Consider the following 57,007-nt stretch of genomic DNA (forward strand, 5'->3'; position numbering starts at 1 on the left):
ACTCATCTCGTCCGACCCGGCCGACCTCGAGCGACTCGCCGGGATGGCGAACATGACCGGCGTGCCGATCCAGGTGTCGGCGTTAACCGAGAGCCGGGTACGGTCCGAGACGGATGCCCAACCCGCTCGAACCTGAACGCACACACCGGTTCCCCAGACAAGCAGTGATGCTCGGGTAGGCAACCGGTGTGTGTTCAGGGTTTGGCGCGGTGTCCCGTGCGTCCGTACGTCATCCCGCCCGCGGAGTCCGGACTCTTCCGTGTTCGAGGCGAACGGGTCGCACCCGGGTCACGCAGCACGATTCTCACCGACGGATCGCGTCGGTGAGAATCGTGGAAAGCGCTCTCGCGCAGTGCTTACGGAGAGATCACATGCCGGCCGGGGGCATGAGCACGCTGTCGATGAGGTACACCTGAGCGTTCGAAGTGGTGACGCCACCGCAGACGACGCCGGCCTCATTGACCTTCAGGTTGTCGCCCGATCCGGTCACATTGACCTGCTGACCCTCGAGAGTGGTGTGCTCCCCGACGATCTGGTCGGGGGTCGCCTGGCCCTCGACCACGTGGTAGGTCAGGATCTTGTTGAGCAGGTCAGCGTCGGTCTTGAGCTGCTCGACGGTCTCCGGGGGCAGCTTCGCGAATGCGTCGTCGGTCGGCGCGAACACGGTGTACTCACCCTCGTTGAGGGTCTTCACGAGGTTGACCTCGGGGTTCAGCTGACCCGAAAGTGCTTGTGTCAGAGTCGTGAGCTCGGGGTTGGTGGCCGCAGCGGTGGCAACGGGCACGGTCGACATCCCGTTCACCGACGCCGGTCCCGAGGGGTTGGCCTCGGCGTAGGCGGCACAACCCGGCCCGACGAGGTTGGCGGCCGGATCGGCCATCGCGCTCTCGCTCATCATGGCGCTGGATTCGGTTGCCGCTCCGGTCGTTTCGCTCGAGGTGTCCGAATCGTCGCTGGAGCAGCCGGCCATCACGCCGACGGCGAGGACCAGTCCGGTCAACGCTCCTGCTACACGGGGAATTCGCTTGATCATCGTCGGTCCAATCTGTGTTGGGGTGTCGACTGCGCCTGGCCGGCAGCCTCACAACGTCTTCGGCGCCCGGGGGCCCGCGGATTGGTCGGAGATGAGAGTGATCGTCGAGTGCCCGGGATAACTCACCCGGCAGGCGTCACTTCGCCCAGTCGGCGTCCGCCCACTGCTCGGCCCATTCCTGCCCCTCGGAGATGGCGCCCATCGTGGTCTGGCCGTCGAGCGCCTCTCGGATGATGTCGGCGTGGCCGCAGTGGTGTGCGGTCTCCCGGATGAGATGAATGATCATGACCCGGATGGACAGCCACTCGCGTTCCGGCTGCCACGGCGCCGTGGGCTGAGGGATCAGCTCGTCGAGGCTCTCGGCGTCGGCGATCACGCGGTCGAACTCGGCGGCCCCACGGTCGTATGCGGCCAGCCAGCCGGCAAGGGTCTCGTCGTCGGTCATCTCGTACTCGGTCATGGCCTGGCTCATGTCGAACTCGGCGTTCTCGTCCCGCTCGGTGATGACACGGGCCGCATTCTCCTCACCGTGCGCGAGATGCTTGATCAGCGCGCCGATCGTGAGGGTGCTGACCGTCGACTGCTTGCGGGCCTCGTCGTCGGAGAGGTTGCGTGCGGTGATCTTGAGCATGTTGCGCTGATCCTGCAGCAGGATGAGCAGGTCGCGCTTCTCGCCGGTGACGTCGACGCTGAGTTCGGTGGAGGTGTAGGTGCCCATGATGTGTCCTCTCGGTTGGTGTGAGGACCACGCTATGAGCGATAGAGGACAATTCCGGTCCTCGTTCTTCCGTTGCTTGGAAGGCAAGTCTGGAAGCCTCATCCTGCTCCCTGGGTGGATCCCCCTCTGCGGTCGCCGGCGCCGGCGAGCAAATCTGTTGAGCCGCGGGCGTTCGGGGGCGACCATGTCCGCATGACTTCGACCGGCGGTACTCCGTCCGACGCGACTTCGCGGCTGGCATCGTTGACGCGCAAGCCTGATCGGGCCGCCGACCGCGAGCTGCTCGACGCCCTGCTCGACGAGACCAAGGTGGGGACCCTCAGCACCGTCGTCGATGGTCTGCCATGGTCGGTGCCGATGCTCTTCGCCCGGGACGGCGACTCGATCCTGCTGCACGGATCGACCGGGGCGGGTGCGCTTCGGCACGTCGCCGCGGGTGCGCCGGTGACGTTCACGGTGTTCGCGCTGGACGGGCTCGTCGTCGCCGACACCCTCTTCGACCATTCGGCGAACTACCGGTCGGCTGTCGTACGCGGAGTCCTCGAAGTCGCCGACGACGCGCAGTTGGCTTTGGAAGTGTTGTCCGACAAGCTGATTCCGGGGAGGGTGGCCGAGGTCCGGCCGACGACGCGCAAAGAGTTGGCAGCGACGGTGGCCCTGCGACTGCCGATCGTCGACGGCCAGTGGATCGCCAAGGCGCGGACGGGCGGGCCGGGTGGGGAGTCGGCGGACTGGACCGGCGTGGTTCCCGTGCGGACTGTGTACGACGCCCCGGTCACCTACAGCGGCGACGTGCCGCCCGACTCGGTACGAGCGCTCGTGGACTGATCTCGCCGGAATCGGAGATGCGCAACCAGCGGATTGGGGTGTGACCCGCTGGTTGCGCGTCCGGTGACCGCGTCGTGGGGCAGGCGAGGTCCTCGGGGTCTGCCCGACGCGATCGGCTGTTGGCGCGGCCCGACTGCGGGTCGCGCAGTCGGTTCATCGTTCGCGCACGGTGGCGCCGTTACGCCCCAGGCGGCGCACCACGGCGTGCGCTCACCGCTGGCGCAGGAGGAACCGCTGGATCTTGCCGCTCGGCGTCTTGGGCAGGGCGTCGACGAAATGCACGGTGCGCGGGTAGGCGTGCGCGGCGAACTGCGTCTTGACCAGCTGCTGGAGCTCGGCTTCGAGCGCATCGGTGCCGTCGACCCCGTCCGCGAGGACGACGAACGCTTCGAGGACCTCGCCGCGGAGCTCGTCGGGGCGCCCGACGACGGCGACATCGACGACCGACGGATGGGTGATCAGCACGCTCTCGACGTCGAACGGGCCGATCCGGTAGCCGGCCATGATGATCACGTCGTCGTCGCGTGCGGAGAAGAAATAGCGGCCCTCGTCGTCCACCCGCCCGGTGTCACCGGTCAGGTACCACCGCCCGTCCGGCGAGAAGCGCTGTTTGGTCTTCTCCGGAGCGTCGAGGTACCCCGCGAACCACATCAGCGGGCTGGCCGGGACGTCGATGGCGATCTGACCGTCGACGATCCCCGCGGCGAAGCCGGGCATCGGCTGTCCCATCGAGCCCGGGACGAGGGTCTCGTGGACCGACTTGTGCCAGTGGTTGTTGATGAACATGCCGTGTTCGGTCTGGCCGTAGTGGTCGCGGACCTCGGTGCCGATGGCCCGCAGCGCCCAGTCGATGACGTCGGGGGTCAGCGGTTCGCCCGCCGACGACGCGCGGCGCAGCGAGAAACCCGAGATGCGCGGGTCCTTGCTGAGCGCTCGGTAGACGGTCGGTGCCGCGGCGAAGTTGGTGACGCCCAGGTCGCCGAGGATCTTCGCGGTCAGTTCGGGGGTGAAGCCGGCGTGTAGAAGGAGGTTGCGCCGGCCGGCGGCCAGCGGACCGAGCACGCCGTAGTAGAGGCCATAGGCCCAGCCGGGGTCGGCGGCGTTCCAGAACACGTCGTCGGCGCGGACATCCAGGCCGAAGTGCATGTAGGCGACGAACGAGGCGAGCGCCTTGACCGGGACCGGGACGCCCTTCGGCGCGCCGGTCGTGCCGCTGGTGAAGAGCAGGATCAGGGTGCCGTCGCCGCCGACCGCGACCGACTCGGTGACCGGCTCGTGCGCAGCGATGAGTTCCTCGAACTGGTCGCCGGCGATCACCGTGGTGACCCCGTCGATGCTCGCGAGCTTGTCCGCCTGACTCGACTCGGTGATCACGACCTTCGCGGCGCCGGCCTGCAGCCGCATCTCGATCGCGGGTGTCGCGAATGCGGTGAACAGCGGGATGTAGATCGCGCCGAGGCGGGCGATGGCCAGCAGCGAGACGACGAGCTCCTCGCGCTTGCCCATGAGGACGCCCACCGTGTCGCCACGACCGATGCCCATCTCCGCAAGGGCCGCCGCGAGTCTCTTGGACCGCTCGGCCAGTTCGCCGTAGGTGATGTCGGTGGTGACCGGACGTACGCCGCCGGACTGCTGATCGTCGGTCTGCTCGACCTCGATCACCGTGAAGGCGATCGCCTCGGGATCGTGCCCGTCGACGAGGAGTGCCGCCGCATCGGCGTCGGACGCCCCGTAGATTGCCAACCATCGTTCGACCATGTCGGTGGGGGTCGTGGTGGCCTGTGTCATCGTGAACCTCGCTCCGTACTGAGTAAGCTGAGTCACAGTGTCCTCCGCGACCGGCCCCAGGAACACCCTCGGAAGAGGGGGAGAAGTGAGGTGAGATGCCCGAGCCGCTGAGCGGGATCGTCACCGAGGCGTTGCGTCGGGTGCGCAAGTCCAGTGGGGTGCCACTGGCCTTCGCGGGTGTCCTGAACGGACCGTCGAACCTGCGTCTGCAGCATTTCGCCGGTACGACCGTGGGCGCGTTGAACGGGGTGTCGGTCGACGTCGGGCACGGGCTGGGCGGCAAGGTCGTCTCGCTGAACCGCCCGATGGTCGTCGACGACTACCTCCGCACGCCGCGGATCACCCATCGCTACAACACGATCATCGAGCGGGAAGGGTTGCGCGCCATGATGGCCGCTCCGGTCATCGTCGATCGGACGCCCGTGGCGGTGCTCTACGGCGCGCTGCACACCCCGGACCCGATCGGCGGGCGGATGCTCGACGTCCTCGCGATGGAGGCCCGCACCGTCGAACACGAGATCGTCGCGTCCCGCGCGCGGCTCGAGCACGCCGCGCAGGACGAGGCGGAGATGCGCGACCGGATGACCGCGGCCTACGCGCGGCTCCGGTCGCTGGCCGAGACGGTCGACGACGCCCGGCTCGCCGACGAACTCGCCGCGATCACCGAGGCCCTGATCGCCGCGAGCCCGGCGTCGACGGCGCAGGTGGAACTGACCGGGCGCGAGCAGGACGTGATCTCCCTTGCCGCACTGGGCTATTCGAACGCCCGTATCGCGGAGACCCTCGGTGTCACCGTGTACACGGTGAAGGGGTACATGAAGGATGCGATGCGCAAGCTCGGGGCGTCGTCGCGGCTGGAGGCCGTGGTGACCGCCCGCAGCGCCGGTCTGCTGCCCTGACGCTTCCTCTGCTCCCTGAGGAGCGCCCGGAGCTTGCGGAGGGCGCGTCACGAAGGGTCTCGCGTCCCCGGTGGGGAGGGGTTGATCCGCGCGCAGATGGGTATCACCGGGTCCCATGCGAGCACTCTCAGCGGCACTGCTGACCCTCGGCCTCATCGGAACACTCGTGGTCGCCGCGCCGGCGCATGCGGTACCGGCCGAGACGTGTGGAACCGATCTCCGCCCGGCCGACCGCGAGCGGATCGTCGAACTCAGTACCTACGAGCAGGATTCGAAGGACCTCCCTCTCGTCCAGCTACGACGAAACGTCGACAAGCTGTACGGGATCGTCGACATCCTCACCGACCGCCGCGACCGGCGCGGATTGTTCGCCCTCGGGCTGGCAGCGGTGGAACGCGACGCGGTGATGCCGCTGCAGAACAACCCGCGCGTCTTCCAGACTCCGCGGTGGGCGCCCGTCATCAGTCTCGAACTCCTCAACCGGTTCCTCGACGCCGTGCGAGGCGAATTCGGCGGCGGACCTGTCGCACCCCAGTGGCGGCACTACTTCGACATGGCCGACGACTGCGCAGTCCCCGGCCAACGGGTCGCGATGGCCGGTTACAACGCGCACATCACCGTCGACCTCGCCTATGCGACCGCCGACGCCCGGGCCACGACGGCGAATGCGCGGGATTTCTTCTTCATCGTCGATGCGATTGCCGCACATGGTAATTCGATCGTCGTCGCGACACTCCGTGAATACGGCGTCAACCTCGGACCGATCTTCCGGTTCTACGTGGTCGGTGAGGGCCTCGACCGCGTCGTGGGCGCCGGCCGGGCGACCGGGCCGATGCTGCGGGCCGCCGACGTCGGATACAACGTGCTGACGTTCCGCAACGGACTCGCGCTCCAGGATCCGGCGACCGCTGCTCGGGCACGCGGCGACGTGACCGGGCTGTGGAACACCGGCGAGACGGCGTTGACCGCGTTCCAGCGGGTCGGGCTGGTCCGATGACCGGCCGGTCGGCCTCATCGGTGGGTGTCGGGCAGGTCACGTCGGACGGGCCGGAATATCCCGAGCGGGGTCGTAGTTGTACCCCGCGACGGTGACGGACTCAATGCCCCGGGTCCCACCCTCTTGCCGCTTCGAGCGGCCTGTTTGCCGAGAGGCGCACTGACCGGCACCGTCCCTTTACACATCGAAGCCGCCGACCCCTCGGGTCGGCGGCTTCGATGTTCTCCGAGCAGACGGGTCTCAGTGGTCCCGCAGCTTCTCGATGAGCTCGTCCTTCTTCAGGTCGGAGTAGCCCGAGAGGTCGAGTTCCTTGGCGCGGTCCTTGAGCTCGTCGACCGTCCAGTCCTCGTAGGACCCGGACTTGCCGCCGCTCTTGCCGACGTCCGACCGTGAGCTGTTGGCCGCGGCGTTGGCGATCCGAGCGGACTTCTCCTTCGAGTTGCCCTCGTCGCGCAGCTTCTCGTAGAGCTCGTCGTCCTTGACCGAAGGTCCAGGGTCCTTCTTCTTCTCTGCCATGGTCTACCTCCTCGTGGTGGAGATGAGCGGTCCGCACCAGGGTTGCCAGATGCGTCGGTGGTCAAACAACGGGATCGGGGTGGACGGATCGGACGCTGTGTTCACGATGACCGAACCCGAAGCGGGTGCGCGGTTCGTCGAACTACGGTTACATCCGAACGGGCGCGTAGATAATCACAGTAGACGACGACCACTCTGAGTAGTCGATATTGATCGGTACCGATAAGGTTGTGGCGATGTGTTCCGGCGACGTCACCCATGCGTCGCCGCACTCGCAGCACACGTCGCACCCGTACCCCGAACAACGCAGTTGCGGAAGGAACAACGTATGTCGCAGACAGTCAAGGGAGTCATTTCGCGCAGCAAGAAGGCGCCGACGGAGGTCGTGGATGTGGTGATCCCGGACCCGGGTGCGCGTGATGTGGTGGTGGCGATCAAGGCGTGCGGTGTCTGTCATACGGATCTGGCCTACCGCGAGGGCGGCATCAATGACGAGTATCCGTTCCTGCTCGGCCACGAGGCCGCGGGTGTGGTCGAGTCGGTCGGTTCCGATGTCACCCACGTCGAGGTCGGCGACTTCGTCGTCCTGAACTGGCGGGCGGTGTGTGGGCAGTGCCGGGCGTGTAAGCGGGGGCGTCCGTGGTACTGCTTCGACACCTTCAACGCCAGCGTCCCGATGACCCTGACCGACGGCACCGAACTGACCCCGGCGCTGGGCATCGGTGCGTTCGCGGAGAAGACTTTGATCCACGAATTGCAGTGCACCAAGGTCAATCCCGACACCGACCCTGCCGTGGCCGGGCTGCTCGGCTGCGGCGTGATGGCCGGTATCGGGGCGGCGATGAACACCGGCAACGTCGGCCGCGGCGACTCGGTCGCGGTCATCGGGTGTGGCGGTGTCGGTGACGCCGCGATCGCCGGTGCCCGGTTGGCCGGTGCGACGACGATCATCGCGATCGACCGCGATGCGTCGAAGCTGGAGTGGGCGAAAGACCTCGGTGCCACCCACACCATCGACGGCTCGAAGGTCGATGATGTGATCGCCGCGGTGCAGGAACTGACCGACGGCAACGGCGCCGACGTCGTGATCGATGCGGTCGGCCGCCCGGAGACCTACAAGCAGGCCTTCTACGCGCGCGATCTCGCCGGGGTCGTCGTGCTGGTCGGTGTGCCGACCCCGGAGATGACCCTGGAGATGCCGCTGGTCGACTTCTTCTCCCGCGGTGGCGCGTTGAAGTCGTCGTGGTACGGCGACTGCCTGCCCGAGCGCGACTTCCCGATGCTGATCGACCTGTACGAGCAGGGTCGTCTGCCGCTGGACAAGTTCGTCACCGAACGCATCGGCATCAACGACGTCGAGGCCGCGTTCTCGGCGATGGAAGCCGGCAAGGTGCTGCGATCGGTGGTGGAACTCTGATGTCGGATCTGCGCATCGACAACGTCGTCACCTCGGGCACGTTCAGTCTCGACGGCGGCACCTGGGACGTCGACAACAATGTGTGGCTCGTCGGCAACGACGACGAGGTCATCATCATCGACGCCGCCCACTCCGCGCAGCCGATCCTCGCCGGCGTCGGCAACCGCACCGTGAAGGCGATCGTGCTGACCCACGGGCACAACGACCACGTCACCGTCGCCCCGGAACTGTCGCAGGCCACCGGAGCGCCGATCCTGCTGCACCCCGGCGACGACATGCTGTGGAACGACACCCATCCCGATGTCGCGCACCAGGATCTCGAGGACGGGCAGAAGATCGGGATCGCCGGTACCGAGCTGACGATCATCAACACCCCGGGCCATTCGCCGGGCTCGTCGGTGATCCACCTGCCCGAGGCGAAGGTGCTGTTCTCCGGCGACACCCTGTTCCAGGGCGGGCCGGGCGCAACAGGCCGCTCGTACTCGAGCTTCCCGACGATCATCGCCTCGATCACCGAGAAGATCTTCACCCTCGACCCCGAGACCAAGGTCTACACCGGTCACGGCGACGGCACGACCGTCGGCGACGAAGCTCCTCATCTCGAAGAGTGGATCAAACGGGGTAGCTGAGGCGGTACGTCCTTCGGCCGACTAACGGCGGTTGCCGGTAGTCGGCCGGCCTCGAAGACCTTCAGGAGATCTCTGCGACAAGGCTTTTCAGCAACCGCCGGAAGGTCGCTGCCTGACCGTCGGACATGGCGCCGCGGAGTAGCTCGTCTTCCACGGCTCGGATCTCGGCCCGGACGCCATCGTGCAGTGAACGCCCCTCCGGCGTGGTCGAGACGGTCCACTGGCGACGACTGCCCGACCTGTCCCTGGACACGAGGCCCCGCTGCTGGAGTTCGTCCAGGTGCTTGCCGAGCCGTGTCGGATCTCGCCCGGTGCGTTCGGACAACTCACGCTGCGACACTGCCGGCGTCGCGGCGATCTCGCTCACGATGGCGTACTCCCACATCGACAGTCCGGCGGCCCGGAGGATCGGCTCCTCGAGGGTGATCAGATGCGGTATCAGTCGCCCGAGAAGTGCGCCGAGATCGGGCTCTGCGCCCGAGGCACTGTCGTCGTTCACCATCGACATCCTCTCTCGAATCGTCTACCGTGGTAGACGATCGCTGCGAACGGCCTCTCCCGTGCGGTGCGGGAGCATCCTCTCATCATCGCGGTCCACCGGGACTGATCGACAGATTGATCGGGCATTGTCTGGAAGAAGGGACGTCGAATGGATACATCGGCTTTGCGGGCGGTCACTGACGATGTGGGTGCGCAAGTCTCGGAGATGACAGTCGGTGACATGGCCATCGGGACCACTTCGGGGTGGGGCGACCTCGGTGATCTGTACCTGGCCGCCGTCGAACGAAACACGCGTCTCACAGCGCTCCTCACCGGCGAGGAGCTGAACTCTCGGCGAGCTGCACCGATGGACAGGGCATCGTTCCCGCTGGTGGCGGACCAGTACGGAGGCGGATTCGAACACCGATACCGGCGAAGTGCCGACCTGCTGGTCGCCGCCTTCGCCGAAGTCCTCGACACGCAACGGGTCGTCGACCTCGACGGCACCCACACAACTGTGCGAGCGCTCTACGACCACGCGGTCCGCGATGCCTTCCTGCTCACGTGGAACATCGCGACCGCAATCGACATCCGGTACCAGCCGCGACCCGACATCGTCCGAGGGGTCGTACAGACGATGCTCTCGGACCTCGAGGATGCCGATCTGGCAACGGCAGTCGACGTCCTCGTCCAACTGACGGGTCCACACCGGGACAAGTGAGCAGTCGGGTTGGACTGCGATGCCGCGTCCGCTGGGTGTCGCGGTCCGCTCAGCTTTTTCTCAGGGGTCGGAATCGATCGCTCGAGCCGCAGGCGTAACGTCGCGCGAATGAGCGATTCCGCGGTCCGCAACATCGACCATCCCGATCAGGCGCCGGTACCCCGCAGCCGCATCGTGGTCGCGTCGATGATCGGGACGAGCATCGAGTTCTTCGACTTCTACATCTATGCCACGGCCGCGGTCCTCGTGTTCCCGGTGCTGTTCTTCCCCAAGGGGGACGACACCGCGGCGCTGCTGTCGTCGTTCGCGACCTTCGGCCTCGCGTTCGTGGCGCGGCCCATCGGCTCGATCCTGTTCGGGCACTTCGGCGATCGCATCGGACGTAAGGCGACGCTAGTCGGTTCGCTGCTCACCATGGGCATCGCGACCTTCGTCATCGGCCTGCTGCCCACCTACGATTCCGTCGGCTATCTCGCGCCCGCGCTGCTTGCGCTGATGCGGTTCTGCCAGGGCCTCGGGCTCGGCGGGGAGTGGTCGGGCGCAGCGCTTCTCGCCACCGAGACGGCCGAGAAGGGCAAACGGGCGTGGGCCGCGATGTGGCCGCAGCTGGGTGCGCCGATCGGGTTCTTCTTCGCCAACGGCACCTTTCTGCTGCTGATGCTCGCCCTCGATTTCGATGCCGCGACCGCCGACCCCGACCACGCCTTCATGACCTGGGGCTGGCGAATCCCGTTCCTGGCCAGTGCGATCATGGTGGCCGTCGGGCTATACGTGCGTCTGAAGCTCACCGAGACACCGGTGTTCGCGAAGGCCGTCGCGGACGGCAAGAAGGTCAAGGCGCCGCTGGCAGAGGTCGTCAAGACCAGCTGGCGTCCGCTCATCGCGGGCACGTTCATCATGGTCGCGACGTACACGCTTTTCTACATCGTGACCACCTGGGTGATCTCCTACGGCACCGGCAAGGTGACCGACGAATCGGGTGTGAAGCTCTCCATCAGCTACGTCGACTTCCTGCAGCTGCAGCTCGTCGCGGTCCTCTTCTTCGCCGCGTGCGTGCCGATCTCGGGGCGCCTCGCCGACCGGTACGGCCGCCGCGCCTTCCTCATCGTGATCACCGCGGCGATCATCGTCTTCGGTCTGTGCTTCCAGTGGCTGCTCGACCCGGCGTCGATGACCGACGGCATGATGCTGTTCTTCCTGATCCTCGGAATGACGCTGATGGGTCTCACCTTCGGGCCGATGAGCGCGATCCTGCCCGAGCTGTTCCCGACCAACGTGCGCTACACGGGTTCGGGCGTGGCCTACAACGTGGCGTCCATCCTCGGCGCCGCCGTGGCCCCGTTCATCGCGACGTGGATCGTCGCCGACTACGGCGTCGGCTGGGTGGGCGTGTATCTCGCGGTCGCCGCCTGCGCCACGATGATCGCCCTGCTCAGCGTCCGCGAGACCAAGTCCGTCGACCTCACCGAGGTCTGAGCAGGACGGGTTGTCGGGGGCTCGGCGTACCGTCGGACAGGTGAATGCGCGTCCGGCAGCAGGTGAGGCGACATGAGGCTGATCGACGTCGTCGAGACCTCCGCGGATGTCGCGCGAGACCGGTCGCGGATACGGAAGACGACGGTGCTCGCCGAGGCGCTCTCCCAGGCGACCGACGAGGAACTGCCGGTCGTCGTCGCCTGGCTGTCGGGGGAGATCCCGCAGGGCCGGCTCGGCGTCGGGTGGCGGTCGCTGTCCAAACTGATGGCACCACCGGCCGATTCGCCGACCCTCGAGGTTGCTGCCGTCGACGCCGCGCTCGGCGAGCTCGCGTCCGCGTCGGGTCCGGGTTCGACGAAGCGGCGCGGCGAGATCATCGCGTCGTTGTTCGCCGCGTCGACCGAGTCCGAGCAGAAGTTCCTCGTGGCACTGCTCACCGGTGAATTGCGGCAGGGGGCGCTGGCCGGTGTCATGACCGACGCCATCGCGAAGGTCACCGGCCAGGATCTGGCTCTCGTGCGCCGCGCGAACATGCTGACCGGTTCGCTGCCGGTCACCGCCGCGCTGGCCCGGTTCGGCGCGGAGTCGCTGGCGGGGGTCGGCCTGGAGGTCGGACGCGCCGTCGAACCGATGCTCGCGACACCCGCCGACGACCTCGACTCCGCGCTTACGCTCCTCGGGCCCGACCTCGTCGTCGACTACAAGCTCGACGGTGCCCGAATCCAGGTGCACCGCAACGGAGCCGAGATCTCGGTGTTCACCCGCACGCTGCGCGACGTGACGGCGAACGTCCCCGACCTCGTCTCGGTGATCGCCTCCCTGCCCTGCGATTCGGTCATCCTCGACGGCGAGACGTTGATGCTCTCCGACGACGGGCGCCCACGGTCGTTCCAGGACACCATGAGCCGCTTCGGCTCTGGACCCACCGCGGCCGGCGAACCCGAACGCCTGCTCAAGCCGTTCTTCTTCGACTGCCTGCATCTCGACGGCGTCGACCTCATCGACCGGCCGCTGTCCGAGCGGCTCGCTGCGATCGACTCGATCGCGCCGCAGTTGCGAATCCCCGCGGTCACCCGGCCGAGCGTCGAGGAGGCCCGCAGCCACTTCGACGCCGCGCTGGCCGACGGCCACGAGGGCGTGATGGTGAAATCGCTCGCCGGCCTGTACGTGGCCGGACGCCGCGGAAAGGCGTGGCAGAAGGTCAAACCGACGCACACGTTCGACCTGGTGGTGCTCGGCGCCGAATGGGGCTCGGGCCGGCGGTCGGGGTGGCTGTCGAATCTGCATCTCGGCGCCCGCGATCCCGAGACGGGCGAGCTCGTGATGGTCGGCAAGACGTTCAAGGGCCTGACGGACGAGCTGTTGCGCTGGCAGACCGAGGAGTTCCCGAAGCACGAGACGCACCGGGACTCGTACACGGTGTACCTGCGTCCGGAGATCGTCGTCGAGATCGAACTCGATGGCGCGCAACGGAGTTCGAGGTATCCGGGCGGGGTCGCGCTGCGCTTCGCGCGCGTGGTGCGTTACCGCCCGGACAAGACTCCCGCGCAGGCCGACAGCATCGAGGCGATTCGCGCGCTGTTGAAGTAAGTCTGCCTTCGAGGCGCCTCATCCCGCTCTCTGAGGAGCGCCCGGAGCCTGCGGAGGGTGCGTCACCCCGCTCCCTGAGGAGCGCCCGGAGCCTGCGGAGGGTGCGTCACGAAGGGTCTGCCAAGCGTTCTCACCAGGACCCTTCGTGACGCTCGCAAGCTCGCTCCTCAGGGAGCGGAGGGAGAAGCTCGCTCCCCAGGGAAAGGGTCTTTCGTGCGCCGGTCAGAGCAACGACAGTTGTGCCACGGGGGTGGTGGTGGGACGATCCGAGCCGCCGGGCGGTTCGACCGTGAACGCGAGCGTCGAGGCATCGTTGATCCCGGAGAGCACGGCGGTGGTGACCGGTTCGACGTCCTGGTCGGTCATCGTGCCGGCCGAGCGAGCGCCGCCCGGCCCGATGAGCCACATCTGATAGACGGTCCCCGGTTGGGGCGGCGGGACCGAATCCATCACCAGTACACCGGTATCCGCCGACTTGGCGAGATAGACGGTGACATTTCCGGTCGCGACGGGGCCCCCCGTCGACCGCAGGTCCTCCGCGGAGAAGACCTGTTCGGCCGGTGAGGCGAGGGGGCGCACCTCCGGTTCCGGCGAGCTCGACTCTCCCATGACCCACCCGGCGGCGCCGATGGCGACGGCCGCCACCGCCGCGGCGGCGAGATACGTCCAGCGGCGAGGCAGGCGCCGTCGGTCGTCCGATTCGATCGTCGGCGTCACGGGGGCGGGAACGCTCGGGTCGGTCGCCGCGGGAGCGGATTGCTGCTGCGGAGGCGGCGATCCCGGCCCGGTCGGCGCCTCGGCGCCCGGGGCGGCGACGTCCGGCGCGTCGAGACCGGCGTCGGCGCGCGCAGCGGAGAGGATGCGGTCACGGAGCGTCGGCGGAGGCGGCGTGGCCGTCGTCTTGCTCAGCGCGGCCAGCGCCTCGCGGGTCGCGCGGACCTGCTTGTCGAACAAGGTCTGAAGATCCTGCGGCGCGGCCGCGACCCGAGCCTGGACGTCGCGCAATTCGTCGGCGGACAGTGCGTCGAGCGCGACCAGGGGTGCCATCTCCAGCAATTCGGCAGCGTCGGGATCGAGATGATCAGCCATCACGTGCCTCCTGCCGTCGTCGAACGATCTGTTGCTGTCCCTCCGAACGCCGCTCTCGGCGGGCGGGCGTCACGTTTCCGCGTGGGCCCGGAGGCAACGAGGCTGCGGCAAGAAGTATGACGTGCGCGGATGGTGTCCGGGGTATCCGGGATGTCGGCTGAACGACTCCTGGTGGAGTCGGGCGCCGGTCGCGTACAACGAGAGACAGGCCGTCGCCACCGGCGGCAGCGTCGCGTCCGTGCCGAGCCACGCGCTCGCGACGTCAGTCTGGGACCCGAGTGTCATGCCACCTGTTCGGATCCATCGGCGTCCCGGATGGGTTGGGTGGCGGATGGGTCGGGGGAGGTCAGCGCGACGTTCGGTGGATCACATCCGCACCGGCGTACCGCCGGGCATCCGCTGATCGGTCGGGACGATCTCGGCGCCGAGGGGCAGAAGCGACACCGGCACCATCTTGAAACTCGCGATGCCGAGGGGGATGCCGATGATCGTGAGGCACATCGCGATGCCGGTGGTGATGTGCCCGATCGCGAGCCACAACCCGGCCACGATGATCCAGATGACGTTGCCGATGGTCGACGCGACGCCCGCGGTCGGCTTGCGGATGACAGTTCGTCCGAAGGGCCAGAGCGCGTAGCTCGCCATCCGGAACGAGGCGATGCCGAACGGGATCGTGATGATCAGGATGCAGCAGATGATGCCGGCGACGACGTAGCCGATCGCCATCCACAGTCCGCACAGGACGAGCCAGATGACGTTGAGGATGGTCTTCATCCCACCATTGTCCATTCGGCACCGACCGGTGGGGACAAATGCGAGACGCGCGAGGCCTGCCCGCGGCCCGGCCCGACATTACGATGACCGACGTGGCGGGAAGTCCGGGGCGGGCGCGTGAGGCGGTGTGGGCGGTGCTCGCCACGGTCGTCCTCGTGATCCGCATTCTGGCGACCATCGCGCTCGTGCTGTTCGTGATCGGCTGGGCCGTCGCGGCGGTCCGCGACTCGCTCGACAACGCGTTCCTCTGGCCGTCGATCGGTGCCGGCATCGCACTGCTCGCGAGCACCTACGTCTACGGCCACCTCCGCGCGCGCTACCCGCGGCACAACGGCTGGATTCCGTGAGTTCTGCGCACCGCTCCCTCGGTGCGTGCGGGCCCGCCCCCGCTCCCTGAGTTGCGAGCGAGGCCCCGCTCAGCGCTGTTTGAGTTGCGGGCTAGGCCCGCCCCCGCTCCCTGAGGAGCGGCCGGAGCTTGCGCTGCGTCATTCCGCTCCCTGAGGAGCGGCCGGAGCTTGCGGAGGCCGCGTCACGAAGGGTCCTGGTGAGGCACGCTCACCAGGCCCTTCGAGGCTCGTCGCTATCGCTCCTCGCACCTCAGGGAGCAAGAGGAGACTCGCACCGCAGGGAGCAAGGGGAGGCTCGCACCTCAGGGAGCAAGAGGAGACTCGCACCGCAGGGAGCATGGGGAGGCTCGCACCTCAGGGAGCAAGGGGAGGCTCGCACCTCAGGGGGCAGAAGGGGGCGTCTGGTCCCCGCAGGGACCTCAGGACGCGACGCGACCCAAACGGGCGAGCAGCGTCGTCTGACGATCGGCGCCGGCCGGGATCTCGACCTTGCGACACACGCCTTCGGAGTAGATCGCGTCGCCGAAACCGTCGATAGCGGCTTCCATCTCGGACAGGTCGTCGTCGGAGAACCGATGGTCGGTACCGGCTGCGCGGGCGATGTCCCAGCGGTGGGCGACCATGTCGAAACCGTAGAAGCGGATGAGGGTCTCGCCGATCGTCGTCGGTCCGAAGTGTCCGTCGAAGGTGCGTTCGCCGACGGTCGGGTCGGCGAGCAGTCCGGCGACGGTGTCGCGGTGGGTGTGCCAGGCGGCGGCCGGGTCGTCGAGCGAGGGTGCCGGTCCGGCATCGATGTCGTGGTGGGAGAAGAACTCGCGCTGGGTGTCGATGACGTGGCCGACGACGTCGCGTCCGGTCCATCCCTCGCACGGCGAGTCCGCGGTCCAGGTGCTCGCGGGCGCGGCATCGAGGACGGTGGCGAAGCCGTCGGCGAGGCGGACGTAGTGGTCGAGCAATGGTGAGGTGTCGTTGATTGCGGTCATGATGAGAGTCAACCGCGAGACCACGGGACGGTGATTGATGAAACCCGACAATCCGGCGCGGCTCGACGACGTCGAGCGCGCGCACCTCATCGACCCGTCGGACGCGAGCTTCCGCATCGGACGGTGGGCGCCGAGCCCCGATCTGGACGAACTGGTGCGCCGCTTCTGGGTGCCGGTGTGGTGGGTCCCGCCCGGGGCGGAGGCGCCGCAGCGCGTCCTGCAGTACCCCGTCTGCCTCATCGTCGTCAGCAACACCTACGCCCGCTTCTACGGCGTGGTGACCGGGTTGTCGGAGACGGTGCTGACCGGCGACGGCTGGGCAGTCGGGGTGATGCTCACGCCGGGCGCCGGGGGAGTGCTGACCGGTGACGTCGGGAAATGGACCGATCGGCATGCCGAACTGTCCGAGGTCTTCGGTGAGCGGGGCACCGACCTCGAGCGGTCGGTGCGGTCGGTGATGGCTGTCGAACCCGGGGTCGAGACAACCCAGCGTTCTGCGACCGGCCGCGTCGAGGATTGGCTGCGGTCATATCTCCCGCTCGACGACGACGGCCGGCTGATCAACGCGATCGTGGAGTACGTGGAAACCGATTCGTCGGTGGTGGCGGTCGCGCAGATCTGCGAGCGATTCCACCTCACCGAACGCAGCCTGCAGCGGCTGACCCGGCGTCGTCTCGGTCTCACCCCGAAGTGGCTCATCCAACGTCGACGGCTCCACGAGGCGGCCGAGCGGCTGCGCGACCGGTCGGGGACGCTCGCCTCGCTGGCGGCGGAGCTGTCCTACGCCGACGAGGCGCACTTCGTGCGTGACTTCAAGACCGTCACCGGTATGACCCCGCGGACGTTCTCCGCGCGGTTCGGTTAGGCCGGGTGCGGTCCTTCACCGGCGACGACCAGCTCGGTGTTTGTTGCCGAGATCACATCGCGGCAGGCAGAATCGTCGACATATCGGGCAATCGACTCGGCTGATCGTACGGAGGGTGCATGACGGACGCGGCTTCGGTGGCCACGCGCATCCGCCGGGCGTACGAGGACTTCCTCTCCGGCGGCAATCCGCCGGCCGATGCGGTTCGGTCGATCGTCCGCGACTCGTGGGCGAGGTCCCTGACCGGCGGAGTGGACCCCAGCGACGCGACCCCGAACGGCGATCGTGCCTCCGCGATGTCGCCTGCGGAGTTCGCCGCCTACCGCGCCGCGCATCCAATCACCGCCGTCCGGCCGTTGGTGCAGTCCCTGATGGTCGACGCCATCGCCGACACGGGGGTCGTCGTCGCCCTGACCGACCAGTCCGGGCGCCTGCTGTGGATCGAGGGCGACTCGGCCGCCCGTGATCGCGCCGGCCACATCGACTTCGTCGAGGGCTCGGTGTGGAGCGAGGAGGTCGTCGGCACCAACGCCCCCGGACTGGCACTGGCCGTCGATCGGAGCGTCCAGGTCGTCGGGCCCGAGCACTTCGCCGGGCCCGTGCAGGAGTGGAGTTGTGCAGCGGCGCCTGTGCACGACCCGCTGACCGGGCACGTGATCGGTGTCATCGACGTGACCGGCGGGCGCGAGGTCGCGGCGCCGTTCGCGCTGGCGGCGGTCCGGTCGGTGGTCGCCGCTGTCGAGCGCGAACTGCGGGCAGGCGCCGTCGATCTCGCCGACCCGGCCACCTTCGACCCGTCACCGGGCGCGCGGGCCGCGGCCCACCTCGCCGTGCTCGGTGACGGCCCGGGACGCTGGCATCGCGCCGCCGACGGGCCCGGCGCCCGCACCCTGTCGCGCCGGCACGCCGAGATCCTCGTTCTGCTGCAAGCATTTCCAGAAGGTCTGAACACCGAACAGCTCGCCTTGAAGCTGGCCGAGGACGGGCTCGACCCGGTCACGGTGCGAGCCGAGATCTCCCGGCTCCGCCGCGACCTCGGTGCCGACGTCGTGGCAAGCAGGCCCTACCGCCTCACTCTCGACATCACCTCCGACGTCGACGCCCTCCGGTCGCGCATCGCGTCGGGTACGGATCTCGCGTCGGTGGTCGACGACCTCGGTCGCGGCGGACTGCTCGCCGAGTCGAGCGCGCCGGGCATCGTCGACATCTTCGAGGAACTCCGGGAAGATCTGCGGTCACGTCTCTTCGCGTCCGGCGACGTCGCGGCCCTCCGCCGGTGGACGTCGTCGACCCACGGACGCGACGACCTCGCCGCCTGGCGCCGCCTCGAACACCGCCTGCCGGTCGGCGATCCCGACCGGGCCGTCGTCGGCGGCCGCATCCGACTCCTGGACAAGAGGTACGGGGCGTAACCGGCTGAGCTGCGTCAACAGCAGGTGGCCAACGTTGCAACGCTCGTGCAACCACCCCGCTCCTAGAGTGTGGAGCAGATCACAACGGACGCCTCCGGTGTCCCGTGTGACATCCGCAGAGCGTCCTCAGCTTGAGGCCCACACGCAAGGAGCAACCATGACCGTCTTCGCAAAGCCGGGTGCCGATGGCTCGGTGATGAGCTACGAGTCGCGCTACGACAACTGGATCGGCGGACAGTGGACCCCGCCGGTGAAGGGTCAGTACTTCGAGAACCCGTCGCCCGTCGACGGCAAGATTTTCTGCGAGGTCGCACGCTCGACCGCCGAGGACATCGACCTCGCGCTCGACGCCGCCCACAAGGCCGCACCCGGATGGGGCAAGACCCCCGTCGCCGAGCGCTCGCTGGCCCTGCTGCGCATCGCCGATCGCATGGAGGAGAACCTCGAGAAGCTGGCCGTCGCCGAGACCTGGGACAACGGCAAGGCCGTCCGCGAGACCATGGCCGCCGACATCCCGCTGGCCATCGACCACTTCCGCTACTTCGCCGGCGCCCTCCGCGCCCAGGAGGGTTCGATCTCCGAGGTCGACGAGGACACCGTCGCCTACCACTTCCACGAGCCGCTCGGCGTCGTCGGCCAGATCATCCCCTGGAACTTCCCGATCCTGATGGCAGTGTGGAAGCTGGCACCCGCCCTCGCCGCGGGTAACGCGGTGGTGCTCAAGCCCGCCGAGCAGACGCCCGCGTCGATCCTGTACCTGGTCAGCCTCATCAGCGACCTGCTTCCCGCCGGAGTCCTCAACGTGGTCAACGGGTTCGGCGTCGAGGCGGGCAAGCCGCTCGCGTCGAGCAACCGTATCCGCAAGATCGCGTTCACCGGTGAGACCACCACCGGCCGGCTCATCATGCAGTACGCCTCGGAGAACCTGATCCCGGTCACCCTCGAGCTGGGCGGCAAGAGCCCGAACATCTTCTTCAACGACGTGATGTCCGCCGACGACGGGTTCCTCGACCGCGCGCTGGAAGGCTTCTCGATGTTCGCGCTCAACCAGGGCGAGGTGTGCACCTGCCCCAGCCGCGCACTCATCCAGCAGGACATCTACGACGAGTTCATCGCCAAGGCCGTCGACCGCGTCGGAAAGATCAAGCAGGGCAACCCCCTCGACACCGACACGATGATGGGCGCGCAGGCCTCCAACGATCAGTTCGAGAAGATCTCCTCCTACCTCGCCATCGGCAAGGACGAGGGCGCCGAGGTGCTGATCGGCGGCGAGGCAGCCGAACTCGACGGCGACCTGGCCGGCGGCTTCTACATCAAACCGACTGTCTTCCAGGGCAACAACAAGATGCGCATCTTCCAGGAAGAGATCTTCGGCCCGGTCCTCGCGGTCACCACCTTCAAGGACTTCGCCGACGCCATGCACATCGCCAACGACACGCTCTACGGGCTCGGTGCCGGTGTGTGGAGCCGCGACGGTGCGACCGCCTACCGGGCGGGCCGCGAGATCCAGGCCGGCCGGGTGTGGACGAACACCTACCACGACTACCCGGCGCACGCCGCCTTCGGCGGCTACAAGCAGTCCGGTATCGGTCGCGAGAACCACCTCATGATGCTCGAGCACTACCAGCAGACCAAGAACCTCCTGGTCGGTTACGCTCAGAGCGCCAAGGGTTTCTTCTGACCCGTCGAGCCCTTCGAGGCTCGTCGCTAACGCTCCTCGGACCTCAGGGAGCGGAGGGGTCGCGCTCCTCGCACCTCAGGGAGCAGACGAAAGGTGATTGACGATGACCGCCGAGCAGAGTGTTCCTGATCGCGTGGTCGCCACAGACTCCGCCGTGCAGCTCCTGACCAAGTTGTCGGAGCTGCACGGCGGCCTCATGATCCACCAGTCCGGTGGGTGCTGTGACGGCTCGGCCCCGATGTGTTATCCGGTCGGGGAGTATCGCGTGGGCCAGCGAGACGTGCTGGTCGGCGAGATCGAATTACCCGAACCCATTCCGGCCGTTCGGGTCTGGATCAACGGTGACCAGTTCGAGCTGTGGAAACACACCCAGTTGATCCTCGACGTCGTGAAGGGTCGCGGTGCCGGATTCAGTCTCGAGGCGCCGGAAGGGGTTCGTTTCCTTTCGCGGGCACGGACCTTCACCGACCAGGAGAACGAAGTGCTGGCGACGTCGCCACCACTGACGGGGGCCACCGCCGGCCCCTGAGGTCCGACCCACACAGAATGCGTCGTAGGTACCGGAAACCGGTACCCACGACGCATTCTGCGTTTGTCCGCGGTGTGTCACCACTGGTCGAAGCCGACGTTGACCTGGGGGTATCCGGTGTCGATGTGGTTGTTCATCCAGTAGTTCTGGGCGTGGGGTCCCCAGATGCTGCTCATGGCGGTGTTGACGTTGTGGGGGTGGTTGGTGAGTTGGTAGTTGGCGGTGGGGCCGAAGGCGCCGATGCGGTAGATGGCGTTGACGTCGAGGTGGTTGGTGAAGGGTGCGGTGGCGGTGATGGTTTCGGTGGCTCCGGGGTAGAGGATGTGTTGGGGTGCGTTGATCCATTGGCCGCCGTCGGCGTTGGCGCCTTGGAGGTATTCGGGCTTGTCGGTGTGGTTGGTGATGGTCATGGCGACGGTGGGTTCGCCGGGTCGGGTGATGGGTAGGGTGCCGGCGTGGGCTGCGCCGGCGGCGCCGAGGGCGATGCCGGTGGCGGCGGCGAGTCCGAGGGTGGCGGTGGCGATGCGGGTGGTGGTCTTCATGGTGGGCTCCGGTGTGGTGTGGGGGTTGTGTTGGTGACACCACTGACTCTGCCGGGGATGGGTGGTCGGGGGATTCCGCTGACCGGGTGATGGGTGGGGTGAATGGCACGTCCACCGATCGGGGGACGTGCGGTGGTGGTTGCCGGGTGGCTTCGACTCGGCTCCTCGCTGCGCTCGGTGCCGGCTCAACCAGCGGTGGGTGACGGCTCAACAAGCGGTGCGCGGTGGTCGCGGGGCGGCTTCGAGAACGATGATCCGAGGTTGCGCCGGTTCGGGGTAGCGGAACGCGCAGGCAACTACCATCGAGGGATGTCGAACGCCGACGGCTCTCCGCCTCCCCGCCCGCGCGTCGCCGTCACGCCGCTGCGCCCGCAGCGGCCGGTCGGACGCTCTCCGGTCACTCGGTACGTGATCCTCGGGTGGTTGGTGTCGGTGGCCCTCGTCGCGGTGATCGTCGGTCTGACACTGTTGTCACTGAACGACATTAGGGCCATCTTGGCCGCCGATCTCGTCCGGACCAATCCGGGCAGCGGGACCGATGCCGCACGCGCCGTGGACATCTCGTTGATGGTGGGCGGGGCGATCGCACTGGTCGTCGTGCTCCTCGGGCTGTACGGGTCCGCGCGACTCTGGGACAGTCGACGGTCCGGCCGGAGCATCCTGACGGTCGGCGCCGTCGTCGCGGTGGCGGGCGCCGTGGCCTTCCATCTCACGGTCAACCCGTCCGCGACGGCACTCGCCGACGCCGGTTTGCCGGTTGTCGCCCAGTGGATTCCGGCGGCGGCCGCGCTTGTCGCGGTCGTCGCCACCGGAGCGTCCTACACCCGGTCGGTCACGGCATCCCTGCGCTGAAACCCTGGCCGGCGCTCCGGACCGCCTCACCGAGTTGGGCGACGATACCCTCGGCGCTACGCACCGCGACCTGACATGCCGACGCCGAGGCCGGCGCGAGGAGCGGGTGGCCGGCACGTGCCCGCCAGGTCCGCGCGGCGTCGATCGCGGCGTCCCGCAGTGTGTACACGTCGGCGGTCGCGGGCAGTCCGAGGCGGGCCGCGGGATCGATGCCCGACCCGCCGATGAGCCGGGTGATCTCGGCCCTCTGATCAGGGGGGAGGTCGACGCCCCCGGCCCGGATGGTGCCGAGCAGACGCAGCTCTCGGAAACCGTGGACGTCCGCGAGTTCCCGGCGAACCGCGGCCCGGACGTCACGCGCCCCCGTCGACGATGACGCGGCCAGGAGGTGATCCATCGTCACCAGCGCCGAATGGGACTTGAGCTGGTCCGCGCGCTGCCCGAATTGGGTGTCGATGATGGCGCTCAACTCCGAGAGTCCGCTGCGCTCGACGAGTTCGGCGGCCAGCGCCGACGAGGAGCTCGCGCCGAACCGGATGAGCGTGACCGCCATTCGGATGCCGAAGGCGCCGAAGCGTTCGGCCAGCGAACGCCGCAGCTCGGCGGGTATGTCGGGCAGGATGTCCGGCCGGGAGAACCGGTCCATCGTCAGCAAGGCCGCCTCGAGGTCGGGTGCCGGGGTCGCGGCCAGCTGTGCCAGCGCGCGGAACTCGACCTCCCGCATGGTGCGGGCGGCCAGTGCCAGCAGTCCCGCCACCGGCACGACCGCCTGGCACAGGCCCGTGCGTTCGAGCTCGCCGGCGAACCGTCCGGCGATCTGGTGCGCGGAGATCATCGCATCCATCCGGCCGGCACCGAGCTCGTCCGCGCGGGAGACGACGCCGATGACACCCAGCGGGCCCGACGATCCGCCGATGGCCGACCCGATGCGGCGCAGCATCGTCGTGTCGGTGGCGGTCAGTGAACGCAACAGGTAGACGACGGCGTCCACGCCGGACTGACCGTCGTCGGGGGTGAGGAGCCGGATTGTCGACGCGGACAACTCCGTCGACAAGGACGCCGTGCCCGGGGTGTCGACGATGGTCGTCGACTGCAGGGCACGCGCGGGCCATTCGACGTCCAGACGGTCGACGCGATCGGCGGTGAGTCGCCCGAAATCGAAGCCCAGTCGACCGTCGATGCGGGTGACCGGGATGCCCACCGCGCGACCGTCGTCGACGTGTGCGGTGACCGACGGCGACCGGCCGTTGCGGTACCAGGTGACGACCCGCGTGCACTCGGTGGCATCGGTGGGGGCGATGTCCTGTCCCACAAGGGCGTTCAGCAGCGTCGACTTGCCAGCTTTGAGCGAACCGGCCAGGGCGACCCGCACCGGTTGGTACAACCGGTGGGCGCACACGTCGAGCTCGGCCTGTGCGTGCGGGTCGTCGGCGAGGGCGGTGCGGGTGGCGTCGAGAAACCCTCGGACGCGGGCGATGTCGGTCATCGGCGCGGGAGCTCCGCAGCGGGTTCCTCCGGGTCGAGATGATCGGCCGCCTTGCGCAGCGCGGCGACCGCGGTGAGCCGGGACTCGAGTTCGGCGACGCGTCCGGATCGCTCCGAATCGGCGAGGGTCGCGGCAGACTGTGCGGCACTGAGGGATTCCGAGATCGAGCGTGCGGTCTGTTCGGCGACCGAGGTGAAGTGATCGCGGAGGACTCGCTGGATGACCCGCAGCCGGTCGCGGGATTCCTTGCCGACCTGGAAGCTGACGTCGTCGGTGAACGCGCGCACCGCGACCTTCGCCTTGGCGCGGCGTTCGAGGACCTTCGCCTCCTTGTCATCCCGGTACGCCTTGGTGCCGAGCAACAGACCGGCGCCGACGGACACCGGGTTGATGAGCGCCATGCCGACCATCGTCGAGATGAGTCCGAACATCAGCACACCGCCGTACGAACCGCGCATGCCGATCAACAGCTTCTGGGCGAGACCGACTCTGCCGCTGTCGAGTTCGGCGAGCTCGGCCACGGAATCGAGCACACCGGTCAGATCGGCGACGTCGATGTCGGGCAGCGAGTTCTGGCCGGCCGCCGCGAAGTGGTCGGCCACCCGCTCGGCGAGCCACACCGATCGCTCATGCGCCCAGACGAAGTTGTCACCGATGACGGCGGCGGTCTGATCGGCCAGCCACTCGCTCAGCTGTTCCCAGTCGACCCCCGGATCGCCCTCGTCGATGGCCCGTTCGGCTTCCCGGGTCACCGCGCGGAGACGGTCCCGCAGGTCGTGGTCGATGTCGGCGGCGAGGTCGGCGATGCCGTCGGCCAGCGTCTGCTGCCACTGAGCGGACTGACGTCGCATGGCCTCCGCGTCGGACTTCGCCTCCCGGAGCGCGCCGACGGCGCGGCCGGCGGTCTCCGGATCGCGCAGGGCGGCGAGTTCGCTGCCCAGGGTGAGCGCGAGATGTTCGCTGACGACGCGCAGATCGGTGGCGACGGTGGTCCGGGTCGCCTGTCGTGCGGTGGACACCACGCGCTCGCGCAGGTACCGGTACAGATCGAGGAACCCGGCCTCCGCGTTGAGTTCCTCGTCGCCGAGCCGCAGCGCGTGGGTGCGCAGCACCGATGAGACGGGCAACAGCGGGATGTCGAGGTCCGCGGTCTGCAGATGGGTGCGGTCGGCGTCGAGGATGGCGCGCCAGTGCGGGTACAGGTCGGTCTTGGTGATGAGGCACGCGATGGTCGGGCACAGTCCGGCGACCTGCTGGAGGAAGGACATCTCCGGCGCGGTGAACTCCTGGCTGGCATCCGACACGACGAGTACCGCGTCGGCTGCCGCGACCATACCCAGAGTCGCTGCGGCATAAGGGTGTCCGTGGCCGCCGACGCCGGGGGTGTCGACGAGGACGAGGCCGTCGGCGAGCAACGGGCCGGGTGCCTCGATCTCGAGCCGAAGCACTTCGCGGCCACCGGCAAGCGGGGAGTCGGGGGTGATGCCGGCGATGGCGGCCATCGGCACCGGGATGCGGTTGTCGGCGGCCGGGCCGTCGACGATGAGATGGGCCGACGGTTGCGCGGCGTGCGAGATGACCGTCGGCACCGCGGTCGTCTCGTCGTCGCCGACCGAGCACACGTCCAGGTTGAGCAGTGCGTTGACGAACGAGCTCTTGCCCTGTTTCAGCTGACCCACCACGACGATCCGCAGGCGGGGGTCGGTGATCCGGGTGCGCGCGCCGTCGAGGCGACTGACGAGATCGTTACGGCCCGCCTCCCGGGCCACCTCGGACATCGTGGTCAGCAGGTCGCCGATGGTGTTCGGCACCTGCGTCCGTGCCGGGGTCGCCACTGCCGGGGTCGCCGGGGCTGGGGCCGTGGTCGCGGGTGGCTGGGGCGGGGCAGCGGCGTGTGCCGGTGCGGTCGGGGCTGCTGCCTTCCACATGGGGGCGGGATCAGGTGCGTCCCGATCGGCGGCGTGCCGGCCGACGCGAGGTGGTTCGGCGGGTGGAGTGGTCATGGTGTCCTCACGGTAGCGGTGAGTCGGCCCGTCCGGTCGGCATCGCCGGGGCTCCGCACTCGTTCGGGCGGTGCGTGCGAGCGTGCCGGGCGAAGGCGGGGCCGGACGAGGACCGCCCCGGGGCCGGCCCACGTCCAGGGTTGCTGGAGCGTGGGACGGTCCCGGGGCGGGTTTGCCGACGTGACCCGGTCAGTCGGCGTCGGGTCCGGCGTCCGGGGTGTTGACGCCGATCCCGGTGTCCGTGTCACCACCGAGGCCACCGGTCAGGCCTCCGGTGAGACCGCCGGTCAATCCGCCGGTGAGGTCGGCGGTCGTGTCGGCCGCGCCGCCGACGGTCGAGTCGACCGCGCCGCCGACGGTGGTGTCGACCGCGCCGCCGAGTTCGGCACCGGTGTCGGTCACGCCGCCCAGGTCCAGGCCGCCGTCCGCGCCGGCACCGCCACCGGCGTCCACGCCACCACCGACCACTGCGCCGCCGGTCAGACCACCGGTCACCCCACCGACGATGTCGGTGGTCGTGTCGAGGGTGCCGCCGACCCCGGTCTCGAGTGAGCCCGCGGCGTCGCCGACCACGTCCACGGCGCCGCCGGCCGTGCCGGAGATCGCGGTGGTCAGTTCAGAGGTGACGTCTGCGGGCAGCTCGGTGTCGAGCGCACCGCCCAGGCCGAGGTCGCCGCCCAGACCGAGATCCCCACCGAGGCCTCCGCCCACGCCTGCGCCGGCGCCGAGAGCACCGTCGAGAACCGGACCGGCGGTGGCGCCCAGATCGGCCTCGCCGAGCCCGGCGCCCAGGCCGGCGAGTCCGGTCTCGAGGGTCCCCTCCAGGCCGCCCTGCAGAGTGCTGTCCAGCCCGGCGACCAGGTCCGTGCCGGTCTCGGCGACGGTGCCCAGGCCGGCCAGTGTGCCCGCGCCCAGGTTGCCGGTGAGGCTGTCGACCACTGTGCCGCCGAGGGTTTCGGTGACCAGGAGCGGTCCGCCCACGGTGATGGTGCCCTCGGGGGAGAGGATGAGGCTCGGGTTGACGATCGCCTCGAGTTCGCCGGTCAGTGCCCCGCCCAGGCCACCCGTCGCCTCCAGGGTCGAGTCCAGGGTCGCGACGAGGCCGTCGGTGGCCGACAGATCCACGTCGAGTGCGGAGCTGAGAACGGTGCTGAGGGCTGCCGGGAGTTCGGCCCCGCCGGCCAGCTGGCCGGCCAGCGAACCACCCAGCTCACCGCTCAGCGCGGTCCCGAGGACGGCGCCGAGGGACGCGCCGAGGTCGGCACCCACATCCCCGCCCGCAGCCAGCACGGCCTCGAGGGTTCCGCCGAGGTCGGCGGCGGTCTCGGTCACCAGGCCCAGTCCCGCGCCGGCGTCGAGTGCGGCGTCCAGCGCCCCGCCCAGCTGTGTGATGAGGGCGCCGTCGACGCCGAGTGCACCGCCGAGGTCCGCGGCCAGCAGTTCGCCGACGTTCAGGCCGGCACCCGCGGCGGCGTCGAGGATGCCCTCGACGCCTGCGGCTGCGCCCAGCACCCCGCCCAGGGTGGCGCCGAGTTCGCCCGCGAGCTCACCGCCGCCACCGACGATCGCGCCGAGTTGCGCGGCCAGGTCGGTGGCCAGTCCGCCCTCGAGCAGACCCGTGAGGTCGGCGCCGAGGACGCCGCCCAGTTCGAGGGCGCCACCCAGCGCGGCCCCCAGGTCGGCGCCCGCGGCGGCACCGAGGACGCCGGTGAGCACGGTGCTCAGCGCGGTGTCGAGGCCGGCGCCGGCCGACAACAGTCCGTTGAGCGCGGCTCCGAGTTCGGTGCCGAGGCCGCCCACGACCCCGAGGCCGCCGCCGAGAGCGCCCTCGACCGCGCCACCGAGACCCGCGCCCAGTCCGGTACCGAGTCCCAGTCCCGCTTCGAGAACGCCGCCGACGCCGGTTTCGAGCGCCCCGCCGAGACCGAGACCGGTTTCGAGGGCGCCGCCGAGTCCGGCAGTGAGATCGGCGGCCAGGCCACCTTCGAGGGCTGCGGCCAGCGTGCCGCCCAGGGCCGCACCAAGACCGGCGGCGGCTTCGCCACCGACTTCGAGGCCGGCGGCCAGAGCGCCGGCGAGAGTCGTGCTGAGATCGCCGCCGGCTTCGATCAGGGCCTCGACGTCGACGATCCCGCCGGCTTCGAGGACGGATTCGAGCGCCGCGGCGAGTCCGGCCTGAGCGCCGCCGCCGACACCGAGGACGGCGGTCAGGGCGCCACCGAGGACGGCGTTCGCGCCGGCCGCGCCGGTCAGGACCAGTCCGCCGGTCGCCGCGGCCGTCGATGTCAGGGCCACGCCGAGTGCGGTGCCGACGGAGGCGGCAGCGGTGCCGCCCGCGGCCAGGGTCGAGCTGAGAGCGCCGCTGAGGGTGGCGCCGAGTTCGCCGGACAGGTCGGCGATGGCCTGCGCGTCGAGCAGACCCGACAGCGTCGCCGAGAGGTCACCCGCGACATCGAGAGTGGAGGTCAGAGCGGCGGTCAGATCGCCGGACAGTTCGGCGCCGAGACCGAGCGCGCCGGTGAGTACCGCCGAGAGCGCGCCGCCCGCACCGAGACCGGCGCCGAGCGCGGCCGCGAGGTCGGCGCCGAGTGCGCCGCCCGCGCCGATCGTGGCGCCGAGCAGACCGCCCAGCGTCGCGCCGAACGAGCCGGCGAGTTCGCCACCCAGTTCGAGCGCCGCCGACAGCTGCGCGGCGAGACCGCCCCCGAGTCCGAGCCCGAGGTCGGCGCCTGCGGCGAGGAGTGCGTCGAGCGAAGCCCCTAGCTGGGCGACCAGGGCGCCCTCGGCGCTGATCGCGCCGGCCAGCGTCCCGGCGATGACCGGTCCGATGCCTGCGGCGAGCTCGAGGCCACCGTCGACGACCGTCTCGAGCGCGGCTCCCAGCGCGGCGCCGAACTGCGCGGCGATCGCGCCGCCGGCGCCCAGGCCCGCGGACAGCGCCGCGCCCAGGGCGACGGCCAGCTGGCCCGCGAGGTCGAGGTCACCGAATGCGATACCGCCGAGGTCCAGATCGGCCAGGGACAGGCCCGAGAGGTCGATGTCGCCCAGCCCGATGCCGCCGAGGAGACCGCCGAAGTCGATGTCGCCCAGATCGATTCCACCCAGATCGAGTCCACCCAGATCGAGTCCACCCAGATCGAGTCCACCGAAGTCGATGTCGCCCAGTTCGAGCCCACCGATACCGCCGAGGTTCACGTCACCGAGGTTGACGTCTCCGCCGCCGACGTTGATGTCGCCGAACTCCAGGCCGCCCAGGCCGACTCCGACGCCACCGCCGCCGATCACGCCGCCACCGACCGCGCCGCCGCCGATCACGCCGCCGCCGACCGCCCCGCCGCCGGCACCGATGATCGCACCCAGGCCACCGCCCGCGGCCAGACCGCCTCCGGCGACCAGCGGGGCGGCTGCGGAGATGTCGGCGGGGGTGACGCCGGTGAGTCCGGCGCGATCGATCGCGGCCTGGGGATTGCCGCAGTAGGCGTTGAAGGATTCCTCGTCGCGAAGCAGACCGAGGATGAAGTCGAGTACCGCGTTGGTCGCCATGGCGTCGTTCCTTGCGTCGGGGAGATCGCAGTTCGATCCCGTGTCGAGTTCGACCGTATGGACTTCGGGGCCCGACGACATCGGGGTAAATCCCCAGTCCTGCCGACGACCGGGGGGTGGGTCATCCCCCCAGGGGGATTTCGACCGGGGACGGGGTCCGGGCGCCGCCGGCATAGGGGGGTCGGGACTTTCCCCCTAATCCCCGGCCAGGGCTAACACCAGGGGGCCGGTCCGCGACACACTGGGTGAAGTGCGCCGCCGGGGCCGGGGCACGTGACATCGACGGATTGCCCGCACGACGCGGCACCGTCACCGCCCACCGTCTGCAGGTGCGAACAGGAGTGAGCGTCATGGCCATCGGGATCGGTGTGAAGATCGGGTCCGCGAACAGCGTGGCGGTAGCCGCCTCGGAACAGTCCTGGGAGGGCGCGGTCTCGGTCGAGACGTCCGCTCTGGTGGATGCCGACGACTTCCTCGGACGGGTCGGCGACCCGGTCCCGATGCTCGACGACCACGGCCGCACGATCGCGGCCGCCGACCTCTACGCCGACGCGGTCGCGGCGCTGGTCGCCCGGCTCGACCTCGGCACGGACAGCGTCGACTCGACACCGTCCGACGACGTGCACCTGACCGTCGTGCACCCCGACAACTGGTCCGATCAGGCCGTCGACGACGCCCGGGCGGCACTTGGCGCCCACCCCGACTCGGTGCCGGCGGACGCGATCACCTGGGTGCCCGAGTCACGGGCGACCCTGGCCGCAGCCGAACACGCCGAGGGCGCCTTCGGCGACGGCGCGGTCGTCGTCTGCGACCTCGGCGCCGCGGGGCTCACCGTCTCCGTCCTGACCACCGGCTCCGATCCGGCCCCGGTCGGCCGTCCGTTGCATCTGGACACCGTGAGCGGCAACGAGTTCGACCGCCTGCTGCTGGCGCACACCCTGCGGGTGACCGGTGCCGACGCCGAGGTCGACGCGGGTCTGGCCGACCCGGCCCGGAGCGGCGCCATCCTCGACGACGTGAACCGGCTGCGGGAAGAGTGCCGCCGGGCCAAGGAGTCCCTGTCGGTGGACACCGACACCGTCGTCGACGTGCGGATCGGGCAGGTGAGCACCGAGGCGCGGCTGGTCCGCGACGACATCGAGGACCTGCTGCGCGCACCGGTCATGGAGGCGGTTGCGCTGGTTCGTGAAGCGGTCTCCGCGTCCGCCGTCGGCCACGACTCGTCGGGCGCGCACGCGGCCCCCGGGATGAAGCCGGCCGGGGTGTCCGCGGTCCTGCTCGGTGGCGGCGGTGCGGCGATCCCGCTCGTCACCGAGATGCTGTCCTCGACCCTGCGTCTGCCGGTAGTCCTCGACCCCGATCCCGCGTCCGCCTCGGCAGCCGGCGGTGCGCTGATGGCCGGCACGACGCTCGCCGCCCGCCGGTCGGCGATCGCGCCGGCCGCCGCCACGACCGCGGCCCTCGTCTCGGCCGCGCCCGAGGAGCGGCCGCTCCGCGAGATCGTCCCGGCTCCGAGCACCCCGGTCGCCGAGCCCGCTCCCCGGTTCTCGCGTCGTAAGCGGGGCACCCTCATCACGGTCGGCGCCGCCGCACTGGCGCTCGTCACGGCAACCGGACTCTCCGTCGGCACCGGACTCGTCGGCTCGGTCGGCGAGGCGACGCCCCCGCCCGCGGGAGCGGCGACCACCACGGCCACCTCGACGCAGAACCCCGGTGGCGCCCCGGGCACCACCGCGACCGGTGCGCGTCCCGGCACCACCGCGGCACCGGTGACCGGTACGGGAACCCGGGCTCCAGGCACCGCAACCGATTCGCCGCGGCGGACCGCGGCCGGCGCCCCGTCTGCGGGCGCCCCGTCTGCCGGCGCCCCCGCGCCCGGAAGCACCCCCGGCCGGCCTGCACCGGCGCCCGCGCCTGCTCCAGCGCCCGCACCAGCACCAGCACCAGCGCCGGCGCCCGCTCCGGCTCCGGCACCAGCGCCTGCACCGGCGCCGGACTACCCCGAACCGGACACCGGCGGTGGCGGCATCACCCCGGGCGGGGTCCTCGACGGCACCGGCCGGGTGCTGTGCGGCGTCACCGGCGTCGTCGGCATCGACTGCTGAATCCGTTGACTCCCCGGTCACCCCTGGACCGTTCGATGACCCCGACGACACCGGTCTCCACGATCGGTGACCGTCCGGACCCGTCCTCGGCCGCGTCGCGCACCTCGTCGTGGGTGGCGGGCATCGTCGATCGCGCGCAGGCGGGCCATCCGCTGTGCGCCGTGGCCGTCGGCACCCCCGGCAGCGGACGCTCGGCACTGCTGAACGCCGTGCACGAACAACTCCGACGACGGGACCTCCCGGTGAGTGTGGGGCTGCCCGCCGCGGACGGCGCGGGTCCCGTGTTCGTGCTGGCCGACGACATGCATCTGTGGCCGGTGGCCATGTTCGAGACCGCGCTGGGCATGCTCGACGCGGGAACGATCGGGCTGATCGCCACGATCGAACCGCGGGAACTGGACCCGAACGTCCGCCGGTTGCGCGACCGCGCCCGACCGTTCGGGGCGGTCCTCGAACTCGAGGCGCTGGGTACCGCCGATGTCCTGACCCGCGCGTCCCGCGCCGGGCTGACCCTCGCGCCGACCACGGCATCGCTGATCCGTCGACGCTGTGGCGGTGCGCGAGCTCCCATCGACACTGTGCTGCGGGCGCTCCGGAGCACTTCGAGCAGCGCCTCGCGCGTCATAGACGAGCCGGGGGCCGACGAAATCGCCGTCATCGATCGGGTGTCCCGCGAGTGGCACCATCGGCTGCTGCGCGGACTCGATCCGCTCACGCTCGCGGTGCTGGCCCTCGCCTCGGTCCGGGCGCCCCTCGACCCCGACAGCGTCGCCGAAGCGGCGGGCACCGACCGAGCCGCCGCGCTCGAGGCGGTCGACCGGGCTCGCGGGTGCGGCCTGTTACGCGGCGCGGACGTCTTCGTCTCGGCTGCGGCCGGTCCACTGCGTGATGTGTTGGGAGACAAGCAGATCGACGAGCTACGACGCAACTCGGTCGTCGTCGGACTGCGTGCGACCGAGCTCACCCCCGACACCGCGCTGCTCGCGGCCGAGGCTGGTGTCGACGACCCGCGGATCGTCGACGCGCTGCTGGCCGGCGCGGTCGACGCGACCGCGGCGCGGGCGGTGGTCCTCCTGCAGGCCGCCGATCGGGTGGAGCCGGGGCGTGATGACGTCCGGCTCCTGATGGCCCAGCGTGCCCTGGCATCGGGGGATCTCGACGGTGCGGGTGCCGCGGCCGACCGTCGGCTGGAGTCGGCCGCACCCACAGACGAATGGGTCGCGGAGTGGGTGGAGCTCGCCGCCGCAGTCGCGGCGCGGCGCGGACTCGCCTCGCACGCCGCCGACCTCTACCGCTGGACGGGACCCGATCTTTCTGCATCGCAGTCGTTGTCGGCTGCAGTCGCCCTGCTCGCGGTCGGAGACCGCGCGGCGGCCACGGCCATCGGCGCGGCCGATCGTGGCCGCGCGCCGGTGGCGAGTCGGGCCACACGGTCGCTGGTGGTCCGCGGGCTGCTGGCCACCCTCGACGACACGGCCGAGATGAGTACCGGCGACGCGGTCGACGTCGTGGTGCGCGGGATCTCAGCGGGAGCGACGTCGTCCCGAGGCCCGTCTGCGGCCCGAATTCTGCACGCGGCCGCCGCGGTGGCGTTGAACCTCGGCGACACCGCTGCCGCGCAATCGATCCGGACGGTGGCGGCGGAGCCGGCCCGAACCATTCTGGACGCCGAGGCCGCGCTCACCGTCGGCGATCTCGAAGCGGCGGCGCGTCTGCTCCCGACGGCGGAACCGCAGGGGATGTCCGAACGCCTTCGGGTGCAGGCCATCCGGCTCGGGTTGGCCCGGCGCCACGGTGACCTGTCCGCGCTGTCGGACGCGTGGCAGGACGGCCTGTCGCTCCTCGCCGCCATCGAGGTGGACCTCTACCTGTTGCGTTCGCTCGGCGAGTTCTGGATCGCCGCAGCGCGACTGGGTCAGATTCCCGCGATTGCGCGGTATGTGGACGCAGCCGACCGGTTGCTCGCGGATCTTGGCGACCCCCCGGCGTGGTCGGCGTCGTGGGACTTCGCGGGCGTCCAAGCCGTTGCCATCACGCGCGACCAGTCCGCTGTGGCGCACCGGTTGACTCGTCTCGACCTCGCCGCGCCGCAGAACCGCACGGCCGGGTCGTTGTCGACCGGTGCGCGCGCCTGGGTCGCGCTGAACGACGCCGGCGAATCAACGGAACCTGTCACAGCCGCCGTCGAAGCGCTACGGATCATCGGATTACACTGGGAGGCAGCGCGTCTCGCGGGTATGGCCGCGTCTCGCGCCGACGATCCTGCGACCGCGGCCGGCCTCCTGGACACCGCTCGCTCGGCCGGTGAAGATCGGCGGCTGACTCCACAGGCCGGCGGGCCGCTCACCGATCGCGAGGCCGAGGTCGCCCACGAGCTGTTGCAGGGTTTCACCTACCGGGAAATCGGTGAGCGCCTGTACATCTCGGCGAAGACCGTCGAGCATCACGTCGCCCGGATCCGACGCCGGCTCGGCGCCGGATCACGGTCGGAACTGATGGCTGCCCTCCGCGCGGCTGGGTATCGGTGATGAGATCTGCCGGAGGACGCCCGGGAACAGGCTGACGCGCAGTGTGTCCTCGGTCGGGTGGGCTCGGGACGGTTATCTGTGACGTGACCGGACGAGATGCCACGAACCGGACACCGTGAGTGGTACCAACAGGACATGGAACACATCCGGTGCCGCGATATGTGGGGTCTGATCTGATGCCGGCGGTCCTTGTCGAGCGCGACGGTGAGATGACGATGCTCACCCTCTATCGCCCGGACGCGCTGAACACGCTGAACGCCGACCTCGTGCGGGACCTGACGGTTGCACTCGACGAGGTCGACGAGGACCCCGGTTGCCGGGTGGTGATCCTGACCGGAGCGGGCCGCGCATTCTGCGCCGGTCTTGACCTGAACGGTTACGGCGACGACGATCGCACCGCCGAACAGGGCGGGGTGATCCCGATGTTCGAGCGCCAACAGGACATCGCCGGGCTCGCGCTCCGCTTGCACGGGCTGCGCCAACCGGTGATCGCCGCGGTCAACGGGCCGGCGGCCGGCGGCGGTCTCGCCCTGGTGTGCGCGAGTGACATCCGCATCGGGTCCACGTCGAGCGTGTACGCGGTCGGATTCATCCGGGCCGGGTTCTCCGCCTGCGACATCGGCGTGTCCTGGTTGCTCCCGCGCCTCGTCGGGACGGGCCGCGCACACGAACTCATGCTGACCGGCCGCAAGTTCACAGCCGTGGAGGCGGAGCGATATGGGCTGCTCGTCGAACTCGCCGAGCCCGACGATCTCCTGGAGCGGGCACGCGCCACGGCGGGTCTGATCCTGGCCAACCCGCCGCTGTCGGTGGAACTCACCAAGGTCGGGATGTGGGCCGCGGTGGAGTCCGATTCCTGCAGTGCCACGGTCGAATTCGAGAACCGGCAGCAGATGATCACGGCTATGACCGAAGATCGGGGCGAGGCGACCGCCGCCTTCCTGGAGAAACGAGCACCGAGGTACCGACGACGATGACATCTGACCTGTTCGATGTGAGTGGCAAGACCGTGCTGGTCACCGGCGGCACGTCGGGTATCGGGGCGATGATCGCCCACGGCCTGCACGACCGCGGGGCACGGATCCTCATCACCGGTCGCAATGACGACGCGCTCGCCGAGGCGCGCGCCGCGGGACTGACTGCGTTACAGGCGAATCTGTCGACGCCCGAGGGCGCACGAACCCTCGCGCAGCAGGTGGCGTCGGAGACCGACACCCTCGACGTACTGGTGAACAACGCCGGCGCGACCTGGGGCGCGCCCCTCGAGGAGTTCCCGGACTCCGCCTGGGACCGGGTGCTGAAACTCAACGTCCAAACGCCGTTCGTGCTCACGCAGACGCTACTGCCGTTGCTGACCGGCACCGCCACGGCCGAGAACCCGTCGCGGGTCATCATGATCGGCAGTGTCGACGGGATCCGGGTGCCGCGCACCGCGTCGTACTCCTACTCGTCGAGCAAAGGCGGCCGTCCATCAGCTGACACGGCATCTCGCGCGGGACCTCGGACCGCGTCACGTCACTGTGAACGCCATCGCTCCAGGGCCTTTCGAGTCCAAGATGATGGCACCGATCCTGGCCGAGCTGGGCGACGAGGTCGCCGCGGCGTCGCCACTAGGGCGTATCGGTCGAGCCGACGACATGATCGGGACGGTGGTGTACCTCGCCAGTCGCGCCGGCTGTTACCTCACCGGGACCGTCATTCCGGTCGACGGTGGGATTGCGACGACGCTCTGAGTCCATGAGTCCAATTGACGGAATACGGCACACAGTCAACGAAATTCGATGCACAGTCAATGGGATTCGGCGCACAGTCACCGGGTGTGCGGAATAGGCAGATAGCCGGGAGTTCCGGATTTAAAAGCGAACATGCGACATGGTCCACTGATGCACTGTGCGTGCAGGTCGGGTTCGCTGTGTAAAGGTGTTCCTCATTCAAATGCCTTTAATCGCGCTGGTATCTGATTAATCCCTTTGTTAGCTTGCAGGAGTTCGATGGACCCGAACGACAAAGGAGGAAAGAACCAGTGCGAAGAAATCTCATTCGTGTGACGACGGCTGGCGCGGCCCTCGGGGTCGCGGCTCTGATCGCTCCCGCGGTGGCAACCGCAGCCCCCGTATCGGAGGCGAACTGTGCCAAGGACTCCACTCCGGCCAATCCGGCGGGGTGGGGCAACACGTTCGGTGACGAGCGCGGCCAGGCGGGCAAGGTGACGGCGACCAATGTTGTCGATCAGGACGGGTCTCTCGAGTTCGTGACGACAGAGCAGACACCGCGCCAGGCGTCGTACAAGAGCGCCGGGCAGCTCAAGCTGACGGACGCCATCACGAAGTCGCTCACGTTCAACAAGTCCGACGGGCAGGCGAACTGGCAACTCCGCGTGACCGGGGCCAACACCGGTGAGAGCAATGGATTTGCGACGCTCGTCTGGACCGCGCCGGCTGGTGCGGGCAAGGCGGATGCCGGCGGCTCTGACCAGTGGTGGGCCACCCGAGATCTCGGCACCATCAAGAGAGGCACCAACGCCACCCTGGATGATCTGGTGAAGGCCGCCAATTCAGACGGCCATACCACCGTGGTCGACCACTACGGAATCTCCAGTCAGCCCAACGAAAAGACTGGCAAGGTCAACGTAGACAACGTCTCGTTCAACGGGTGCACCACCAACTTCGCCGCATCGAGTGCCGGCGGAGCCTTCGGATCGCTGGAGAACATCCTTCCCTGATCCGTGAGTTCGACTCTGCAGCAGGCGCTCCGCGGCCGATGGCCGGTCGCGGAGGGCCGCCGTCGCGGCGAGAATGTCGTGACGGCCGGCTAGTCGTACAGAACGGCTTCGCCCCGCTGCCGGAGTGCTTCCAATCCTGCGCGGAACTGTCGGAGGTATTCCGGCGAATGTCCCACCCAGTCGATCATCTCGCCGACGACCCGGACCGGCTGGGCGCTCCGGTAGGAATGGGTGGGGTTGCCGGGAAACTTCTTGTCGGTGACGTTCGGATCGTCGTGTACGTCGTCCTGGGGTTCCACGACGTAGACCCGGGGGCGCCCGTCACCCACCGCCATCTCGGCCGCGAGCACCGCGCCGTCGAGCACCTTCGTCATGTAGACGTAGTTCGAGATGTGCTCGCGCCGGTAGTTCGATCGGTGACCGGGGGTCAGGAAGTCGCCCACCCGGAGGTCGGCGCGGGTGCCGTGGAAGTAGGCCCCGGACTCGTGCACCCGGAATCGTTCCGGGGTACCCGCCATGTCGGGGTGGTCTGCACTCTCGGGCATCGATGGCCTCCTGCGTCTCGTCGTCGTCGAGCGATTGTGCACGGGCAGCAGGGTCTTGCCGCAAGCCCCGGCCGCCGAGTTATGGTGGAAGTGGCGGGGTTCGGGAGCGGGCGGCGGATGGGTTGCGGGGACAAACGGTCGGCCGGCTGAAGTCAGCGGCGTCCACCCGCCACGGCGCTGGCGATGGCCATTCGCAGTTGTCGTCATCCCACGTTCACGTACTGGACGGCATCACGTTCCTGCGGGACATCTCCAGGTCGCGTGAGAAGCAGATAGTGGGGGAATGGATGAACTGTCGCCGCTGCCGCACTCTCTTGTAGAGCGTGGTCTCGCAAGGAGCGTCGCGGAGGCGTCGGCACTTGTGATGGAAGGCCTCGTGAGCTGCAACGGACTGCCGGTGCTGCGCCCGCACAGGATGGTCGGTGTCGCCGACGAAGTATCAGTGGACCGCACACGGGTCGACGGATGAGTCGAGCTCGCAAGCGACCTCCGGGTGAGTTGACGACGTCGACCCGCAGGTTTCGGTCACATGGTGCGGCCCTGCCGCCGACTTCGCAACCACTCGCCGGAACTCCGCCCTTCGAACAGGGCGGCGGCCCCGTTGCCACTTGTCTGCAACGGGGCCGCCTCTTCACCGACAGAGTCGGTGGTCGCTCAGCTCACTGCCAGATCCAGATCCAGCGTCGCTGACGTTGGTCGTATCGCCGGACCCGACGACGTCGCTGGTTGGGATTGTTCTGGTTCCGATTGCGATTCGCCACTGGAATCTCCTTGTCGCTCACTCCGGGTTACTGCCTTACACAAACAACTATGCGCCGCAGACCTTGTCGGTAGTTCACACGAACCTGTCGGGTACCTGGACGTATCAGCTCGCACTCGCGAGACCCGAACGTCTCTGCCGCCCGCTCTTGCCCGTGAGCCGTCAACGGGCTGGACATGGCGTCTGTCATGTGTCCAGCTCGAGATGTTGAACGGGCGAGTATTACGTGAATACTGTTGCATCCCAGTATGTTCCGGCTCCCAGGACAGCGACAGCAGGAAATGTTGTGACCCAGGCAGTCGCCATGTTTCCCGGGACGGCCCAGCGCACGGCGCTTGTACGCTTGGTTGATTCAGCACCCATGATCGCTGACGAGATGACGTGAGTGGTGGAGATAGGTGCTCCCATTCCGGCGGAGGCGACATACAGAACGGATGCGGCGGTTGACTCGGCGGCGAATCCCCATCGTCTTGGCCGCGTCCTGCATGCCATGACCGAATGCCATCATCTCTGCCGAGAATGTCTGTGCCCGACCGAAATTCCGGCTGGTGTGCGAGGGTGATCGCTTGCGGAACGCCCACATGATCGTGAGCATTGCGGCGGCCCCGAGAACGGTGACACCGAGCAGGTCGGCTACTACACCTTCAACGGCCACTCGGCGAGCCTCGCCTTCACCGATAAGACGTTCGGCCTGACCGGTTGCGCCGGTTACGCGCAGGCCCGCCTGTATGTCAACGTGACTGCCTACGAGAAGGGTTCGAAAACCAAGACGACTCTGTACGGCAAACCCTTCAGCATCGGATGAAGCCCGGGCCAGCGGTCGGCATCGAAAGGTCGACAATGCCACTGGCGTTCCGGAACGTGGTCGCAACAGCAGGGATCGATCAGACGTACAGGCGTTGTTCGTCAGACCGAGCCTCGGGCCAGCACTCCGTTGACGCGTTCACGAGGCCCGGCTCGTCTCCGATGCACCCACCTCCACAGGTACGTCGCCTGCAGAGCGGATGACGGAAGTGACCCGCCCGAGACGCCGTTCGACGATCCCGATCGCGCCCGCGAGCTGATCGGGGTCATCGACGTCGGCGACGAGCGCGACTGTGAGGCCGTTGTTTCCCATCATGAAGGGAAGAATGACCGAGTATCGGCTACTGACGACACCCAACGGTATGTCGCAGTCGAACAGCGACCGAGCGTAGTCGAGCGCCGCGGCGTCGTCGAGGACTACGAGGGGGACTGAGGCGCGGTGTGTGGTTCTTCTCATGTTCTGAGGATCGACCCGCGATGTCAAAGCGCACTGCGCTGTGGCTGTGTGTTTGCTGTCAGACAGCCCGAGTTCGATGACAGCGTTCTCCCAGCTGCGCGCAAGGCACCCCCCAGGCCGCGACCATAGCTTCGTTCCTGGCCGACAACGATGCCGGTCATCTGAATACGAGGAGAATTCATGTCTCAGCCAGGACGGCAGTCCGGACAGGGCCAGCGCCCCGGTCAGCAGCAGCCTGCTCAACCGCGCCAGCGACGTCGCCGCCGTGTATGGAACCGGCACCAGCATCGTTGGGTCTGGACCTGGTACTGATCCCGCGCGCGACCTAGCCCATCCCGCCGAGACCTGGGGACATCCGACGCGGTGTCCCCAGGTCCGACACCCTCACCACCAATGGACTGATAGATGACCGCACGCGAGGCCTACCTCCGATTCCTGCCGGCTCTCCGAGGCGAGGGCCCGCGATTCACCCTTGCCGCAACACTTCTGCTCATCGCCACCGCGTGCGAGGTGATCGCGATCTTCGTTCTGTCCGACGTGATCGACGGCGCGCTCTCGGCCGACAGCGCACTTCAGTTCGCCCGCCTCGCCGCGCTTTGGCTGCTGATCACAGCGATCTCAACTGCAGCGGACTACTACGGCCAGGTTGCCGCGGTCGGCGTCTCCGAACGAGTGGTCCTGCGGTTGCGCGACAGGCTATTTGCTCACGTCCAGCGACTCAGCCCGGTGATTCACCGACGTTTTGGCCTGGGCGACATGGTCACCCGTCATTCGAGCGACCTCGAAGCCGTCGAGTATTTGATCGGTTCCGGGGTCATGCAACTGATCGTGGCGGTCACCAACACCATCGGTTTGGTGGTGGCGGCCCTCATCATGAGCTGGCAGGTCGCTGTGGTGGCGATCGCGGCCGTGCCTGCCCTGTGGGCGGTCTCGGCATTCTACGGACGTCGACAGACGCTGGTCACCCGTGACGAACGAACCGCCAACGCCGGCATCGCGGTCGCTGTGCAGAGCGCGTTGACTGGCCACGAGACGGCCGTAGCCTACAACCAGCAGAACCGTGAACAAGCGCGCCTGCACCACTACGGCTTCACCTGGCTCGGCGCCCGTCTATCGCAGACACGGATCGAGGCCGGGTTCGGGGCCGTCATGGGCTTCGGGCAGGTCGTGGTCACTATGGCGATCGCCGTCGCAGGAGTCTGGCAAGTGCGCCAGAGCGCACTGAGCGTTGGCGAACTGATCGCCCTGACCGGATATCTCGGCATGCTGTATCCAAAGATGCAGGAACTCGCCGAGGTGCGACTGTCGCTCGCGTCTGCGGCGGTCAGCGCAGAACGGATTGGCGAGCTCCTCGACCTCGCACCCACGGATGCCGACTGTGACGATGCGATCACCGATCTGGGACCGGATCACACAGTATCGATGCGGGAGGTCACCCTACGTCGGGGAGAGACGACGGTACTCGACCGCGTCTCGCTCGATCTGCATCCGGGAACGATCACAGCACTCGTCGGACCCAGCGGCGCAGGCAAGTCCACACTCGCGTCGTTGTTGTGTCGATTCGACCGCCCCGACGCAGGAACGATCACTCTCGGCGAGTTCGATTATGCCGCCCTCTCAGGCCGCGCCATCCGCGATCATGTGACCTTGCTACCCCAGCAGCCCATCATCAAGGCGACAACCGTCGCCGACAACATCGCCTACGGCCGACCGGACGCCACCCGCGCCGAGATCATCAGCGCTGCAATTGCTGCCGACGCCGACCCTTTCATCAACGAGCTCCCCGACGGTTACGACACACCTCTGGACGAAGACGGCCTGACCCTCTCGGGGGGTCAGCGCCAGCGAATCGCGATAGCGCGGGCAATCCTTCGCGACAGTCCCGTCCTCGTACTCGACGAGCCGACATCAGGGCTGGACGACGAGACCGCGCAGCGGATCCTGGAGCCCCTCCGACGTCTCGCCCACGGCCGGTCCACCCTCCTCATCACCCACGACCCCCGTGTCACCGAGATCGCCGACGAAGTCGCCGAATTGCGTGATGGGGTACTGACGTCCCGGCGACGAGACCACGCGCTGGTCGGTTCATCGGACGTACTGTTCGCCACCGGGCAGACGTCATGAGCTGTCGGCTCGAACCTCACGCGCGCCGGATCAGGAACTCGCCGCACCTGACCATGTGAAGTGTGCCGGCTGCCGGGTCGTGAGTCGTCGACTGTGTTGCGAAGATCCCGGCGCTCAGGAAACTACCAGCCCGATGACAGCGGCGACCGAGTTCGTCGACGGACAGTGATGGCAGTTGTTTCCTGTTTCCGCAGCACCGAAAGGAGCACCGCGGTGTATTGTGCTCGCCCGCTTGCCCGCCCGCCCGAGACGACCACCCGGGACACCAGAGGCGTCGGTGTCAGACATGCGGATGTGGAGGGCCGCCACTCCGTGGGTGACGATGCGGCGAGTGGACGATGACACATATACCCGCAGAACGCTATCCCTTGAATGAGTTGTTGCGCTGCGGCTGGAGGATCGTCGACCTGGGCCCGCCGAGGTCGTACCGCGAGTCCGACGGCTTCGTGCGCAGGGTTCTTCTGGTCGACGACACACAGCGTCTGTTATGTGTCGACCTCGAAGCGGGCTGTGGCGGCATCTGCGGAGCGGCCAGTTTCACGACTGAGGTTCCGGAGTCTGCGGATAGCGACCCCGCTGTGCTCATCGCCACGACCGAAGAAGCAGTCATCGCCCTTGCGCGAAGTGCGCCGGGGACGAGCTATGAGCGATTGCTGCAGATACCGGCGGTGCGGACTATCGGCCAGCCGGCTCAGGGCGACCGTCGATAGCGGCGTCCACGCAATCGCGTGGAGCAGGCGGGCGTCCCCGGTTGGCAGTCTGCCTCACACCGCTCGAGCGGGAACCTCCACGATCGCGACGGTTCCGCCGCGGGGATGGTTCGACAGCGACAACGTGCCACCGGTTCCCTCGATGCGCACGCGCCGCGAGGCGAGTCCGATGTGGCCCTTGGCTTGTCGTCGACGCATCAACTCGTCGACGTCGATGTCGGCAGGTAGCCCGATGCCGTCGTCCACGACGACGAGGCGCGCTCGGCCGTCATCGAACTCGGCGGTGACGTCGACCGTCGTCGCGGACGCGTGCTTGGTCACGTTCGTCAGCAATTCGCGGGCGGTGGCGAACAGCAGCGAGTCGGCGGACGTGCGTAGTTCGGGCGGCCAGCCCGCGGTGTCGACGGAGATGGTCGGGGCACCGGCGCGGCTACCGAACGAGGCGGCGAGGTCGGTGAGGGCCACCGACAGACCGGCCTGTTCCAGAACCGCCGGGTGCAGCTCGCTCAGCGTCGACCGCAGCAACTGCGCCGCGTCGCGCAGCGCACCGTCCACGCGGTCGAGGGTCACCGGATCGGCGGAGTCGCGGAGCGTGGCGAGTTCCTGACGCGCCGCCAGTACGTACTGCAATGCCCCGTCGTGGAGGTTGTCGGCGAGATCTCGGCGTTCGCGTTCCTCGATCTCCATCGTCGCGTCGAGCAATCGGGCGCGTTCGGCGGCGAGCGCCCCGATGGTCTTCACCCGGGATCGCTGTAGGCGGGACAACAGGATCGCGCCGACGGCCAACGCCGCGACGACGAGGATGCGCAGGACGATCACCGACCACGGCTCGCCGTTTGATGTGCGGGCCAGCATGGAAGAGCCGGCGTACACCGCGGTCGTGACGATCACCACGACCGCACAGGTCCTGGGCTGCAACGCGATCGCCGCGATCATCGGCACGAGGACGAATCCGCTGAGGAGAACGTCGGTGGTCCAACTCAATTCGTTGGACCGGCTGGCGGCGACGGCGAGCGCGGTGAGCAGGAGGAGGTCGATCGGCAACGCGATCCACGAGTATCGGATCATCGCCGATTCATGGCGGACGACCACGACCGCCCCGCCGATGCACCAGGCCGCGTAGAGAATCGCCGTCACGACGCTGAACGTCTCCGCGTGCGCGGGTGGGTCGAGGCTGACGGTCAGCAACACGAACAGCGACAGAAATAGTCGGAGGACCACCTGAATCCGGATGCCACGGATCGCGTGGCCGATCAGGATGTCATGGATCCGCGGCTCGTCGGCGAACTCGTCGAGACCCAGATAGCGTGTCGCCCCGGCGATCTCGACGCTGACACCGTCGTCGACCCCTGGCTTCGAGGGGTCGGCGCTATTCGAGGAGCCCACGGCGCATCGCCTCGGCGACCGCGGCCGCACGGTCGGACACGCCGAGCTTCTCGTAGAGGCGCTGGGTGTGCGTCTTGACCGTCGACGCACCGATGTAGAGCTCGGCGGCGACCTGTGGAATCGACTGTCCGCGTGCGAATCCCGTGAGCACCTGGCGCTCCCGCTCGCTCAGGGCCGGCGCGTCACGCTGGGTCTGCGCGCGGATCTCGCCGGCCAGTCCCGCGGCGAGCTCCGGCGGTACCACCGTCTCTCCCTTGGCCACCCGGGTCACCGCGCCGACGATGTCGTCGCGGTCGGCGTCCTTCGAAAGATAACCGGCCGCACCCTCCTGCAGCGCCCGGAAGACGATCGGGCCGTCGGTGACCGCGGACAGCAGCAGCACCCGGGTCGGCAACCCGTCGCGTGACACCGCATGGGCGACCTCGACGCCGGTCATGTGCGGCATCTGGTGGTCGACCACCGCGACGTCGGGTTTCTTCCGACGGATCAGCTCGAGCCCGGCCAGGCCGTCGGCGGCCTCGCCGACGACCCGTACCCGTCCACTGGCGCTCAGGCCACGGGATACACCGTCGCGGAAGAACGGGTGATCGTCGACGACGACCACGGTGACGAGGGTGTCCATTGGAACAGGATAGGTGTGGCGGGCGGCGACGTCGGTCCGATCGGCGCGCAGAGCGTTCCGGGGTTACGGCCATATGTCCGCCTGTGACGATTCGTTTACAGCCCTTGCCCGATCGTGTACGGGTCGTATACAACTGGTGTACGGCCTTGATGTGGTCCGCTTCACACGCAGATCAATGGTCTCGGGGTGGCTCGGTGGTTGCAGCAACAACCACCGAGCCGGACAGCTCCACCTGCACGTCCGGACGTTCGCCTACTGGCAGGTAGGCGCCGGCCGTGCAGTCGTCACGCAACGACGATTCGACTGAGGAGTCGACACATGGCAACTGCCACCACGAAATCTAGCAGTCGTAGATCCCACACCAACCTCCCGGTGATCGCCGGTTCCAGCCTCGCCGGAACCGCCGTGGAGTGGTACGACTTCTTCCTGTACGGCACCGCGGCCGCGCTGGTGTTCAACGAGGTCTTCTTCCCCGCCGACGACCCGCTGGTCGGCACCATGCTGGCCTTCGCCACCTACGCCGTCGGCTTCATCGCACGTCCGCTGGGCGCCGCGGTGCTCGGCCATTACGGCGACGTCAAGGGCCGTCGGGCCACCCTCATCGCGAGCCTCATGCTCATGGGTGTCTCGACCTTCCTGATCGCGTTCCTCCCGTCGTACGCCGCGATCGGCGTCGCGGCGCCTCTGCTGCTGGTGTTCCTGCGTCTCGTGCAGGGTTTCGCGCTAGGCGGCGAATGGGGCGGCGCGGTGCTGCTGGTCAGCGAGCACGGCGACTCGACGCGCCGTGCGTTCTGGTCGTCCTGGCCCAATCTCGGTCCGCCACTGGGTAATCTGATGGCCGCCGGCGCGCTTGCGATCCTCTCCGGCGTGATGTCCGAGGAAGCGTTCCTGTCGTGGGGCTGGCGAATCGCTTTCGCGCTCTCGGCCGTGATGGTGATCGTCGGGCTCGTCCTGCGCCTCTACGTCGCCGAGACACCGCTCTTCGAGAAGTCGCAGCAGACAGCGAAGTCCGAGACCCGCCGCATGCCCTTGGGCGACGCTGTCCGCGGTTACTGGCGTCAGATCCTGCTCGCAGCTTTCACCCGATTCGGTGAGAACGCCGGCTTCTACATCTTCTCGCTGTTCGTCATCACCTACCTGACCCAGATCCTGGATCTCGACCGATCGACCGGGCTGAACGCCGTGATGATCGGCATGGTGGTCGCGCTTCTCACCATCCCGCTGTTCGCGATGCTCGCCGACCGGATCGGCCGGCGCCCCATCTACATCTCGGCGTCGCTGGCCACCATCGTCTGGGCGTTCGCCTTCTTCGGGCTACTCGACACGAAGAACACCCTGGCGATCATCATCGCCGTGTCCGTCGGGCTGCTGATCTTCGCGGCCTACAGCGCGGTGATCGGAGCGTTCTTCTCCGAGCTGTTCCCGACCGAGGTCCGCTATTCCGGTGTCTCCCTGGCGTACAACCTCGCCTCGGTGCTCGCGGGATCGCTCGCGCCGATCATCGCGATCGCTCTCTACAACTGGTTCGACACGGGTTTCGCCATCGGTGCCTACCTCGCCGTCATGGGCCTGATCTCACTGATCGCCGCCATCGTCGCCCGCGAGACGCAGTCGGTGGACCTGGCGACGGTCGGCGATACCGGGCGAGACGATGACTCCGGTGAGAACCCCTCCGCCGCAGCCGAAACGACCACGATCGACACGAAACAGCAGTCGCCCGCTGCCGTTGCTCCGTGACGCTCTGAGAGGAGACAACACCATGTCGACATCACGCTCCGGCACGGCCACCGCGCCCGAACTCGCCTACGAGTGGCTCAAGCAGACGATCATCACGCTCCCGCGGGACGAAGAGATGTTCCTGTCCGAGGCTCAGGTGGCGGCGTCGTCGGGTATCTCGCGCACCCCGGTCCGGGAGGCCCTGATGCGGCTCGAGGCGGAGGGATTCATCCGCCGGGTCCCACACAAGGGTGCGTATATCCCGGCGCTGTCGGATCGCGATGTCGATGAGGTCATGCAGGCGCGGCGGGTCGTCGAGGAATGGTCGGTGCACGAGGTGGCACCGCGACCGGGACTCGTCCCGGACAAACTGGCGCTCCTCCTGCAACAGCAGGAGGACGACCAGGACCCCGTCGACTTCATTGCCCACGACCTCGAATTCCACACGACGATCATCCGTGCGGCCGGCAACAGCCTCATGGGTGACTTCTACAACTCACTGCGCGATCGCCAGATGCGCATGGGTGTCCGCATCGTCATGAACGACGAGCACCGCAAGAAGCAGGTGCTGGTCGAGCACCGGGCGATCGCGGACGCCATCCGGGCCGGAGACGTCGACGCGGCGGTTCGCAGTGTGCGCGAGCACCTTCGGACCACGCACGACTCCCTGCGCCACTCCCATCTATAGATCTGTACCGAGGAGACCTTCATGAAGATCGCACTGGTCCAGGTGGCCAGTCCCGACGACGAGACCGGCGCGCATCGCCTCGAACGCGTGCGCACACTCGTCGACGGCCTGCCCGACGACGTCGACCTCATCGTCCTGCCGGAACTGTGGCGGGTCGGTTACAACCACTTCGACGACTATCCGTCGTCGGCCGAGGACCTGTACGGGCCCACCGTGTCGACGATGGCGGCCATCGCACGCCGCCGGAACTGTTTCGTGCACGCCGGCAGCATCGTCGAGGACCGGGGCTCGGAACGCCTGCGCAACACCGCTGTCCTGCTCGGGCCGGACGGCACCGTCGTGCACCACTACAGCAAGGTGCACGTCTTCGGTTACCGCTCACAGGAGGCCCATCTGCTGGAGCCCGGTGAGCAGGTCCACGCGGTGGACACCGCCTTCGGCCCGGTCGCCGCGACCACCTGTTACGACCTCCGGTTTCCCGGCCTGTGGGCCGAGATCGGTGCTGCGGGAGCGCAACTGGTGATCGTGCCGGCAGCCTGGCCGATGGCGCGTCGGGAGCACTGGCGGTTGCTGACCTCCGCACGCGCCGTCGACAACCAGGTGTTCGTCATCGCATGCAACGCTGCCGGTACCCACGCGGGGGTCGAACTGGCGGGTCACAGCCGCATCGTCGATCCGTGGGGATCGGTTGTCGCCGAGGCCGGTTCGGACGAAGGGGTAATACTCGCCGAGATCGACCCCGCCCTGGTCGCCGCCGTCCGGTCGGAGTTCCCGGTGCTCGGCGATCGGCTGCCCGACTATTCCGTCCTGTCCCGTAGAAAGGTCCACTCATGACCGGCACCGACACCCGGGTGCTCAGCTTCACGATCGCCGGCACCGCCGAGCAGATCGACTTCGACACCCTCCGCACACTTGTCGCGGGGTACACCGGTCGCGACGAAGCCGCTGTGCGCCACCACATCGACGAGCTCGCGGCGATCGGGGTGGCGCCGCCGCCCGAGGTTCCGATGTTCTATCCGGTCGAGCCGGGCAGCGTCACCACCGACCCCACCACGGAGGTGCACGGTCGCGAGACCTCCGGTGAGGTCGAGCCGGTGCTGTTGCGCCGCGACGGACGCTGGTATCTCGGGATCGGTTCCGACCACACCGACCGACAGCTCGAGACCGTGGACATCGGCGACTCCAAGCGTGCCTGCGCGAAGCCGGTCGGCCGGCAGGTCGTCGAGATCGAGTCCTGGGCCGACTTCGATTGGGACGCATGCCGTGCCCGCAGTTGGGTCGATGGCCGCCTCTATCAAGACGGCGCGTTGTCGGGATTGCGGACGCCGCAGAACCTGCTCGGGATCCTCGCCGAACGTCAGGGCGACGACGGCGCCGACCTGCTTTGTTTCGCGGGTACGTTGCCCCTGCTCGACGGCACTTTCGTCTACGGCACCCGCTGGGATCTCGAACTCACGCTGCCGGACGGGACCGTCCTGACCCACTCCTACACCTCAGATCCGGAAGGGCGTTGATGATGCGTACCGGAGCCGATTATCTGTCCTCGCTGAACGACGGGCGTGTGGTGCTCGTCGACGGGCAGCAGGTCGATGACGTCACGACCCACCCGGCGTTCGCGCCGGTCGCGGCGACCATCGCCGAGATGTTCGACCTTGCTGCCGATCCCGCGCAGAACATGCAGTACACCGCGCCGGAGACCGGTGCGACTGCCAACCGGACGTTCGGGATCCCGCGCAGCCGTGAGGAGCTCCGGCTCCGTCGCGAAGCCATCGAGACCTGGGCCCGGCACACCCACGGCTGGGTCGGTCGCAGCCCCGACCATGTCGGGACCTTCCTCGCATCCTTCGCCGCCCACCCGGAGGTCTTCGCCGGCGAGGGCCGCGACCTGTCGGCCAACGTGACGGCGTTCCACCGGCGTCTGCTGGAGGAGAATCTGTATGTCTCGTATGCGATCATCCCGCCGCAGGTCTCGCGGGCGACCACGGCGTCGGGTTGGGAGGGCGAGTTCCTCCAGGCCGGTGTCGTGCGCGAGACCGACGAAGGGATCGTCGTGCGCGGGTCGCAGATGCTCGCCACCGGCGCCGCGATCGCCGACGAGGTGTTCGTCTCGTGTATCAAGCCGCTCGGCCCGGACGACAGTGACTTCGCCGTCTCGTTCGTGGTCCCGGTGGCGACGGAGGGCCTGAAGCTGTACTGCCGGCGGCCGTACGCGCCCGCGGCGACCAGCAGCTTCGACTACCCGCTGACCTCGCGGTACGACGAGCCCGACGCCCTGGTGGTGTTCGACGACGTGCTGGTGCCCTGGGATCGGGTGTTCGTCGACCGCGACATCGTCGGCGTGCGCCGTCAGTTCTTCGAGACCGGAGCGCACGTCCTCGGCAACTGGCAGGCGCAGATCCGTTTCGCCACGAAGCTGAAGTTCATCGCCGGCGTGGCCCGGCGGGTGACACAGGTCAATGGAGTGGACAAGATCCCCAGCGTCCAGGAGAAGCTCGGCGAACTCGCCGCCGTCGTGTCCGGCGTCGAATCCGCGGTGCTGGCAGCGGAATACACGGCGGAGCCGGACGCGTCGGGCCAGTGGCTGCCGGGCCGGCAGGCCCTGTACGGGTCGATGGGTCTGCAGTCGGAGACCTATCCGCGCGTGCTCGCCATCCTCCGCGACCTGGTCGGTGGTGGGGTGCTGCAGCTGCCCTCGAGCGTGCACGACCTCACGAGCTCGTTGACGTCCAGGGACATCCAGCACTATGTGCAGTCGCCGGGCGTGCCGTCCGAAGAGCGGATCAAGCTGTTCAAGCTGGCCTGGGACATCGTTGGTTCCGAGTTCGCCGGCCGGCACCAGCAGTACGAGATGTTTTACGCCGGAGCGCCGTTCGTCGTGAAGGGTGCCTACACCTATCGCAACTACGCCTACGACGACGCGCTCGAGGACGTTGCGGGCTTCCTGCAGTCCTACAAGCTCGAAGACGCCTGAGAGGAGCCATCATGGCCAAACCCGAATACGAATTCTTCCCGGTCACCGACGTCGATTACACCGTGTGTCCCGGTGGGGATCCGAAGATCACCGAACGCATCCTGTCCCGGGATCCCGACGGCAACGTCGCCACCCGCATCCTCCGCTACGAGGCGGGCGCCGACTCGAGCCCGATGGGCGTGCAGAAGCACGACTTCTGGGAAGAGGTCTACATCCTCGAGGGTTCGTTCGTCGACCTGACCCTGGACCAGACGTTCTCGGCCGGTGAGTACGCCTGCCGCCCACCGGGAATGCCGCACGGACCGTGGCGGACCGACGAGGGTGTGCTCACCTTCGAGGTCCGCTACCGCAGCGCATAGGAGACGATCATGACCCTGCCGGCCTTCTCTCGGCCCACTCCCTCCGACATGCGACGCAGCATGGGGAGGTTCACCACCGGTGTCGCGGTCGTCAGCGCCGAGGACTCCGACGGCGAACCGTGCGGCATGACCATCAGTTCGCTGACGTCGGTCAGTCTCGACCCCGCGATCATCCTCGTGTCGCTGACCCACGGATCGCGGACCACGGACGCGGTGGAGGCCGGCGGGCGGTTCGCGGTGTCGATCCTGTCGTCCCGGCAGGAGGCGGTCGCCCGGCGCTTCGCGACCCGGGGCGGCGCACGCTTCGAGGGACTGCCGTGTGACCGCACCGCCTGCGGGTTGCCGGTCGTCGCCGATGCGCTTGCGCATCTGGAATGCACGGTGCACAGCGCGCACGACATCGGCGACCACCGGGTCTTCTACGGCGACGTGTCCGAGCTGCGATGGCGCGACGGAACCGGGCTGGTGTTCTACTCCGGCCGGTTCGGCGACTTCCGCGACTTCGGGCACGACGAGATGCCCTGGTTGTTCTGAGCTCTTCTCGACCAGGAATCTCGACGCCCCACCACCCCGCGCCGGTCGCGCAACTCGACGCGATTTGGCAACCTCGGATCGGGGACCGATACCGAGGATCGGAGTGGGGGATGTATCGACCGGACCTGCACCTGGGAGCGCTGAGGGGCCCGCTCCCGCGATCGCCGTTGCATGTGCTGCGGACCTATCTGGCGGTGACGACGCTGCTGTACGCGGTGGGCGTGGCTCTCACGCTGTTCCCGACCGACGACTCGGCGACCCTGTCCGACCCGACCGGGGGACTGGTCGCCGTCGTGCTGGGGCTCGCGGCGCTGGGGTGGCTGTCGGTGCGGCCGCAGCGCCCGCTACCGGCCGTGATCGCGGCCGGTGTCGCCACCCCCGCGGTGATGGCGTTCCACGAGCTGATCAGTGCTGAGTTCCTGTGCATGATCGCGGCGATGTTCCTGGCGATGTACGTCCGTGCCACTCTTCCGCGTCGGCAGGCGTGGGCGTTCATCGGTCTGCTGACCGCGGGATGCGTCGTCGCGCTTGCCGCGGCGCCCGCACCGAAGTACCTCAGCACGTACATCGTCGTCGCCGTCGCCATCCCGGCGGCGGCCGAGTCGTTCGGGTTGCTGACGCGGACGCTGCTCACCGCGGTCTGTGCTGACCCGCTGACCGGCGTGTTCAACCGCGCGGGCTGGGAACTCGCGACCGCGGGGCTCCTCGACGGACGGCGGTCGGCCGCGGCGGTCACGGTGATCTCGTGGTCAGTCGACGACTCCGGGACGACCGACGACCCGCGCGAGAGGGAGCAGCGACTGGTTCGCCGGGCCCGGACCTGCGTCGAATTGCTTCCCGCCGATTCCGCCCTGGCACGCCTGGCCGATTCGGAGTTCGCGATCTGCGTGGTGCACGACGACGATGGTCCACCCGGGCAGGCCGCGGCGTTGATCGAGGATCTGCGTCGACACCTGCCCGATGCCTCACTCGCGGCGTCCACCGCGCCGGCGCCGGCAGCGGACGTCGCCGCCCTACGCGCGCAGGCGTCGTCCCGCCTGGCGTCCGCCAGACGCAGCGAGCCCGGGCCGGCCCGACATTCCGATCACCCCGACATGCAGTGAGGCGGGCGGCTCATCCGGGCAACCACCATGTCGAGCCCGGCATCGAGTTCTGCGATCGCGGTCGTGCCGATGCAAATCGAATACGATGCCGCTCATGACCTCGGCCATCGTGGTGGGGGCGGGCCCCAACGGGCTCGCCGCCGCCATCACCCTTGCGCAGCGGGGCATCGTGGTGACCGTGCTGGAGGCGGCCGAGACGATCGGTGGTGGTGCCCGCTCGTCCGAGCGGATCCTGCCCGGCCTGATGCACGACGACGGCGCGGCCGTCCACCCGATCGGGCTGGCATCGCCGTTCTTTCAGAGCCTCGGACTCGCCGACCATGGGCTCGAATGGGGCTGGCCGGAGATCGACCTCGCACATCCGCTGCCCGACGGCCGGGCCGGCGCCATGATGAACTCGCTGGACGAGACCAGTCGGTTTCTCGGGGTCGACGGCCCACGATGGCGGAGCCTGTTCGGTCCGTTGGCGGAGAACTTCGACGACCTGGCGCAGGAAGTGCTGGGCCCGCTCCTGCACGTGCCGCGTCATCTCGGCCCGCTTGCCCGGTTCGGGCCCGCCGCTCTCCTGCCCGCAACCGTCCTGGGACGGGTGTGGCACACGGACGAGGCGGCGGCCTTGTTCGCCGGGAACGCCGCCCATGGGTGGTACCCGCTCACCCGGCCGACCACTTCTGCGTTCGCGCTGATGTTCGCCGCCATCTCGCATCGGTACGGCTGGCCGATCATCAAGGGCGGGACGGCCCGAATGCCGGAGGCCCTCGCCGCGGTGCTGACAACGCTGGGCGGCCGCATCGAAACCGGCCATCGGGTCAGCTCCCTCTCCGACCTCCCACCGGCGGATGTGATCCTGCTCGACCTGGAGCCCGGCGCGGTCGCCGACCTTGCGGGGGACGCACTCCCGAGCCGAGTCCGTAGAGCGTATCGACGGTTTCGGCGGGCGCCCGCCGCGGTCAAACTCGACCTCGCCGTCGACGGCGGAATTCCGTGGCGGGACGAGTTCTCCGGTCGGGCGGGCACCGTGCACGTGTGCGGCTCCGCCGCCGAGGTCGTCGCGTCCGAGGCCGAGATCCATCGTGGCCGGATGCCGGAGCGGCCCTTCGTCCTCGTCGCCCAGCAATATCTGGCCGATTCGGCGCGGTCGGTCGGTGACGTCCATCCGGTGTACGTCTATGCACATGTGCCGCATGGCTACAGCGGCGACGCCACGAACGCTGTGCTCGCGCAGCTGGAACGCTTCGCGCCGGGGACGCGCGATCGGATCGTCGGGTCCGTCGTGCGCACGCCCGCAGATCTCGCCGCGAGCAATGCCAACCTCGTCGGCGGCGACATCATCGGCGGCGCAAACGATCCCCTCCAGGTCGTGATGCGCCCCCGGATCGCGGCCGACCCGTACGCAACCGGAATCCCGGGTGTCTACATCTGCTCGGCGTCCACGCCACCGGGCGCCGGCGTGCACGGAATGTGTGGCCACAACGCGGCTCTGAGTGCACTGCGCCGGCTCGGCCCGTAGATCAGAGTCGCGATTGCCCGCGAGAACCCCCGGCGCTCCCGCTAGGGTCGGGGGATGACCGGGTGGTTCGATGAGCGGATCGTCGAGACCGGTCGTCTGCCGTTGTTCTTCCTGTTACTCGCCTTCGTCCTGACCTTCCTCTTCATCCGCTTCAGCGTGCGGATGATCCGCGCTGAGGTCAGTTGGTGGCCGGGCAACGTGACGCCGGGCGGGGTGCATGTGCACCACGCCTTCTTCGGCATGATGGCGATGTTGGTGGCGGGCTTCGGATTCGTCGCGGTCGACCCGCTCCGGACACCGGTGATCGACTGTGTCCTGGCGGCCCTGTTCGGCATCGGAGCGGCGCTCGTGCTCGACGAGTTCGCGCTCATCCTCCACCTGCGCGACGTCTACTGGGCGGAGGAGGGGCGGACGTCGATCGACGCGGTGTTCGTCGCGATCGCCATCGGTCTGCTCTTCCTCCTCGGGTTGCAGCCGTTCGGGGCGTTCGAGGTCGTCGGGGACATCCGGAACGAGAACGGCCTGGTGGCACGGCTGGTCGCGGCGGGTGTCGTCGTGCTCAACGTGCTCCTGGCGATCGTCACCCTGATCAAGGGCAAGGTCTGGACCGGACTGGTGGGCATGTTCGTCCCGGTCCTGCTGTGGTTCGGTGCCGCGCGACTCGCGCGGCCGCGATCACCATGGGCCCGGTGGCGATACAAGAACCGCCCCCGCAAACTGGCTCGCGCGATCGGGCGTGAGCAGCGATATCGAGAACCGTTGATGCGATGGAAGATCGTCGTGCAGGAGGCAGTGGCGGGGCGTTTCGGGGTGCCCGACGCGCCGGCTCCCGTTCCGGTTCCCCCGCCGGCGTCCGTCCCGGCGGCGGTCGGCGTGGTGACCGAGAAGGTACCGAGCGCGCTGGCGACCGCTATCCGATGGCGGCGCACGCGCCGGGCCCTGCGCACGGTCCCGATCTGGCGGTTGCCGGTCGTGCTGGTGACGTTCGCGATCGTCGCCGCGTGGACCACCGTCGGATTCGACGAGCTGCTCGAACTGGAGGTCGACCCGGGAACCCTGGCGACGCTGCTCAGTGTCATCGCCGGTTCGATGGCGACCCTGACCGGTCTCGTGTTCACCGCCGTCACGCTCGCCATGCAGTTCGGGGCGTCCTCGATCTCGGTGCGGGTGATCCCGATGCTGCAGCAAGAACCCGTCATGCGATGGTCCACCGGCTTCTTTCTCGCGACCTTCGTCTACAGCGTGATCATCGCGATCGACCTGTCGGTCGGGGGTCCGGACGAGCCGACCCCCGGCCTGTCCACGGCGATCGCGTTCATGCTCACGACCGTCAGCGCGTACCTGTTCATCGCGCTCGTCGGGAAGGTCGGGACGATCCTGAACACCGCGCGCCTGCTGCAGTGGATCGCCGACGACGGCCGGTCGGCGATCGTGCGGCAGCTGCCGATGCCACCGGTGAAGCACGACGAGCATTCGGTGGCAACCGGTTTCGACGGTGACGCCGTTCCGTCGGTCACCGCCGGACCTGACGAGCAGACCATCGATCGGGGCGCTGCGACGGATGCGCCACGCATGCAGATCAGGCTGGGGGAGGTGTCGGCGCGGGGCCGGGTGTTGCTGGCCGTCAACGGTGATCGGCTTCGTCGATACGCAGCGTCGTGGAACGTCTGGATCGACGTGCTCGTCGCCGTCGGCGACCATGTGCCGCACGATCTCCCGGTGATCGAGATCGTCGGTGATCCGATCCATGTGGAGAAGCGCCGCGTGCTGGCCTGCCTGCTCTTCGGCGACACCCATCAGCCGTCGGTGAGCCCTGCTGCGGCACTGCAGGCGATCTCGGACATCGCGCTCAAGGCGATGTCGGCTGGGAGCAACGATCCGAGCGTCGTGGTCCAGGCGCTCGACCACACCGAGGACCTGTTGCTACTGCTGGCTCCGCGGCTCCGCGGCGAACATTTCTCGGGCGACCCCTCGGTCCGCGGCATCCGGCGCAGCTGGGCGGACTACGTCGCGATCGGGACCGACGAGATCCGACGGCACAGCACCGGCCAGGTTCAGGTGCAACGCCGCCTGCGCGCGCTGTTCGAGTCCCTTCTCGCCGGGTGCGGGCCCGCGCAGCGCGCGCCCGTGGCCGAGCGATTGGCCGTGCTCGACGCGCAGGTCGCCCGCGACTGGACCGACGACCTCGACCGGCGACTGGCCGCGGCTGCGGACCGGCAGGGATACGGGTCCGAGTTCGGTCGGTGAGGTGAGCAGATAGATCACGCGAATCGGACACAGCCGATACCCTGAGTTCGTGCTCGCGTCCCAGTCCGCCGACCGTCGCGCGGTGGTCGACGAGATGCGCGACTTCGTCGGCGCTGCCCAACGCGATTGGAGTTCTGCTCGCCGTCGGGTCGGTGTGATCACCGCCGGGCCGGGCGCCGGAAAGACCCATACGCTCCGGGAACTGGCCTCTGCCACAGATGGTTTCGTTCGCACGGTGCGGGCGGACGAGCTGTCGTGGCGCCAACCGTTCGGACTCGCCGGGCAGCTGCTCGGAGTGGATCTGCCGACGCCGGTTCCCGACGGCTTCGACGACGACCTCTATGCGCGCGTGGACACGCTGTGCGCCGGTGGGCCGCTCGTGCTCGTCGTCGACGATGCCCACCACGCCGATGCGGCGACCCTGGAACTGTTGTCCCGCCTCGTACCTGCCACGCGGGTGCTACCGCTGGTGATGCTCCTCGGCCGGCGACCGCTCCCAGAACGGGATCTGCTGAACCGGTTGGTGGCGCGAGCGGAGGTCGTCGACTGGTCCCTGCCCCCGCTGGGCGCCGACGAGGTCCACCGGATCTCGATCGAGACCGTCGGTGCCGCACCGGACGCCGAACTCTTCGGGCTGCTCGGTGCATCGGGCGGGAACCCGATGCACGTGATCTCGGTGCTGCGCGCGCTGCAGCAGTCGGGCGGTCTGCGGATCGTCGACGGTCACGCGGCGGTCGACGCACGCACCGCGTCGGGGGTACCGAGTGGACTCGAGGACGCGATCGCCGAACACGTCGCCCTCCTCGACGGTCGTGCCCGCGAGCTGACGCAGAAGCTCGCGGTCTGGGGCCGCCCGGCGACGCTCGCGCAACTGGCCGCGGTCGACGCGGTTCCGCCCGCCTCGCTGGTCGGGCCGGCCCAGTCGGCGATCGACGCCGGGATCGTCGGTGTCGACGACGGAGGAGCGTTGCGCTTCACGCACGACCTCTACGCCGACGTCACCTACGAACAACTCGATCCGATGCTGCGCTCGGTGCTGCACGACGCGATCGCCAGCCATCCCAGTACCCGGCACGATCCGCAGTCCGTGGCACATCACCGAATCGCCTCGGGCAGTGACGAAACCGCGATGTTCGCGGCGGTACGCCGCGCCGAGAGCGAACTCGCCAGCACGCCGGCGGTCGCGGCGGAACTCCTGGAGACGTTGGCCGGCACCGCCCGTCCGTCGGCGGGGGTCAACACCGCACTCGCGCTCGCCCTCGCCCGAACCGGACAACTCGACCGGGCCTCACGCGTCGCCGAGGACGGCATGGGACTGGCGACCGAGATCGCCGAGTTCGCCGAGCTGCATCGGATCCTGTTGTTCGCCCTGATCGCCAAGGGGGACACCGACCGGGTGCGGGACCTGATCGACGAGACCCTGCAACTCTCGGTCGGCGACGACGTCGCCGGCACGCTCACCGACCTGCGGCACTACGTGGGCATTCTCGACGGACGAAGACCCGCGCCGGACACCCCGTTCTTCGACGTCGAGCGGGACGCGTCCACCCGATCGGTGTCCGGCCTGATCGCCGAGGCACTACGCCGGTTCCTGCGCGGCGAGGTGGAGGAGGCGCTCGGGATCGCGCTGCTCGCCTCGCGTCGGGACGCGGCGGAATCCGCCGGCGGCACACTGTCGACGTCGTCGGCCGACATCTGGCCGTCGCTGATCGAACAGTATGCGCACGGCCCGGCGGCCGCGGCCGACCTGCTCGCGGGTGCCGCCCAGTTGCGATCGAGCCGGGGCGCCGACTGGATGACCGCCTACCACGAGTTCACCCGCGGCGGAATAGCTCTCGGGCTCGGCGACCTCGACGACTCGGCGGCATCTTTCGATGCCGGACTGGATCGCGCGGACTCCGCGGACATGGGATGGAAG

48 protein-coding genes and 1 pseudogene (2 of these 49 cut by a window edge) are annotated in these 57,007 nt (G+C 68.6%); 32 read left to right on the top strand and 17 right to left on the bottom strand.

Going from position 1 to position 57,007, the window contains the following annotated elements; translation table 11 throughout:
• Positions 1-136: the final stretch of a molybdopterin-dependent oxidoreductase gene (locus GR168_RS00815; protein WP_159369753.1), read on the top strand. The gene continues 2,105 nt to the left of window position 1, outside the view; the window shows 136 of its 2,241 coding nt (coding positions 2,106-2,241); its start codon lies off the left edge, out of view; the stop codon is at positions 134-136.
• Positions 137-367: 231 nt separating this feature from the next.
• Here the strand turns inward: GR168_RS00815 and GR168_RS00820 are convergent, their stop codons facing one another.
• Complete coding sequence (locus GR168_RS00820; protein WP_171011559.1) at positions 368-1,033, bottom strand: fasciclin domain-containing protein; 666 nt, start codon at positions 1,031-1,033, stop codon at positions 368-370.
• 136 nt (positions 1,034-1,169) lie between these two features.
• Positions 1,170-1,751, bottom strand: a complete 582-nt coding sequence (locus GR168_RS00825; protein WP_159369754.1) for a DinB family protein — start codon at positions 1,749-1,751, stop codon at positions 1,170-1,172.
• Between the two features lie 192 nt (positions 1,752-1,943).
• Between GR168_RS00825 and GR168_RS00830 the strand changes: the two genes are divergently transcribed.
• On the top strand, positions 1,944-2,579 hold the full coding sequence (locus GR168_RS00830; RefSeq protein WP_159369755.1) for a pyridoxamine 5'-phosphate oxidase family protein: 636 nt from the start codon (positions 1,944-1,946) through the stop codon (positions 2,577-2,579).
• A 210-nt stretch (positions 2,580-2,789) separates the two neighbouring features.
• Here the strand turns inward: GR168_RS00830 and GR168_RS00835 are convergent, their stop codons facing one another.
• Positions 2,790-4,367: an AMP-binding protein gene (locus tag GR168_RS00835; protein WP_159369756.1), complete on the bottom strand. Its 1,578-nt coding sequence runs from the start codon at positions 4,365-4,367 to the stop codon at positions 2,790-2,792.
• A 95-nt stretch (positions 4,368-4,462) separates the two neighbouring features.
• On the opposite strand from GR168_RS00835, the gene GR168_RS00840 reads away from it, so the two are divergent.
• Both GR168_RS00840 and GR168_RS00845 read left to right on the top strand, forming a co-directional pair.
• Positions 4,463-5,266, top strand: a complete 804-nt coding sequence (locus GR168_RS00840; protein ID WP_159369757.1) for a LuxR C-terminal-related transcriptional regulator — start codon at positions 4,463-4,465, stop codon at positions 5,264-5,266.
• A 115-nt stretch (positions 5,267-5,381) separates the two neighbouring features.
• Positions 5,382-6,263: a DUF5995 family protein gene (locus GR168_RS00845; protein ID WP_159369758.1), complete on the top strand. Its 882-nt coding sequence runs from the start codon at positions 5,382-5,384 to the stop codon at positions 6,261-6,263.
• Between the two features lie 240 nt (positions 6,264-6,503).
• On the opposite strand, the gene GR168_RS00850 is transcribed toward GR168_RS00845, so the two are convergent.
• On the bottom strand, positions 6,504-6,779 hold the full coding sequence (locus GR168_RS00850; protein WP_058253403.1) for a Rho termination factor N-terminal domain-containing protein: 276 nt from the start codon (positions 6,777-6,779) through the stop codon (positions 6,504-6,506).
• 328 nt (positions 6,780-7,107) lie between these two features.
• Here GR168_RS00850 and GR168_RS00855 point away from each other — a divergent pair, with 328 nt between their 5' ends.
• The gene (locus GR168_RS00855) at positions 7,108-8,196 is read left to right on the top strand and encodes an S-(hydroxymethyl)mycothiol dehydrogenase (RefSeq protein WP_064570922.1); all 1,089 of its coding nucleotides are present in this window, start codon (positions 7,108-7,110) and stop codon (positions 8,194-8,196) included.
• Positions 8,196-8,825 carry an MBL fold metallo-hydrolase gene (locus GR168_RS00860; protein WP_159369759.1) on the top strand — a complete coding sequence of 210 codons (630 nt, stop codon included), beginning with the start codon at positions 8,196-8,198 and terminating at the stop codon, positions 8,823-8,825. Before GR168_RS00855 ends, GR168_RS00860 begins: the two co-directional genes overlap by 1 nt.
• A gap of 61 nt (positions 8,826-8,886) precedes the next feature.
• Here GR168_RS00860 and GR168_RS00865 read toward each other — a convergent pair whose 3' ends face one another.
• On the bottom strand, positions 8,887-9,327 hold the full coding sequence (locus GR168_RS00865; RefSeq protein ID WP_159369760.1) for a MarR family transcriptional regulator: 441 nt from the start codon (positions 9,325-9,327) through the stop codon (positions 8,887-8,889).
• Positions 9,328-9,546: 219 nt separating this feature from the next.
• Here GR168_RS00865 and GR168_RS00870 point away from each other — a divergent pair, with 219 nt between their 5' ends.
• The 3 genes from GR168_RS00870 to GR168_RS00880 all read left to right on the top strand — a co-directional run bounded on the left by GR168_RS00870 (position 9,547) and on the right by GR168_RS00880 (position 13,092).
• Complete coding sequence (locus GR168_RS00870) at positions 9,547-10,026, top strand: hypothetical protein (protein ID WP_139104632.1); 480 nt, start codon at positions 9,547-9,549, stop codon at positions 10,024-10,026.
• A 108-nt stretch (positions 10,027-10,134) separates the two neighbouring features.
• Positions 10,135-11,502 carry an MFS transporter gene (locus GR168_RS00875; protein WP_065631324.1) on the top strand — a complete coding sequence of 456 codons (1,368 nt, stop codon included), beginning with the start codon at positions 10,135-10,137 and terminating at the stop codon, positions 11,500-11,502.
• A gap of 72 nt (positions 11,503-11,574) precedes the next feature.
• The gene (locus GR168_RS00880) at positions 11,575-13,092 is read left to right on the top strand and encodes an ATP-dependent DNA ligase (protein ID WP_159369761.1); all 1,518 of its coding nucleotides are present in this window, start codon (positions 11,575-11,577) and stop codon (positions 13,090-13,092) included.
• 222 nt (positions 13,093-13,314) lie between these two features.
• Here GR168_RS00880 and GR168_RS00885 read toward each other — a convergent pair whose 3' ends face one another.
• A complete protein-coding gene (locus GR168_RS00885; protein WP_159369762.1) occupies positions 13,315-14,181 on the bottom strand; it encodes an anti-sigma factor in 867 nt (288 codons plus the stop codon).
• Between the two features lie 366 nt (positions 14,182-14,547).
• Entirely contained in the window at positions 14,548-14,955 is a 408-nt protein-coding gene (locus GR168_RS00890) for a YccF domain-containing protein (RefSeq protein WP_058253395.1), read from the bottom strand.
• Positions 14,956-15,038: 83 nt separating this feature from the next.
• On the opposite strand from GR168_RS00890, the gene GR168_RS00895 reads away from it, so the two are divergent.
• A complete protein-coding gene (locus tag GR168_RS00895) occupies positions 15,039-15,302 on the top strand; it encodes a hypothetical protein (protein WP_058253394.1) in 264 nt (87 codons plus the stop codon).
• A 419-nt stretch (positions 15,303-15,721) separates the two neighbouring features.
• Here the strand turns inward: GR168_RS00895 and GR168_RS00900 are convergent, their stop codons facing one another.
• Complete coding sequence (locus tag GR168_RS00900) at positions 15,722-16,285, bottom strand: maleylpyruvate isomerase family mycothiol-dependent enzyme (RefSeq protein WP_068971494.1); 564 nt, start codon at positions 16,283-16,285, stop codon at positions 15,722-15,724.
• Positions 16,286-16,322: 37 nt separating this feature from the next.
• Between GR168_RS00900 and GR168_RS00905 the strand changes: the two genes are divergently transcribed.
• From GR168_RS00905 to GR168_RS00920, 4 genes are all read left to right on the top strand, one after another.
• Positions 16,323-17,150 carry a helix-turn-helix domain-containing protein gene (locus GR168_RS00905; protein WP_068971489.1) on the top strand — a complete coding sequence of 276 codons (828 nt, stop codon included), beginning with the start codon at positions 16,323-16,325 and terminating at the stop codon, positions 17,148-17,150.
• Positions 17,151-17,269: 119 nt separating this feature from the next.
• A complete protein-coding gene (locus tag GR168_RS00910; RefSeq protein WP_068971490.1) occupies positions 17,270-18,562 on the top strand; it encodes a GAF domain-containing protein in 1,293 nt (430 codons plus the stop codon).
• Positions 18,563-18,719: 157 nt separating this feature from the next.
• The gene (locus GR168_RS00915) at positions 18,720-20,243 is read left to right on the top strand and encodes an aldehyde dehydrogenase family protein (protein ID WP_004021499.1); all 1,524 of its coding nucleotides are present in this window, start codon (positions 18,720-18,722) and stop codon (positions 20,241-20,243) included.
• A gap of 103 nt (positions 20,244-20,346) precedes the next feature.
• Entirely contained in the window at positions 20,347-20,772 is a 426-nt protein-coding gene (locus GR168_RS00920) for a DUF779 domain-containing protein (RefSeq protein ID WP_159369763.1), read from the top strand.
• 77 nt (positions 20,773-20,849) lie between these two features.
• Here the strand turns inward: GR168_RS00920 and GR168_RS00925 are convergent, their stop codons facing one another.
• The gene (locus GR168_RS00925) at positions 20,850-21,314 is read right to left on the bottom strand and encodes a hypothetical protein (protein WP_058253389.1); all 465 of its coding nucleotides are present in this window, start codon (positions 21,312-21,314) and stop codon (positions 20,850-20,852) included.
• A gap of 309 nt (positions 21,315-21,623) precedes the next feature.
• On the opposite strand from GR168_RS00925, the gene GR168_RS00930 reads away from it, so the two are divergent.
• A complete protein-coding gene (locus GR168_RS00930; protein WP_159369764.1) occupies positions 21,624-22,166 on the top strand; it encodes a hypothetical protein in 543 nt (180 codons plus the stop codon).
• On the opposite strand, the gene GR168_RS00935 is transcribed toward GR168_RS00930, so the two are convergent.
• The 3 genes from GR168_RS00935 to GR168_RS00945 all read right to left on the bottom strand — a co-directional run bounded on the left by GR168_RS00935 (position 22,147) and on the right by GR168_RS00945 (position 29,198).
• Positions 22,147-23,652, bottom strand: coding sequence for a dynamin family protein (locus GR168_RS00935; RefSeq protein WP_159369765.1), 1,506 nt, complete (start codon positions 23,650-23,652; stop codon positions 22,147-22,149). The genes GR168_RS00930 and GR168_RS00935 overlap by 20 nt on opposite strands.
• Positions 23,649-25,655: a dynamin family protein gene (locus tag GR168_RS00940; protein ID WP_159369766.1), complete on the bottom strand. Its 2,007-nt coding sequence runs from the start codon at positions 25,653-25,655 to the stop codon at positions 23,649-23,651. The genes GR168_RS00935 and GR168_RS00940 overlap by 4 nt, the downstream gene beginning before the upstream one ends.
• A gap of 189 nt (positions 25,656-25,844) precedes the next feature.
• Positions 25,845-29,198 carry an IniB N-terminal domain-containing protein gene (locus GR168_RS00945; protein ID WP_159369767.1) on the bottom strand — a complete coding sequence of 1,118 codons (3,354 nt, stop codon included), beginning with the start codon at positions 29,196-29,198 and terminating at the stop codon, positions 25,845-25,847.
• A 350-nt stretch (positions 29,199-29,548) separates the two neighbouring features.
• Here GR168_RS00945 and GR168_RS00950 point away from each other — a divergent pair, with 350 nt between their 5' ends.
• The 5 genes and pseudogenes from GR168_RS00950 (at position 29,549) to GR168_RS00970 (ending at position 36,553) form a co-directional block, all read left to right on the top strand.
• Positions 29,549-31,303 (top strand): Hsp70 family protein, encoded by a 1,755-nt coding sequence (locus GR168_RS00950; protein WP_159369768.1) that lies wholly within the window; start codon positions 29,549-29,551, stop codon positions 31,301-31,303.
• Between the two features lie 35 nt (positions 31,304-31,338).
• Positions 31,339-33,831 (top strand): helix-turn-helix transcriptional regulator, encoded by a 2,493-nt coding sequence (locus GR168_RS00955; RefSeq protein ID WP_159369769.1) that lies wholly within the window; start codon positions 31,339-31,341, stop codon positions 33,829-33,831.
• Between the two features lie 176 nt (positions 33,832-34,007).
• On the top strand, positions 34,008-34,808 hold the full coding sequence (locus GR168_RS00960; protein ID WP_159369770.1) for an enoyl-CoA hydratase/isomerase family protein: 801 nt from the start codon (positions 34,008-34,010) through the stop codon (positions 34,806-34,808).
• A pseudogene (locus tag GR168_RS00965) lies at positions 34,805-35,564 on the top strand (SDR family oxidoreductase). The gene GR168_RS00960 and the pseudogene GR168_RS00965 overlap by 4 nt, the downstream one beginning before the upstream one ends.
• Positions 35,565-35,875: 311 nt before the next feature.
• Positions 35,876-36,553, top strand: coding sequence for a hypothetical protein (locus GR168_RS00970; RefSeq protein WP_159371768.1), 678 nt, complete (start codon positions 35,876-35,878; stop codon positions 36,551-36,553).
• A gap of 89 nt (positions 36,554-36,642) precedes the next feature.
• On the opposite strand, the gene arr is transcribed toward GR168_RS00970, so the two are convergent.
• The 3 genes from arr to GR168_RS00995 form a co-directional block, all read right to left on the bottom strand.
• Positions 36,643-37,098, bottom strand: coding sequence for an NAD(+)--rifampin ADP-ribosyltransferase (gene arr / locus GR168_RS00975; RefSeq protein ID WP_238994984.1), 456 nt, complete (start codon positions 37,096-37,098; stop codon positions 36,643-36,645).
• Between the two features lie 982 nt (positions 37,099-38,080).
• Positions 38,081-38,350 (bottom strand): inorganic phosphate transporter, encoded by a 270-nt coding sequence (locus GR168_RS23810; RefSeq protein WP_343213026.1) that lies wholly within the window; start codon positions 38,348-38,350, stop codon positions 38,081-38,083.
• 451 nt (positions 38,351-38,801) lie between these two features.
• Entirely contained in the window at positions 38,802-39,119 is a 318-nt protein-coding gene (locus GR168_RS00995) for a hypothetical protein (RefSeq protein WP_159371770.1), read from the bottom strand.
• Between the two features lie 405 nt (positions 39,120-39,524).
• On the opposite strand from GR168_RS00995, the gene GR168_RS01000 reads away from it, so the two are divergent.
• Positions 39,525-41,243: an ABC transporter ATP-binding protein gene (locus tag GR168_RS01000; RefSeq protein ID WP_159369771.1), complete on the top strand. Its 1,719-nt coding sequence runs from the start codon at positions 39,525-39,527 to the stop codon at positions 41,241-41,243.
• Between the two features lie 764 nt (positions 41,244-42,007).
• Here the strand turns inward: GR168_RS01000 and GR168_RS01005 are convergent.
• A complete protein-coding gene (locus GR168_RS01005) occupies positions 42,008-43,339 on the bottom strand; it encodes an ATP-binding protein (protein ID WP_159369772.1) in 1,332 nt (443 codons plus the stop codon).
• Positions 43,323-43,961 carry a response regulator transcription factor gene (locus tag GR168_RS01010; protein ID WP_159369773.1) on the bottom strand — a complete coding sequence of 213 codons (639 nt, stop codon included), beginning with the start codon at positions 43,959-43,961 and terminating at the stop codon, positions 43,323-43,325. The genes GR168_RS01005 and GR168_RS01010 overlap by 17 nt, the downstream gene beginning before the upstream one ends.
• A gap of 318 nt (positions 43,962-44,279) precedes the next feature.
• On the opposite strand from GR168_RS01010, the gene GR168_RS01015 reads away from it, so the two are divergent.
• The 11 genes from GR168_RS01015 to GR168_RS24125 all read left to right on the top strand — a co-directional run.
• A complete protein-coding gene (locus GR168_RS01015) occupies positions 44,280-45,698 on the top strand; it encodes an MFS transporter (RefSeq protein ID WP_159369774.1) in 1,419 nt (472 codons plus the stop codon).
• A gap of 22 nt (positions 45,699-45,720) precedes the next feature.
• Positions 45,721-46,365, top strand: a complete 645-nt coding sequence (locus GR168_RS01020) for a GntR family transcriptional regulator (RefSeq protein ID WP_058253367.1) — start codon at positions 45,721-45,723, stop codon at positions 46,363-46,365.
• 21 nt (positions 46,366-46,386) lie between these two features.
• The gene (locus tag GR168_RS01025) at positions 46,387-47,199 is read left to right on the top strand and encodes a carbon-nitrogen family hydrolase (protein WP_159369775.1); all 813 of its coding nucleotides are present in this window, start codon (positions 46,387-46,389) and stop codon (positions 47,197-47,199) included.
• Positions 47,196-47,879 carry a DUF2848 family protein gene (locus GR168_RS01030; RefSeq protein ID WP_159369776.1) on the top strand — a complete coding sequence of 228 codons (684 nt, stop codon included), beginning with the start codon at positions 47,196-47,198 and terminating at the stop codon, positions 47,877-47,879. Before GR168_RS01025 ends, GR168_RS01030 begins: the two co-directional genes overlap by 4 nt.
• Before the next feature lie 2 nt (positions 47,880-47,881).
• The gene (locus GR168_RS01035; protein ID WP_159371771.1) at positions 47,882-49,336 is read left to right on the top strand and encodes a 4-hydroxyphenylacetate 3-hydroxylase N-terminal domain-containing protein; all 1,455 of its coding nucleotides are present in this window, start codon (positions 47,882-47,884) and stop codon (positions 49,334-49,336) included.
• 11 nt (positions 49,337-49,347) lie between these two features.
• Positions 49,348-49,695: a cupin domain-containing protein gene (locus GR168_RS01040; protein ID WP_078111910.1), complete on the top strand. Its 348-nt coding sequence runs from the start codon at positions 49,348-49,350 to the stop codon at positions 49,693-49,695.
• Positions 49,696-49,704: 9 nt separating this feature from the next.
• Entirely contained in the window at positions 49,705-50,229 is a 525-nt protein-coding gene (locus GR168_RS01045; protein WP_058253362.1) for a flavin reductase family protein, read from the top strand.
• A 110-nt stretch (positions 50,230-50,339) separates the two neighbouring features.
• Positions 50,340-51,332 carry a hypothetical protein gene (locus GR168_RS01050; protein WP_159369777.1) on the top strand — a complete coding sequence of 331 codons (993 nt, stop codon included), beginning with the start codon at positions 50,340-50,342 and terminating at the stop codon, positions 51,330-51,332.
• 94 nt (positions 51,333-51,426) lie between these two features.
• On the top strand, positions 51,427-52,842 hold the full coding sequence (locus tag GR168_RS01055; protein ID WP_159369778.1) for an NAD(P)/FAD-dependent oxidoreductase: 1,416 nt from the start codon (positions 51,427-51,429) through the stop codon (positions 52,840-52,842).
• Between the two features lie 54 nt (positions 52,843-52,896).
• A complete protein-coding gene (locus GR168_RS01060) occupies positions 52,897-55,089 on the top strand; it encodes a DUF2254 family protein (RefSeq protein WP_159369779.1) in 2,193 nt (730 codons plus the stop codon).
• A gap of 49 nt (positions 55,090-55,138) precedes the next feature.
• Positions 55,139-57,007, top strand: partial view of a LuxR family transcriptional regulator gene (locus GR168_RS24125; RefSeq protein ID WP_275406159.1) — the 5' portion only. The gene runs 867 nt beyond the window's last position; the window shows 1,869 of its 2,736 coding nt (coding positions 1-1,869); it begins with the start codon at positions 55,139-55,141; its stop codon lies off the right edge, out of view.

Source organism: Gordonia sp. JH63, from assembly GCF_009856645.1.
In the GTDB taxonomy this organism is placed as follows: Bacteria; Actinomycetota; Actinomycetes; order Mycobacteriales; family Mycobacteriaceae; genus Gordonia; species Gordonia hongkongensis.

Bases quoted from the DNA above. Each gene is read 5' to 3' on its own strand.
- GR168_RS00820 (WP_171011559.1), bottom strand. From the start codon at position 1,033: ATGATCAAGCGAATTCCCCGTGTAGCAGGAGCGTTGACCGGACTGGTC.
- GR168_RS00825 (WP_159369754.1), bottom strand. From the start codon at position 1,751: ATGGGCACCTACACCTCCACCGAACTCAGCGTCGACGTCACCGGCGAG.
- GR168_RS00830 (WP_159369755.1), top strand. From the start codon at position 1,944: ATGACTTCGACCGGCGGTACTCCGTCCGACGCGACTTCGCGGCTGGCA.
- GR168_RS00835 (WP_159369756.1), bottom strand. From the start codon at position 4,367: ATGACACAGGCCACCACGACCCCCACCGACATGGTCGAACGATGGTTG.
- GR168_RS00840 (WP_159369757.1), top strand. From the start codon at position 4,463: ATGCCCGAGCCGCTGAGCGGGATCGTCACCGAGGCGTTGCGTCGGGTG.
- GR168_RS00845 (WP_159369758.1), top strand. From the start codon at position 5,382: ATGCGAGCACTCTCAGCGGCACTGCTGACCCTCGGCCTCATCGGAACA.
- GR168_RS00850 (WP_058253403.1), bottom strand. From the start codon at position 6,779: ATGGCAGAGAAGAAGAAGGACCCTGGACCTTCGGTCAAGGACGACGAG.
- GR168_RS00855 (WP_064570922.1), top strand. From the start codon at position 7,108: ATGTCGCAGACAGTCAAGGGAGTCATTTCGCGCAGCAAGAAGGCGCCG.
- GR168_RS00860 (WP_159369759.1), top strand. From the start codon at position 8,196: ATGTCGGATCTGCGCATCGACAACGTCGTCACCTCGGGCACGTTCAGT.
- GR168_RS00865 (WP_159369760.1), bottom strand. From the start codon at position 9,327: ATGGTGAACGACGACAGTGCCTCGGGCGCAGAGCCCGATCTCGGCGCA.
- GR168_RS00870 (WP_139104632.1), top strand. From the start codon at position 9,547: ATGGCCATCGGGACCACTTCGGGGTGGGGCGACCTCGGTGATCTGTAC.
- GR168_RS00875 (WP_065631324.1), top strand. From the start codon at position 10,135: ATGAGCGATTCCGCGGTCCGCAACATCGACCATCCCGATCAGGCGCCG.
- GR168_RS00880 (WP_159369761.1), top strand. From the start codon at position 11,575: ATGAGGCTGATCGACGTCGTCGAGACCTCCGCGGATGTCGCGCGAGAC.
- GR168_RS00885 (WP_159369762.1), bottom strand. From the start codon at position 14,181: ATGGCTGATCATCTCGATCCCGACGCTGCCGAATTGCTGGAGATGGCA.
- GR168_RS00890 (WP_058253395.1), bottom strand. From the start codon at position 14,955: ATGAAGACCATCCTCAACGTCATCTGGCTCGTCCTGTGCGGACTGTGG.
- GR168_RS00895 (WP_058253394.1), top strand. From the start codon at position 15,039: ATGACCGACGTGGCGGGAAGTCCGGGGCGGGCGCGTGAGGCGGTGTGG.
- GR168_RS00900 (WP_068971494.1), bottom strand. From the start codon at position 16,285: ATGACCGCAATCAACGACACCTCACCATTGCTCGACCACTACGTCCGC.
- GR168_RS00905 (WP_068971489.1), top strand. From the start codon at position 16,323: ATGAAACCCGACAATCCGGCGCGGCTCGACGACGTCGAGCGCGCGCAC.
- GR168_RS00910 (WP_068971490.1), top strand. From the start codon at position 17,270: ATGACGGACGCGGCTTCGGTGGCCACGCGCATCCGCCGGGCGTACGAG.
- GR168_RS00915 (WP_004021499.1), top strand. From the start codon at position 18,720: ATGACCGTCTTCGCAAAGCCGGGTGCCGATGGCTCGGTGATGAGCTAC.
- GR168_RS00920 (WP_159369763.1), top strand. From the start codon at position 20,347: ATGACCGCCGAGCAGAGTGTTCCTGATCGCGTGGTCGCCACAGACTCC.
- GR168_RS00925 (WP_058253389.1), bottom strand. From the start codon at position 21,314: ATGAAGACCACCACCCGCATCGCCACCGCCACCCTCGGACTCGCCGCC.
- GR168_RS00930 (WP_159369764.1), top strand. From the start codon at position 21,624: ATGTCGAACGCCGACGGCTCTCCGCCTCCCCGCCCGCGCGTCGCCGTC.
- GR168_RS00935 (WP_159369765.1), bottom strand. From the start codon at position 23,652: ATGACCGACATCGCCCGCGTCCGAGGGTTTCTCGACGCCACCCGCACC.
- GR168_RS00940 (WP_159369766.1), bottom strand. From the start codon at position 25,655: ATGACCACTCCACCCGCCGAACCACCTCGCGTCGGCCGGCACGCCGCC.
- GR168_RS00945 (WP_159369767.1), bottom strand. From the start codon at position 29,198: ATGGCGACCAACGCGGTACTCGACTTCATCCTCGGTCTGCTTCGCGAC.
- GR168_RS00950 (WP_159369768.1), top strand. From the start codon at position 29,549: ATGGCCATCGGGATCGGTGTGAAGATCGGGTCCGCGAACAGCGTGGCG.
- GR168_RS00955 (WP_159369769.1), top strand. From the start codon at position 31,339: ATGACCCCGACGACACCGGTCTCCACGATCGGTGACCGTCCGGACCCG.
- GR168_RS00960 (WP_159369770.1), top strand. From the start codon at position 34,008: ATGCCGGCGGTCCTTGTCGAGCGCGACGGTGAGATGACGATGCTCACC.
- arr (WP_238994984.1), bottom strand. From the start codon at position 37,098: ATGCCCGAGAGTGCAGACCACCCCGACATGGCGGGTACCCCGGAACGA.
- GR168_RS23810 (WP_343213026.1), bottom strand. From the start codon at position 38,350: ATGGCATGCAGGACGCGGCCAAGACGATGGGGATTCGCCGCCGAGTCA.
- GR168_RS00995 (WP_159371770.1), bottom strand. From the start codon at position 39,119: ATGAGAAGAACCACACACCGCGCCTCAGTCCCCCTCGTAGTCCTCGAC.
- GR168_RS01000 (WP_159369771.1), top strand. From the start codon at position 39,525: ATGACCGCACGCGAGGCCTACCTCCGATTCCTGCCGGCTCTCCGAGGC.
- GR168_RS01010 (WP_159369773.1), bottom strand. From the start codon at position 43,961: ATGGACACCCTCGTCACCGTGGTCGTCGTCGACGATCACCCGTTCTTC.
- GR168_RS01015 (WP_159369774.1), top strand. From the start codon at position 44,280: ATGGCAACTGCCACCACGAAATCTAGCAGTCGTAGATCCCACACCAAC.
- GR168_RS01020 (WP_058253367.1), top strand. From the start codon at position 45,721: ATGTCGACATCACGCTCCGGCACGGCCACCGCGCCCGAACTCGCCTAC.
- GR168_RS01025 (WP_159369775.1), top strand. From the start codon at position 46,387: ATGAAGATCGCACTGGTCCAGGTGGCCAGTCCCGACGACGAGACCGGC.
- GR168_RS01030 (WP_159369776.1), top strand. From the start codon at position 47,196: ATGACCGGCACCGACACCCGGGTGCTCAGCTTCACGATCGCCGGCACC.
- GR168_RS01035 (WP_159371771.1), top strand. From the start codon at position 47,882: ATGCGTACCGGAGCCGATTATCTGTCCTCGCTGAACGACGGGCGTGTG.
- GR168_RS01040 (WP_078111910.1), top strand. From the start codon at position 49,348: ATGGCCAAACCCGAATACGAATTCTTCCCGGTCACCGACGTCGATTAC.
- GR168_RS01045 (WP_058253362.1), top strand. From the start codon at position 49,705: ATGACCCTGCCGGCCTTCTCTCGGCCCACTCCCTCCGACATGCGACGC.
- GR168_RS01050 (WP_159369777.1), top strand. From the start codon at position 50,340: ATGTATCGACCGGACCTGCACCTGGGAGCGCTGAGGGGCCCGCTCCCG.
- GR168_RS01055 (WP_159369778.1), top strand. From the start codon at position 51,427: ATGACCTCGGCCATCGTGGTGGGGGCGGGCCCCAACGGGCTCGCCGCC.
- GR168_RS01060 (WP_159369779.1), top strand. From the start codon at position 52,897: ATGACCGGGTGGTTCGATGAGCGGATCGTCGAGACCGGTCGTCTGCCG.